This is a genomic window from Rhodococcus sp. P4_F5 (assembly GCF_056401315.1).
In genome coordinates this window covers 110,918-162,848 of record NZ_JBFUJP010000003.1, presented here as the reverse complement: position 1 = coordinate 162,848, position 51,931 = coordinate 110,918, and the positions used below count along the sequence as shown (strand labels likewise).

Annotated in this window: 46 protein-coding genes and 2 pseudogenes (1 of these 48 only partly in view); 20 read left to right on the top strand and 28 right to left on the bottom strand. The window is 70.1% G+C overall.

Going from position 1 to position 51,931, the window contains the following annotated elements; all coding sequences use genetic code 11:
• Positions 1-92: 92 nt before the first annotated feature.
• Positions 93-599, top strand: coding sequence for a nuclear transport factor 2 family protein (locus tag AC1DU4_RS03595; RefSeq protein ID WP_477837709.1), 507 nt, complete (start codon positions 93-95; stop codon positions 597-599).
• Positions 600-713: 114 nt separating this feature from the next.
• On the top strand, positions 714-1,442 hold the full coding sequence (locus AC1DU4_RS03590; protein WP_477837708.1) for an acetoacetate decarboxylase family protein: 729 nt from the start codon (positions 714-716) through the stop codon (positions 1,440-1,442).
• 22 nt (positions 1,443-1,464) lie between these two features.
• Here the strand turns inward: AC1DU4_RS03590 and AC1DU4_RS03585 are convergent, their stop codons facing one another.
• Positions 1,465-1,908: an SRPBCC family protein gene (locus AC1DU4_RS03585; protein WP_477837707.1), complete on the bottom strand. Its 444-nt coding sequence runs from the start codon at positions 1,906-1,908 to the stop codon at positions 1,465-1,467.
• Positions 1,909-2,238: 330 nt separating this feature from the next.
• On the opposite strand from AC1DU4_RS03585, the gene AC1DU4_RS03580 reads away from it, so the two are divergent.
• The gene (locus AC1DU4_RS03580) at positions 2,239-4,296 is read left to right on the top strand and encodes a neutral/alkaline ceramidase (RefSeq protein WP_477837706.1); all 2,058 of its coding nucleotides are present in this window, start codon (positions 2,239-2,241) and stop codon (positions 4,294-4,296) included.
• Between the two features lie 119 nt (positions 4,297-4,415).
• Here the strand turns inward: AC1DU4_RS03580 and AC1DU4_RS03575 are convergent, their stop codons facing one another.
• From AC1DU4_RS03575 to hsaA, 5 genes are all read right to left on the bottom strand, one after another.
• Entirely contained in the window at positions 4,416-5,222 is an 807-nt protein-coding gene (locus tag AC1DU4_RS03575; RefSeq protein WP_477837705.1) for a hypothetical protein, read from the bottom strand.
• Positions 5,223-5,302: 80 nt separating this feature from the next.
• Complete coding sequence (gene hsaB / locus AC1DU4_RS03570) at positions 5,303-5,887, bottom strand: 3-hydroxy-9,10-secoandrosta-1,3,5(10)-triene-9,17-dione monooxygenase reductase subunit (protein ID WP_477837704.1); 585 nt, start codon at positions 5,885-5,887, stop codon at positions 5,303-5,305.
• The gene (gene hsaC / locus AC1DU4_RS03565) at positions 5,888-6,787 is read right to left on the bottom strand and encodes an iron-dependent extradiol dioxygenase HsaC (protein WP_477837703.1); all 900 of its coding nucleotides are present in this window, start codon (positions 6,785-6,787) and stop codon (positions 5,888-5,890) included.
• Positions 6,787-7,668 (bottom strand): 4,5:9,10-diseco-3-hydroxy-5,9,17-trioxoandrosta-1(10),2-diene-4-oate hydrolase, encoded by an 882-nt coding sequence (gene hsaD / locus AC1DU4_RS03560; protein WP_477837702.1) that lies wholly within the window; start codon positions 7,666-7,668, stop codon positions 6,787-6,789. Before hsaD ends, hsaC begins: the two co-directional genes overlap by 1 nt.
• 10 nt (positions 7,669-7,678) lie before the next feature.
• Positions 7,679-8,854: a 3-hydroxy-9,10-secoandrosta-1,3,5(10)-triene-9,17-dione monooxygenase oxygenase subunit gene (gene hsaA / locus AC1DU4_RS03555; RefSeq protein ID WP_072843179.1), complete on the bottom strand. Its 1,176-nt coding sequence runs from the start codon at positions 8,852-8,854 to the stop codon at positions 7,679-7,681.
• 200 nt (positions 8,855-9,054) lie between these two features.
• On the opposite strand from hsaA, the gene AC1DU4_RS03550 reads away from it, so the two are divergent.
• Both AC1DU4_RS03550 and AC1DU4_RS03545 read left to right on the top strand, forming a co-directional pair.
• Positions 9,055-10,227: a 3-ketosteroid-9-alpha-monooxygenase, oxygenase component gene (locus AC1DU4_RS03550; protein WP_477837701.1), complete on the top strand. Its 1,173-nt coding sequence runs from the start codon at positions 9,055-9,057 to the stop codon at positions 10,225-10,227.
• The gene (locus AC1DU4_RS03545; RefSeq protein WP_072843181.1) at positions 10,224-10,562 is read left to right on the top strand and encodes a hypothetical protein; all 339 of its coding nucleotides are present in this window, start codon (positions 10,224-10,226) and stop codon (positions 10,560-10,562) included. The genes AC1DU4_RS03550 and AC1DU4_RS03545 overlap by 4 nt, the downstream gene beginning before the upstream one ends.
• Before the next feature lie 71 nt (positions 10,563-10,633).
• On the opposite strand, the gene dmpG is transcribed toward AC1DU4_RS03545, so the two are convergent.
• From dmpG to AC1DU4_RS03525, 4 genes are read right to left on the bottom strand one after another with little or no spacing between them, the layout of a single operon-like run.
• Entirely contained in the window at positions 10,634-11,716 is a 1,083-nt protein-coding gene (dmpG, locus tag AC1DU4_RS03540; RefSeq protein ID WP_477837700.1) for a 4-hydroxy-2-oxovalerate aldolase, read from the bottom strand.
• A gap of 5 nt (positions 11,717-11,721) precedes the next feature.
• On the bottom strand, positions 11,722-12,624 hold the full coding sequence (locus AC1DU4_RS03535; RefSeq protein ID WP_477837699.1) for an acetaldehyde dehydrogenase (acetylating): 903 nt from the start codon (positions 12,622-12,624) through the stop codon (positions 11,722-11,724).
• Between the two features lie 12 nt (positions 12,625-12,636).
• A complete protein-coding gene (locus AC1DU4_RS03530) occupies positions 12,637-13,422 on the bottom strand; it encodes a 2-keto-4-pentenoate hydratase (RefSeq protein ID WP_477837698.1) in 786 nt (261 codons plus the stop codon).
• 24 nt (positions 13,423-13,446) lie between these two features.
• Positions 13,447-15,066: an FAD-binding protein gene (locus tag AC1DU4_RS03525; protein WP_477837697.1), complete on the bottom strand. Its 1,620-nt coding sequence runs from the start codon at positions 15,064-15,066 to the stop codon at positions 13,447-13,449.
• Between the two features lie 145 nt (positions 15,067-15,211).
• Between AC1DU4_RS03525 and kstD the strand changes: the two genes are divergently transcribed.
• The 3 genes from kstD (at position 15,212) to AC1DU4_RS03510 (ending at position 19,714) form a co-directional block, all read left to right on the top strand.
• Entirely contained in the window at positions 15,212-16,942 is a 1,731-nt protein-coding gene (gene kstD, locus AC1DU4_RS03520) for a 3-oxosteroid 1-dehydrogenase (RefSeq protein WP_477837696.1), read from the top strand.
• Positions 16,943-16,953: 11 nt separating this feature from the next.
• Positions 16,954-17,814: a MaoC/PaaZ C-terminal domain-containing protein gene (locus AC1DU4_RS03515; protein WP_477837695.1), complete on the top strand. Its 861-nt coding sequence runs from the start codon at positions 16,954-16,956 to the stop codon at positions 17,812-17,814.
• 94 nt (positions 17,815-17,908) lie between these two features.
• Positions 17,909-19,714, top strand: coding sequence for a cholesterol oxidase substrate-binding domain-containing protein (locus tag AC1DU4_RS03510; protein WP_477837694.1), 1,806 nt, complete (start codon positions 17,909-17,911; stop codon positions 19,712-19,714).
• A gap of 72 nt (positions 19,715-19,786) precedes the next feature.
• Here AC1DU4_RS03510 and AC1DU4_RS03505 read toward each other — a convergent pair whose 3' ends face one another.
• The 3 genes from AC1DU4_RS03505 to zapE form a co-directional block, all read right to left on the bottom strand.
• The gene (locus AC1DU4_RS03505; protein WP_477837693.1) at positions 19,787-21,253 is read right to left on the bottom strand and encodes an MFS transporter; all 1,467 of its coding nucleotides are present in this window, start codon (positions 21,251-21,253) and stop codon (positions 19,787-19,789) included.
• Positions 21,250-22,086 carry a mycofactocin-coupled SDR family oxidoreductase gene (locus AC1DU4_RS03500; protein WP_477837718.1) on the bottom strand — a complete coding sequence of 279 codons (837 nt, stop codon included), beginning with the start codon at positions 22,084-22,086 and terminating at the stop codon, positions 21,250-21,252. Before AC1DU4_RS03500 ends, AC1DU4_RS03505 begins: the two co-directional genes overlap by 4 nt.
• A gap of 100 nt (positions 22,087-22,186) precedes the next feature.
• Positions 22,187-23,161 (bottom strand): cell division protein ZapE, encoded by a 975-nt coding sequence (zapE, locus tag AC1DU4_RS03495; protein ID WP_477837692.1) that lies wholly within the window; start codon positions 23,159-23,161, stop codon positions 22,187-22,189.
• A gap of 104 nt (positions 23,162-23,265) precedes the next feature.
• Here zapE and AC1DU4_RS03490 point away from each other — a divergent pair, with 104 nt between their 5' ends.
• A complete protein-coding gene (locus AC1DU4_RS03490; protein ID WP_477837691.1) occupies positions 23,266-23,877 on the top strand; it encodes a TetR/AcrR family transcriptional regulator in 612 nt (203 codons plus the stop codon).
• 143 nt (positions 23,878-24,020) lie between these two features.
• Here the strand turns inward: AC1DU4_RS03490 and AC1DU4_RS03485 are convergent, their stop codons facing one another.
• The 7 genes from AC1DU4_RS03485 to AC1DU4_RS03455 form a co-directional block, all read right to left on the bottom strand.
• Positions 24,021-24,395, bottom strand: coding sequence for a RidA family protein (locus AC1DU4_RS03485; protein WP_477837690.1), 375 nt, complete (start codon positions 24,393-24,395; stop codon positions 24,021-24,023).
• 125 nt (positions 24,396-24,520) lie between these two features.
• Complete coding sequence (locus AC1DU4_RS03480) at positions 24,521-25,693, bottom strand: lipid-transfer protein (RefSeq protein ID WP_477837689.1); 1,173 nt, start codon at positions 25,691-25,693, stop codon at positions 24,521-24,523.
• Positions 25,690-26,130 carry a MaoC family dehydratase gene (locus AC1DU4_RS03475; protein WP_477837688.1) on the bottom strand — a complete coding sequence of 147 codons (441 nt, stop codon included), beginning with the start codon at positions 26,128-26,130 and terminating at the stop codon, positions 25,690-25,692. Before AC1DU4_RS03475 ends, AC1DU4_RS03480 begins: the two co-directional genes overlap by 4 nt.
• The gene (locus AC1DU4_RS03470) at positions 26,127-27,152 is read right to left on the bottom strand and encodes a bifunctional MaoC family dehydratase N-terminal/OB-fold nucleic acid binding domain-containing protein (RefSeq protein WP_477837687.1); all 1,026 of its coding nucleotides are present in this window, start codon (positions 27,150-27,152) and stop codon (positions 26,127-26,129) included. The genes AC1DU4_RS03475 and AC1DU4_RS03470 overlap by 4 nt, the downstream gene beginning before the upstream one ends.
• Positions 27,149-28,315: an acyl-CoA dehydrogenase family protein gene (locus AC1DU4_RS03465; protein ID WP_477837686.1), complete on the bottom strand. Its 1,167-nt coding sequence runs from the start codon at positions 28,313-28,315 to the stop codon at positions 27,149-27,151. The genes AC1DU4_RS03470 and AC1DU4_RS03465 overlap by 4 nt, the downstream gene beginning before the upstream one ends.
• Positions 28,300-29,409, bottom strand: coding sequence for an acyl-CoA dehydrogenase family protein (locus tag AC1DU4_RS03460; protein ID WP_477837685.1), 1,110 nt, complete (start codon positions 29,407-29,409; stop codon positions 28,300-28,302). Before AC1DU4_RS03460 ends, AC1DU4_RS03465 begins: the two co-directional genes overlap by 16 nt.
• 36 nt (positions 29,410-29,445) lie before the next feature.
• Complete coding sequence (locus AC1DU4_RS03455) at positions 29,446-31,617, bottom strand: acyl-CoA dehydrogenase family protein (protein WP_477837684.1); 2,172 nt, start codon at positions 31,615-31,617, stop codon at positions 29,446-29,448.
• Between the two features lie 128 nt (positions 31,618-31,745).
• On the opposite strand from AC1DU4_RS03455, the gene kstR reads away from it, so the two are divergent.
• Together kstR and otsB are read left to right on the top strand one after the other, a co-directional pair.
• Positions 31,746-32,411 (top strand): cholesterol catabolism transcriptional regulator KstR, encoded by a 666-nt coding sequence (gene kstR / locus AC1DU4_RS03450; RefSeq protein WP_477837683.1) that lies wholly within the window; start codon positions 31,746-31,748, stop codon positions 32,409-32,411.
• 14 nt (positions 32,412-32,425) lie between these two features.
• Positions 32,426-34,990 carry a trehalose-phosphatase gene (gene otsB / locus AC1DU4_RS03445; RefSeq protein ID WP_477837682.1) on the top strand — a complete coding sequence of 855 codons (2,565 nt, stop codon included), beginning with the start codon at positions 32,426-32,428 and terminating at the stop codon, positions 34,988-34,990.
• A gap of 33 nt (positions 34,991-35,023) precedes the next feature.
• On the opposite strand, the gene AC1DU4_RS03440 is transcribed toward otsB, so the two are convergent.
• Complete coding sequence (locus tag AC1DU4_RS03440) at positions 35,024-36,109, bottom strand: LacI family DNA-binding transcriptional regulator (RefSeq protein WP_072843200.1); 1,086 nt, start codon at positions 36,107-36,109, stop codon at positions 35,024-35,026.
• Between the two features lie 85 nt (positions 36,110-36,194).
• Here AC1DU4_RS03440 and AC1DU4_RS03435 point away from each other — a divergent pair, with 85 nt between their 5' ends.
• The 5 genes and pseudogenes from AC1DU4_RS03435 to AC1DU4_RS03415 all read left to right on the top strand — a co-directional run.
• Positions 36,195-37,262 (top strand): metal ABC transporter solute-binding protein, Zn/Mn family, encoded by a 1,068-nt coding sequence (locus AC1DU4_RS03435; RefSeq protein WP_477837681.1) that lies wholly within the window; start codon positions 36,195-36,197, stop codon positions 37,260-37,262.
• 14 nt (positions 37,263-37,276) lie between these two features.
• A complete protein-coding gene (locus AC1DU4_RS03430) occupies positions 37,277-38,152 on the top strand; it encodes a metal ABC transporter ATP-binding protein (RefSeq protein ID WP_477837680.1) in 876 nt (291 codons plus the stop codon).
• Positions 38,149-39,030 carry a metal ABC transporter permease gene (locus AC1DU4_RS03425; protein ID WP_477837679.1) on the top strand — a complete coding sequence of 294 codons (882 nt, stop codon included), beginning with the start codon at positions 38,149-38,151 and terminating at the stop codon, positions 39,028-39,030. Before AC1DU4_RS03430 ends, AC1DU4_RS03425 begins: the two co-directional genes overlap by 4 nt.
• A gap of 33 nt (positions 39,031-39,063) precedes the next feature.
• The gene (locus AC1DU4_RS03420) at positions 39,064-42,666 is read left to right on the top strand and encodes a hydantoinase B/oxoprolinase family protein (protein WP_477837678.1); all 3,603 of its coding nucleotides are present in this window, start codon (positions 39,064-39,066) and stop codon (positions 42,664-42,666) included.
• Positions 42,667-42,808: 142 nt separating this feature from the next.
• A pseudogene (locus tag AC1DU4_RS03415) lies at positions 42,809-42,991 on the top strand (carboxyltransferase domain-containing protein); the annotation flags it as partial.
• 6 nt (positions 42,992-42,997) lie between these two features.
• On the opposite strand, the gene AC1DU4_RS03410 reads toward AC1DU4_RS03415, so the two are convergent.
• Positions 42,998-44,395: an MFS transporter gene (locus AC1DU4_RS03410; RefSeq protein WP_477837677.1), complete on the bottom strand. Its 1,398-nt coding sequence runs from the start codon at positions 44,393-44,395 to the stop codon at positions 42,998-43,000.
• A gap of 129 nt (positions 44,396-44,524) precedes the next feature.
• On the opposite strand from AC1DU4_RS03410, the gene soxR reads away from it, so the two are divergent.
• A complete protein-coding gene (soxR, locus tag AC1DU4_RS03405) occupies positions 44,525-44,944 on the top strand; it encodes a redox-sensitive transcriptional activator SoxR (RefSeq protein WP_477837717.1) in 420 nt (139 codons plus the stop codon).
• 7 nt (positions 44,945-44,951) lie between these two features.
• Here soxR and AC1DU4_RS03400 read toward each other — a convergent pair whose 3' ends face one another.
• The gene (locus tag AC1DU4_RS03400; protein WP_477837676.1) at positions 44,952-45,641 is read right to left on the bottom strand and encodes a ZIP family metal transporter; all 690 of its coding nucleotides are present in this window, start codon (positions 45,639-45,641) and stop codon (positions 44,952-44,954) included.
• 49 nt (positions 45,642-45,690) lie between these two features.
• On the opposite strand from AC1DU4_RS03400, the pseudogene AC1DU4_RS03395 reads away from it, so the two are divergent.
• A pseudogene (locus AC1DU4_RS03395) lies at positions 45,691-45,831 on the top strand (allophanate hydrolase subunit 2 family protein); the annotation flags it as partial.
• Between the two features lie 168 nt (positions 45,832-45,999).
• Here AC1DU4_RS03395 and rlmB read toward each other — a convergent pair.
• The 5 genes from rlmB to AC1DU4_RS03370 are packed head-to-tail and all read right to left on the bottom strand — an operon-like array spanning position 46,000 to position 50,171.
• On the bottom strand, positions 46,000-46,983 hold the full coding sequence (rlmB, locus tag AC1DU4_RS03390; RefSeq protein WP_092775776.1) for a 23S rRNA (guanosine(2251)-2'-O)-methyltransferase RlmB: 984 nt from the start codon (positions 46,981-46,983) through the stop codon (positions 46,000-46,002).
• On the bottom strand, positions 46,983-48,392 hold the full coding sequence (cysS, locus tag AC1DU4_RS03385) for a cysteine--tRNA ligase (RefSeq protein ID WP_477837675.1): 1,410 nt from the start codon (positions 48,390-48,392) through the stop codon (positions 46,983-46,985). The genes rlmB and cysS overlap by 1 nt, the downstream gene beginning before the upstream one ends.
• A gap of 11 nt (positions 48,393-48,403) precedes the next feature.
• Positions 48,404-48,880, bottom strand: a complete 477-nt coding sequence (gene ispF / locus AC1DU4_RS03380) for a 2-C-methyl-D-erythritol 2,4-cyclodiphosphate synthase (RefSeq protein ID WP_477837674.1) — start codon at positions 48,878-48,880, stop codon at positions 48,404-48,406.
• Between the two features lie 44 nt (positions 48,881-48,924).
• Positions 48,925-49,638, bottom strand: coding sequence for a 2-C-methyl-D-erythritol 4-phosphate cytidylyltransferase (ispD, locus tag AC1DU4_RS03375; protein ID WP_477837716.1), 714 nt, complete (start codon positions 49,636-49,638; stop codon positions 48,925-48,927).
• Positions 49,639-49,682: 44 nt separating this feature from the next.
• The gene (locus AC1DU4_RS03370; protein WP_072845535.1) at positions 49,683-50,171 is read right to left on the bottom strand and encodes a CarD family transcriptional regulator; all 489 of its coding nucleotides are present in this window, start codon (positions 50,169-50,171) and stop codon (positions 49,683-49,685) included.
• 274 nt (positions 50,172-50,445) lie between these two features.
• On the opposite strand from AC1DU4_RS03370, the gene AC1DU4_RS03365 reads away from it, so the two are divergent.
• Entirely contained in the window at positions 50,446-51,057 is a 612-nt protein-coding gene (locus AC1DU4_RS03365) for a copper chaperone PCu(A)C domain-containing protein (protein ID WP_477837673.1), read from the top strand.
• 110 nt (positions 51,058-51,167) lie between these two features.
• Positions 51,168-51,931 carry the 5' portion of a DNA repair protein RadA gene (radA, locus tag AC1DU4_RS03360; protein WP_477837672.1) on the top strand. Its footprint extends 673 nt past the window's final position, so the window shows 764 of its 1,437 coding nt (coding positions 1-764); its start codon is at positions 51,168-51,170; its stop codon lies beyond the right edge, outside the window.

Genomic DNA, 51,931 nt, shown 5'->3' with positions numbered 1-51,931 from the left:
GGCCCGGACACTCCGGGCCGGCCTTCTGCGTGCCGAGACCGGGATCGGCTGAAGTCGCCGCCGCGGGTATTCGCGTGTGAGAAGCTGCGCGAGTGACCCCCCGATCCCTCGAAGAGCTCGGTGCACTCGACGAGCTGCGGCAGCTCAAATACCGGTACTTCCGCACGCTGGATCTGAAACGGTGGGACGAGTTCGCCGACACCCTGTCGGAGAACGTCGTCGCGCACTACGGCACCCACGCGCTCGCCGAACCGCTGGTCTTCGAGGGCCGAGAGGCCCTCACCGGATTCATGCGCGACGCGCTCGGTCCCGCGGTCACGACCGTGCACGTCGCCAACCATCCCGAGATCTCGGTGGACGGCTCCGACGCGACCGGCTCGTGGGCCTTCGAGGACACGGTGATCGTGCCCGGAGCCAACAGCGTGATCCGCGGCGCCGGCTACTACGCCGACCGGTACCACCGCGACGACGACGGGCACTGGCGAATCGCCGAGACGTCGTACCAACGCATCTACGAGTCGCTCGTCTCCCTCGACGACCTCCCGAGCTTCACGCTCCTCTCGCACATGTGGGCCACTCCGCCCACCACGGGCGCCTGACCACACGACCCGGCAGGCGAACGGCCTGTCCAAACCCCACCGCCGGTGGTAGAACAGGTTGCACAACGGAGGGAGTCCGGTCTCGATGAGCACGAACTGCGGGCGGGTCGCGTCATGACCTCCCACGAGATCCTCGGCCGGCAGGTCCAGATCCCGGTCGAGGTCCGCCAGGCGTCCGCCTTCATGGCGATGTACTCCGTGCCGACCCGGGCGGCACAGTCCCTGATCGGGCACACCGGGCTCGAGGTCCTGCAGTACCGGCCCGGCCACGGCATCTGCGCGCTGGTCTTCGTCGACTACGTGGACGGGGACCTCGGCCCGTACAACGAGTTCGGCGTGGCGTTCATGGTCCGCGACCACCGCGTCCGGGGCGGCTCGGTGACGCAGGACCTCAAGGCCCTGGCGACGGGCAGGGCGGGCACCCTCATCCACCAGCTCCCGGTCGACGGGGAGTTCACCATGGCCGCCGGCCGCGGCATCTGGGGGTTCCCCAAGGTTCTCGCCGACTTCGACGCCGACCACACCGGCAAGGTCAAGCGCGCCGCGGTCAGTCAGGACGGCAGGCTGATCGCCGGGCTGACCGTCAAACCGGGTGTGCCGCTGCCGGGTTCCGGGACCAACACCTCGTTGGAGGCGTACACACACCTCGACGGCGTCACCCGGCACACCGCGTGGGACATGAACCCCAGCGGCGTCCGGTCCCGGATCGGCGGCGCGGAACTGCATCTGGGCAGCCACCCGATCGCCGACGAACTGCGAACGCTCGGCCTGCCGCGGCGGGCCATGATGACCTCGTCCATGCCCGACCTGAAGATGACGTTCGGGGACGCCCGGACGGTGTGACGAATCGGGACCCTGCGCCCCGTCAGGACTCGAGGATGGTCTTCGCCTTCTCCAGATTGCCCCGGACATCGTGCATGTAGAGCCTCTGCACGATGGGATCGGCGAACTTGAACAGGCCTGTGCCAGCCTCCGCCTCCTGCAGGAAGGTCACCCGAGTGCCGTCGCCGTCACTGTCGAAGTCCAACTCCCGGGTGTAGCCGATTCTCGACTCCTTGGAACGCCACTGAAGTCGCTTGTTGGGCTCGTACGTGGTGAGCTCCTCCGTCGCCTCGAGGCGGAGGCCTGCAACCTTGGCAGAAAATTCTGTCACAGAACCGACTTCATCGGCGGTACCCGAGATCACTTTGTAGTCGATGACGTTGCTGTTCCACGCCGTCCCGTTCTCGGGGTTCGAGAGGTAGGCGAACACCTCCGCCAGCGGACGTTCGATGACGATCGATTCCTCGGTCTTCAGTGTCTTGGGCATGATCAGCGATCCTTGCCTTGTCGTGCTCTGCTGCTTGCTGCGCTTGCACGGGTCGCGCGCGACGGTCCGCGCAGCCACCCACCCGGAGCCCGGCCAGTTTCATCCCCCGAACAGTCGGCACAGCACGACTGTGTCGCCGCTACCCCACCTCGTCCGGCGATCGCTGGCGAGTTCCTCACCTCGAACTTCGTTCAGCACCGTCAATCCTAGACGGATCGACCGCCCGGCAGAAGGTCGTCAGCCCTTGCCATCCGGCGCCGATTCGTGTGTGCTGTCTCACTGGACGCTTGACCAGTTCGGCGCTCCTCCTGTCTCCGAAAGGAATCCGTGGTGACGATCAGTCGACGCAGCGTGCTCGCCGGGGCGGCGGCCGCACCAGCGCTCGCAGCCCTGAGCGCGGGTCACGCCGCCGCAGCTCAACAAGGCCCGGCCGAGCGGGCGCGCACGGCGCCTGCCGCCGGCGGCTTCCGCGTCGGCGTCGGCCTGTCCGACGTCACCGGCCCCATCGCCGAGAACGGCATGATGGGCTACTCCGAGTTCTCCCAGCGTGCCGAGGGCCTGCACCAGCGCACCCGGGTGCGCGCATACGTGTTCGCCGACGCCCAGGACAACCGGGTGGTCTACGCCTGCACCGACACCTGCATGATCTTCCAGTCCGTGCACGACGCCGTGCTGGCCCGGCTCGCGGAGCGCTACGGCGACCGCTACACCGAGCGCAACGTCATGCTCACCGCCGTGCACTCGCACGCGGCCTGCGGCGGTTCGAGTCACGACTACGCCTACAGCCTGGCCACCCTCGGGTTCCAGCCGCTGGCCTTCCAGGCCGAGGTCGACGGCATCGTCGAGGCCGTCGCCGCCGCACACGAGAACCTCGCCCCGGGCGCACTCGCGTACGGCCGCAGCACGCTCGCCGACGCCTCGGTCAACCGCTCCCGTGCCGCCTTCGACCGGAACCCGCAGGCGGACAAGGACTACTACCCTCTGGGCATCGACACCGCGATGCGGGTGCTCCGAATCAGTCAGGCCGACACCAACGTCGGCGGCATCGCCTGGTTCCCCACCCACTGCGCGTCGCTGACAAACGAGAACCTGCTCATCTCCGGCGACAACAAGGGTGCAGCCGCCTACTTCTGGGAGCACGACGTCGCCGGCGTCGACTACCTCGCCGGCGCCCCGGACTTCGTCGCATGCTTCCCCCAGACCAATGCCGGCGACATGTCCCCGAACCTCGACCTCGAGCCCGGACACGGTCCGACCGACGACGAGTTCGAGAATGCCCGGATAATCGGCGAGCGCCAGCTGGCGGCGGCGCGTACCGCCTTCCGCGACGCGGCACCCCTGTCGAAGCTCACCGTGGACAGCCGGATGATGTACCTGGACATGGCCGCTCAGCGCGTCGACGGCCGGTTCACCCCGGACGGCACCCCGCAGAGCACCTCCCCCGCCTGCATCGGCGCAGCCATGGCCGCCGGCAGCACCGAGGACGGCCCGGCCATCCCGATCTTCCCCGAGGGCACCCGCAACCCGATCATCGACGCGTTCGGCGGCACCGACATGCCGACCCCGCAGTGGCTCGCGGACGCGCAGGCGCCGAAGCTGGTGGTGGTCCCGGTCGGGCTGCTGCCCCCGGACGGCTGGGTCCCGCACGTGCTCAAGATCCAGATCATCCGGATCGGCGACGTCTACGTGGTCGGCGGACCGGCCGAGTACACCATCGTCTCGGGGCTGCGGATCCGCCGGACGGTCGCCGAGGAACTCGGGGTCCCGCTGGAGAACGTGATCTTCCAGGGCTACGCCAACTCCTACTCGAGCTACTGCACCACCCCGGAGGAGTACGACTCCCAGCAGTACGAGGGCGGCTCCACGCTGTTCGGCAGGTACACGCTGCCGGCCTACCAGCAGGGCTACGCCGCGCTCGCGGCCGCGCTGCGCACCGGCGCCCAGGTACCGCGCGGACCCGCTCCCCGAGACCTCTCGGCGGTCCAGCCCGGTGCCGTGCAGTACGTCGACCTCGACGAGCCGGTGGCCGGTCACGCCTACGGTGACGTGCTGGTGCCGCCCGCCGCGCATGCGGCGCCCGGCACCGAGGTGGCCGTCGAGTTCGTCACCGGGCACCCGAAGAACAACCAGCGCCGCAACGGCACCTTCCTCGAGATCCAGCGGCGCGAGGGTGCGGACTGGGTGCGGGTGGCCGACGACGGTTCCTGGTCCACCAAGTACCGCTGGCGCCGCGAGGGCCAGCACGGCTCGGTCGCCCGGATCACCTGGGACGTCCCGGCCGACACGGAGGCGGGCACCTACCGGGTTCAGCTCTTCGGCGACCAGAAGGACCGATCCGGGACGGTGTCGTCGTTCAGCGGCGTCTCCGGCGAGTTCACCGTCGGGTAGGCCGCGACCTCGGGGCACCGTCGGCGTCCGAACCCTGACGCCCGCGGGTGCCCCGCGAATCCCGAAGGGCCCCTGCATCGCAGGGGCCCTTCGGGGTTGGTGGGCAATCGATCCGCGCGCTACCCCGCAGGGAAGACGAACGTGTCGTTGACGAACCTCTCCGCCTGACCGGAGAAGGCGACACCGGTTGCGGTGTCACTGCCGAGGATCCGGTGCAGCACCGTGCCCTCCGCCACCGTGACGGTCCCGACCCCCGCGGCCGGACGGTTGATCGTCATGTTGGCGTTCGTGGTGACCACGTTGCGGCCCTGGCTGTCTCGGGTCCACAGCTTGTAGACGATGCCGGGATTCGGGACGCGCACCGCATCCGGCAGCAGCGACGGCGTCAACTGTGCGGTCGCCGTGGTCGGCGCGATGGTGCCGCCCGCCGAGGCGGACGCCTGGCGCCCGATCGCGTCGGGTGCGCCGAGGTCAAGCGCGATGTCGGTGACCTCCGACCGATATCCGAGGCCCGACTTGTACTCGGACAGAACCGTGTTCGTATCCAACTGGGAGAGCATGTAGATGTTCTCGGCCATCACCTCGCCCAGTCGCGGTGAGCTGACGGCCCGCGGGGGCTCGACGGAAAGTGCGGCCTCGGAGAGGTGGAACGACCCGATCTCGGTGTCGTTCACGCTCGCCCCCTCGCAGGTCGAGGTCTCGACGAGCATCGTGGGCAGCGCTGCGAGGGCGAAACCCTCCGGGAGCACCGCCCTGGCGCGGCCGGCCTGCTCCGGGCTCAGGGGGATGGTGACGCCCAGGTTGGCGCACGAACGGGCCTGCACAACCCCCGAATGCACCGCGCCCGCTGCCGGTTGGGCGGCAGCGGGCGCGGTCAGCGCGACGGGAATTGCAAGCACCCCGATCACCGCCTGCGCCAAGATCACTCGATGTCTCATGGCGCGCGGATCATGCACTGAAGTGTCCGTCCTTCTGGTGCGAGAGGACACCTTCCTCGGTGGAACTCCTAGAGCCAGGTGTCCTCTGTTGTCGTGGTCAGGAATGCCTCGAGATCGTCACGCCACGGTGCAGGCACCGTCTTGTCCGGCTCGATTCCGGTGTACTGCCCACGATAGAACAGCAGCGGCCGCTCGGTCTTGATCTCACTCATCGAATGCACCCGACCGAACACCACGAAGTGGTCGCCGCCGTCGTGCACGGTCTCCACGGTGCAGTCGATGTGAGCCAACGACTTGTCGATGATCGGCGACCCCAGAGGTGAAGCCGTCCAGTCGATCCCTGCGAACTTGTCCGGTTCACGCGAGCCGAAGCGTGCGCACACCGACTGCTGCTCCTCGGCGAGGACGTTGACGCAGAACGTGCCACTGCGTTCGATCGCCGCCCAGGAACGCGAACCCTTGGTCGGGCAGAACAGCACCAGCGGCGGATCCAACGACAACGCCGCGAAGGACTGGCAGGCGAACCCTACGGGTTCGCCCTCGTCCACCGTGGTGATGATCGTGACGCCGGTGCAGAACTGGCCGAGCACCGTGCGGAACTGCCGCGGATCGATCTCCGCGGCAGTCCCGGGCGCCACCTCGGGGGAACCCATCTACTTCATTCCCACCGTGAAGTCGTGACCCCACAGGCTCACTGCCGTGCTCTCCCGCGCAATCCAGGAGTCGTCTTCGACTTCGCGTCCTTCGCAACCGAATTCGATGTCGAACCCGCCCGGGGTCTTCATGTAGAAGGACAGCATCAGGTCGTTGACGTGCCGGCCGAGGCTGGCGGACATCTTGACCTTCTTGCGCATCGCCCGGTCCAGGCAGAGTCCGACGTCGTCGGAGTTCTCCACCTCCACCATGAGGTGCACGATGCCGGTCGGGTTCGGCATCGGCAGGAACGCGAGGCTGTGGTGCCGGGGGTTGCAGCCGAGGAAGCGCAGCCAGGCGGGCTCCCCGTCCGCGGRCCGGCCCACCATCTGCGGAGGCAGTCGCATCGAGTCGCGCAGCTTGAAGCCGAGCACGTCACGGTAGAACCGCAGCGACGCGTCGTCGTCGTTGGTGGTGAGCACGACGTGCCCGAGACCCTGCTCGCCGGTGACGAACTTGTGGCCGTACGGACTGACGATCCGACGGTGCTCGAGCGCCGCGCCGTGGAACACCTCGAGCGTGTTGCCGGAGGTGTCCTCGAACGCGATCATCTCGACGACACGACGGTCCTGCAACTGGTCGGCGGTGCCCTCCTTGAACGGCACCCCCGCCCCGGACAGCCGGTCCCGGATGTCCTGCAGCTCAGCGGCGTTGGCGGTCTCCCAGCCGGAGACCTGCAGGCGGTCCTTCTCGCCCGGCACGATCACCAGTCGAGCCGGGAAGTCGTCCATCCGCAGGTACAGGGCGTCCGGGTTGGTGCCCTTGCCCTCGACCATGCCGAGGATCTTCAGTCCGTACTCGCGCCAGGCCGCCATGTCGGTGGCCTCGATGCGCATGTACGCGAGCGAACGAATACCCATCACTTGCCTCCCTCGAGTAGGAAGTCGCCGGCCAGTCGGTTGAACTCGTCGAACTTCTCGAGCTGCGCCCAGTGGCCACAGCCGCCGAACACGTGCAGCTGCGCGCGCGGGATCATCTTGAGCGCCACCAGCGCACCGTCGAGCGGGTTGACCCGGTCCTCGCGGCCCCAGATCAGCAGCACCCGCTGGCGCAGCTTGTAGGCCTCGCGCCAGAGCATGCCGAGCTCGAAGTCCGCGCTGGAGAAGGACTTCCCCATCGCCTTGGCCGCGGCCAGCGACTCCGGGGTGCTGGCGGCAGCGAAGCGCTCCTCGACCAGCTCGGGGGTGATGAGCGACTGGTCGAACACCATGATCCGCAGGAACGCCTCGAGGTTCTCGCGGGTCGGCTGGTAGCTGAACTTGCCGAGGTTCTTGACGCCCTCGGTGGGGTCCGGCGCGAACAGGTTGACGCTCAGCCCACCGGGGCCCATCAGCACCAGCTTGCCGGCGCGCTCCGGGTAGTCGAGTGCGAACCGCACGGCCGCACCGCCACCGAGCGAGTTGCCCAGCAGGTGCACCCGGCCCTCGATCTGCAGCGTGTCGAGCAGGTCGTTGAGCGCGGAGGAGCTGTGCACGAAGTACTGCGGGTGATCGACCGGCTTGTCCGACTGGCCGTAGCCGGGCTGATCCACCGCCAGCACGTGGAACTGCTGCGCCAGCACCGGGATGTTCTTGGCGAAGTTCGACCAGGACGAGGCGCCGGGTCCGCCGCCGTGCAGCAGCACGATCGTCGGGCCGTTGCCGACGCCGGCCTCGTGGTAGTGCAGCTTCAGGTCCGGACGGACCTGGGCGAAGCGCGAGGTCGACTCGTAGGTGTACTCGGGGGTTTCGGTCACTGTCATCAGCGGTCCCCTAGACCATCGTGTCCGTGAGCGGCAGACCGAAYTCGGCGCCACCGAACATCACGTACGCGCGCTCGGCGTCGTTGGCGGCGTGCACGCGGCCGGCGTGCGCGTCGCGCCAGAAGCGCTGGATCGGGGTGCCGTTCTGCAGCGCCGTCGCACCGGAGTTCTCGAAGAGCAGGTCGATCGAGGCGATCGCACGACCGGTGGCGCGGACCTGGTCGCGTCGGGCACGCAGGCGCAGTTCGATCGGCACCTCCTTGCCCGCGAGCAGCAACTCGTACTCGTCGGCGACGTTGCCCAGCAGCTGACGCCACGCGGCGTCGATGTCGCTGGACGCCTCCGCGATCCGGACCTTGGCGAACGGGTCGTCCTTGGCCTTCTCGCCGGCGTACGCGGCCCGCACTCGCTTGCCCTGGTGCTCGACGTGCGCGTCGTAGGCGCCGTAGGCCATGCCGACGATCGGCGTCGAGATGGTGGTGGGGTGGATCGTGCCCCACGGCATCTTGTAGACCGGGGCGGTGTTGTTCTCGAGGCCGGGCGCGGTCAGGTCGCTCATCGCCTTGAAGCTCAGGAAGCGGTGCCGCGGCACGAACACGTCCTTGACGACGACCGTGTTGCTGCCGGTGCCGCGCAGGCCGACGACGTTCCAGACGTCGTCGATCTCGTAGTCCGAGCGCGGGATCAGGAAGCTGCCGAAGTCGACCGGGCGGCCGTCCTTGATGACCGGTCCACCCACGACGACCCAGTCGGCGTGGTCACAACCGGAGGACCAGGCCCACGCACCGGAGACCTGGTACCCGCCGTCGACCGCGGTGCCCGCGCCCATCGGTGCGTACGAGGACGAGATCCGGACGTCACGGTCCACTCCCCACACGTCCTCCTGCGCCTGCTGCGAGAACAGCGCGAGGTGCCAGTTGTGCACGCCGATGATGCCGGCCACCCAGCCGGTCGAGCCGCATGCGCTCGCGATGTTGCGGACCGCGGTGTAGAACTCCACCGGGCTCGCCTCGTAGCCGCCCCACTGGGCGGGCTGCAGAAGACGGAAGAAGCCGGCCTCCTGAAGGGCCTTGATCGAATCGTCGGGAATTCGACGAAGATCCTCGGTCTCCTGTGCGCGCTCGCGCAGGGTCGGCAGAAGCTCGTTCAGCTTCTCGATCACCACGCGGCTGTCGTGCTCACCCACTGGTCACTCCCTCATGTGTAGTGCGGCTCGGAGGTTCACTTTCACCTGAGACTAGAACACGTTCCCATTCATGTCGAGCAGATACGGGCCTACCGGAGGGAAAGTCCCTGACTGCGCCAACTGTCCTCAATGTCTGGCAAAACCGACACAAGTTCTATAACGTGTTCTAGTAACAAGACCGAAGGGATGTGAGGGCACAGATGACCGACAGAAGCGGCGCATCCGGCAAGGGCGTTCGTGAGATCGATGTGGGCAGCACCCCGACGCGGTTCGCCCGCGGCTGGCACTGCATCGGCCTCGAAAGCGAGTTTCTGGACGGCAAGCCGCACTCGGTGGAAGCGTTCGGCACGAAGCTCGTCGTCTTCGCCGACAGCGAGGGCAAGCTGAACGTCCTCGACGGGTACTGCCGGCACATGGGCGGCGACCTCAGTCAGGGCACCATCAAGGACGACTCGGTCGCCTGCCCGTTCCACGACTGGCGCTGGGGCGGCAACGGCAAGTGCACCGGAATCCCTTACGCCCGGCGTGTTCCGCCGCTCGCGCGTACCCGCTCGTGGACCACGCTGCAGCGCAACAAGCAGCTGTTCGTCTGGCACGACCCCGAAGGCAACCCGCCGCCGGAGGACGTCACGATCCCCGAGCTGCCGGAGGTTCTCACCGACGAGTGGACCGACTGGCGGTGGAACCGGATCGTGGTGAACGGCTCCAACTGCCGCGAGATCGTCGACAACGTCGTGGACATGGCGCACTTCTTCTACGTCCACTACGGATTCCCGAAGTACTTCAAGAACGTCTTCGAGGGCCACGTCGCGTCCCAGTACCTGCAGAACCACGGCCGTCCGGACGTGGGCGACATGGGCACCCAGTACGGCGAGTCCGTGCTGGACTCGGAGGCGTCGTACTTCGGCCCGTCGTACATGGTCAACTGGCTGCACAACAACTACAGCGGTTACAAGGTCGAGAGCGTCCTGATCAACTGCCACTACCCGATCACGCAGGACTCCTTCATGCTCATGTACGGCGTGAGCGTGGAGAAGCCGAAGGGCCTCGACGACGCCACCAGCAACAAGCTGGCGCGCAAGTTCACCGAGGGCGTCGCAATGGGCTTCGAGCAGGACGTCGAGATCTGGAAGAACAAGACCAAGATCGAGAACCCGCTGCTCTGCGAAGAGGACGGCCCGGTCTACCAGCTGCGTCGTTGGTACGAGCAGTTCTACGTCGACGTCGCCGACATCGACGAGAAGATGACGCAGCGGTTCGAGTTCGAGATCGACACCACCAGGGCTGTCGAGGCGTGGCAGCGTGAGGTCGACGCGAACCTCGCCCGCAAGGCCGAGGAGAAGGCCGCGGCCGAGAACAAGACGGGCGTATGACGATGACCTCGACCTGGGCCAAGGCCCCGAACTACGCTTCCAGCCCGGCCCTGGTCGAGGCCGTCCGTGCGCAGACTGTCGTCGACCACCACACCTACCTCGAGCAGGGGCTGCAAGAGGTGGAGTGCCGCGCCTGCGGTACCTGCGTACTCGTCCGTAAGAACAGCGTCAGGCACACCAGCATCCAGTGGCAGGCCAATCCCACGGAGGCGTGCCCTGAGTTCGCCGGCGCCGGCGGGCGCACCGGGTCGATGCAGACCTGCCCGCGCCTGATCAGCAGCATCGACCATGCCGTGATGGAGGGCATCGTCGAGATCCGCGACGCAACCGAGTAGCAGTACAACGAGAAGGGGCGCACATCCGTTGGATGTGCGCCCCTTCCTCGTTGCGCTTACCGGGCCCAGGCCTAGCGGGCAGCAGCAGCCTCACGTTGCAACTCGAGCGCGATGTCGATCAGCTGGTCCTCCTGGCCGCCGACCAGCTTGCGCTTGCCGGCCCGCACCAACAGCTCGGCCGCGGAGACCCCGTACCGCTGCGCCTGCCGTTCGGCGTGCTTGAGGAAGCTCGAGTACACCCCGGCATAGCCCATCATCAGAGCCTGCCGGTCGAGCAGACACTCCTGCGGCATCGCCGGGCGGACCACGTCCTCGGCGGCGTCGGCGATCGCGAAGAAGTCGATGCCGGTCTTGACGCCGATCTTGTCGAAGACCCCGACCAGCGCCTCGACCGGGGCGTTGCCCGCACCCGCGCCGAACCGCCGGGTACTGCCGTCGATCTGACGCGCGCCCGCCCGCACCGCCGCGACCGAGTTCGCGACGCCCAGGCCCAGGTTCTCGTGGCCGTGGAAGCCCACCTGCGCGTCGCTGCCGAGCTCCTGGACCAGCGCCTCGATGCGGTCCGAGACCTGCTCGAGCACCAGCGCGCCCGCGGAGTCCACCACGTACACGCACTGGCAGCCGGCGTCCGCCATGATCCGGGACTGCTCGGCGAGCTTCTCCGGCGTCGTCGAGTGCGCCATCATCAGGAACCCGACGGTCTCGAGGCCTCGCTCACGCGCCAGCCCGAAGTGCTGGATCGAGACGTCCGCCTCGGTGCAGTGCGTGGCGATCCGGCAGATCGACGCGCCGTTGTCCTGCGCCTCGATGATGTCCTCCCTGATGCCCAGTCCGGGCAGCATGAGGAAGGCGATCTTGGCCTGCTTCGCGGTGTCCACCGCGATCTTGATGAGTTCCTGCTCGGGAACCCTGGAGAAGCCGTAGTTGAACGACGATCCCCCGAGGCCGTCGCCGTGCGTCACCTCGATGACGGGGACGCCGGCGTTGTCGAGCGCCCCGACGATCGCGCGCACCTCGTCGCCGGTGAACTGGTGTCGCTTGTGGTGCGAGCCGTCCCGCAGGGAGGTGTCGGTGACCCGGATGTCCCACGAGCTGTCGAAGTGGATTCCGTTGAAATGAACGGTGCCTTGCCGTGCCGCTTCGCTCTTGGTCATGTCCCTCACGCCTCGACGCCGAGAAGCCTCTGGGCGATCTCCTCGCCCACCCTGGTTGCCGCCGCGGTCATGATGTCGAGGTTGCCCGCGTACGGCGGCAGGAAGTCGCCCGCGCCCTCGACCTCCACGAACGTGGTGACCGTCGCGTGCCCGCCGGAGACGAGGCTCGGCTCGTCGAACTGTGGCTCGTTGAGCAGGCGGTACCCGGGCACGTACTGCTGGACGTCCGCGACCATCCGGTGGATGGACTCGGCGATCACCGCGTGGTCCGCCTCTTCCGGGATCGCGCAGAAGATGGTGTCGCGCATGATCATCGGCGGATCCGCCGGGTTCAGGATGATGATCGCCTTGCCCTTGCGGGCGCCCCCGATCACCTCGACACCGAGGCTGGTCGTCTTGGTGAACTCGTCGATGTTCGCGCGGGTGCCCGGGCCGGCCGAGAGCGACGCCACCGAGGCGACGATCTCCGCGTACACCACGTCGACCACCCGCGAGACCGCGTGGACGATCGGGATGGTGGCCTGACCGCCGCAGGTGATCATGTTGACGTTCGGCGCATCCAGGTGCTCGCGCAGGTTCGCGGGCGGCACGACGGGCGGCCCGACCGCGGCGGGGGTGAGATCGATCGCCCGGATGCCGGCGGCCGCGTAGCGGGGCGCCGCGTCCCGATGCACGTGCGCGGACGTCGCCTCGAAGACCAGGTCCGGCTTCTCGGACTGGCTCAACAACCAGTCGATGCCGCCAGCGGAGGTCTCCAGCCCCAGCTGGCGGGCCCGGGCCAGGCCTTCGCTCCCCGGGTCGACACCGATCATCCAGCGAGGCTCGAGACATTGCGAACGCTGCAGCTTGTAGAGCAGGTCGGTGCCGATGTTGCCCGACCCCACAATCGCGACACTCGCTGTGGCCATCGAAACCAACTCCTATGTGAACTGGAGAGATACCGAACCGAGCCCACCGAATTCGGCCTTGACCTGGTCTCCCGGACGAACGTCGACGGCACGGGTGCACGAACCCGGCAGCACGACGTCTCCCGCCGTCAGTCGCACCCCGAAGCTGTCGACAGTGCGCGCCAGCCAGGCCACCGCCCTGGCCGGATGCCCGAGTACCGCATCACTGCAACCCTCGGCGACACGGTCGCCGTTGATGCTGAGCGTCGCGTCGATGGCGGTGAGATCGATGTCGCCGGGGCGGACTCGCCCGGCACCGATCGCGTGGCCCGCGTACGAGGCGTTGTCGGACACGGTGTCGACCAGATCGATCTTCCAGTCCTTGATCCGAGTGTCGATCAGCTCGATGGACGGGACCACAAATTCCGTTGCGGCCAGCACGTCCTCAACGGTACATCCGAAACCGGGCAGGTCGGCACCGAGAATGAAGCTGACCTCCATCTCCACGCGGGGCAGCAGGAAGCGCGAGCAGGCGACGGGCTCGTCCTCGCGCAGCTCGCAGGTGTCGAAGAGGTGCCCGTAGTCGGGCTCGTCGACCCCGAGCATCTCCTGCATCGCCTTGGCCGTCAGCCCCACCTTGTGCCCGATCACCCGCTCCCCTGCCAGGACCCGGCGGCGGACGTTGAGCAGCTGGATCTCGTACGCGTCGACCATGTCGATGTCGGGGTAGCGCGCCGACAACGGGTCGATCGGGGCGAACCCCTTCTCCGCGGCATGCAGCCGGTCCGCAATCTCGAAACGCGATTCGGTCGAAAGCATGGGCCGGTTTCCCTTCGGTGCGGACTATGTCGTCGAGACGACTCCGGACCGAATGGACCCGCGACGCGCGGCGTGCGCGGCGGCGCGACGGCCGGAGAACACACAGTCTGCAAGCGAGAGCCCGCTCACGTAGGAATTCGAGCAAATCCCCACCGCGGTGCGACCGGCCGCGTACAAGCCGTCGATCGCAGCACCGTCGGCGGTGATCACCGCCCCGGACTCCTCGTCGACGACGAGCCCACCGAGGGTGATCATCGGCAGCGGGTTGGTCAGGCTCTTCTTCAGCGAGACGTCGAACATCGAGAAGGGTCCGGTGCGAACCGGCCGGCGGAAGTCGTCGGGCTTGCCCATCGGATCGCCCGCGCCGGTCTCGATCGCCTCGTTGTGCGCGGCGACGGTCGCGGCCAGACCGGCCGGGTCGACCCCGACCTTGGCTGCGACCTCGGCGAGGGTGCGACCGGTGGTGTGGTCCAGCCGGAGCAGTGTCTCCGCCTGGATCCGCTGGAACCAGTTGGTCTGACTGCGCAACTGGGTGCGAGCCTCCGCGACGAGGTCGGCGTCCGCGACCAGCCAGCCCTGCCCCTCACGCTCGGCAATCATCGCGTGACCCAGTGCGGCGCCGTACCGCGACTCGTCGACCATCCGCTCCCCCCGCCGGTCCACCAGCAGGGACCCGAGGAACGCGCTCGTCGGGACGATGAACCGCCACGCCGAGATGTTGGACATCTTGGCGGTGGCACCGCCGACGTCGGTGCCGAGGAAGATGCCGCTGCCGTCGTCTGCGGCCGTGCCGAGAGCCAGTCCGCCGCGGTACCGCGGGGCATGCTCGGCGAGCATCGAACGGTTGGCGATGAAGCCGCCGGCACTGACGATCACACCCGAGCGGGCCTGCACCCGGATGGGCCGGGCATAGCGGGCCTCGATCCGCTCCACGCGTTTCTGCAGGATCTTGCGCATCGGCGGGTAGTAGATGCCGGGCTTGGCCGACAGCGCCGACAGCCGGGCGTGCGAGGCCCGCACCGCGGCGGGCGCGTCGCGCAGGCTCATGCATTCGACGCCGATGACTGCGCCTGCGTCGTCTGTCAGCAAGCGGACCGCGCGGGTCTGCTGCACGAGCCGTAGCCCCTTGGCCAGCGCGGAGTCGACCAGAGGCTGGTAGAGCATCTTGCCGGACGTGCCCTTGCCCTTGGCCCGGTGTCCACGCGGCGCGGGCGCGGCCGCGTCGCGGAATCCGCCTGCGGCCTCACTGCCCGAGTAGTAGAGGTAGTACTTGTCCGTGGGGTACGACGTCTTGTACGGGCACAGCGACGCCTCGAACGGCACCCCGTTGGCGGCCAGCCAGTCGATCATCGCGGGGCTCTCGTCGCAGAACCGGCGCAGCGTCTCGGGCCGGACCGCGTCGCCGACCTCCCTGCTCAGGTAGGCGAACATCGCGTCGGCGGTGTCATCGATCCCGGCCGCGCGCTGCACCGACGTACCGCCACCTGCGTAGACGATGCCGCCGGAGATGGTGCTGGCGCCGCCTCCGCTGCACCTGTCGAGGGCGAGCACCTCCGCACCCGCGTCGAGCGCCTCCAGCGCCGCGGAAATCCCCGCCACACCGGTTCCGACCACCACGACGTCCGCGGAAAAGTCCCAGGCCACTGCGCACCGCCCTCTCGTCACTGCAACGAATTTTCGTCACTGCAACGTGTTTTCGTTTGAGTTCTGATCGGATCGTCCGAGTTCAGGAATACTTCCTGGCAGAAAGGATGGACGATACCGGCCATCATTCTATAACGTGTTCTACATGAGCAAGCAGGAATACGACGTCGTCGTTGTCGGAAGTGGCGCCGCGGGCATGACCGCGGCACTGACCGCGGCCCATCAGGGCCTGAGCGTGGTCATCGTCGAGAAGGCCGCCCACTACGGCGGATCCACCGCTCGATCCGGTGGCGGGGTGTGGATCCCCAACAACGAGGCGCTGCAGGCGGACGGGGTCACCGACACCCCGGCGGCCGCCCGCGAGTACCTGCACAGCATCATCGGCGACGTCGTCGCCCCCGAGCGCATCGACACCTACCTGGACCGCGGTCCGGAGATGCTCTCCTTCGTGCTGAAGAACAGCGCGCTGGAGCTGCAGTGGGTGCCCGGCTACTCCGACTACTACCCCGAGGCCCCCGGCGGACGGGTCGGCGGACGCTCCGTCGAGCCCACGCCGTTCGACGGCAACAAGCTCGGCGACGACCGCAAGAACCTCGAGCCCGACTACGTCAAGGCTCCCAAGAACTTCGTCATCACCCAGGCCGACTACAAGTGGCTGAACCTGTTGATGCGCAACCGCCGCGGCCCCGTGCGCGCGATGAAGGTCGGCATGCGGTTCCTGGCCGCAAAGGCCACCGGCAAGGACCTGCTGGTCCGCGGACAGGCCCTGGTCGCCGGCATGCGGATCGGCCTGCGCGACGCGGGCGTGCCGATCCTGCTGAACACCCCGCTGACCGAGCTGTACACGGAGGACGGCGCCGTCCGCGGCGTGAAGGTGCTCGTCGACGGCGAGGAGCAGGTCATCCGCGCCCGTCACGGCGTCGTGCTCGGCTCCGGCGGCTTCGAGCACAACGACGAGATGCGCAAGAAGTACCAGCGCGGGCCGATCGGCACCGAGTGGACCGTCGGCGCCAAGGCCAACACCGGTGACGGCATCGTCGCCGGCCAGAAGCTCGGCGCGGCAGTCGACTTCATGGACGACGCCTGGTGGGGCCCGTCCATCCCGCTGACCGGCGGCCCGTGGTTCGCCCTCTCCGAGCGGACCCTGCCCGGCTCCCTGATGGTCAACACCGCGGGCAAGCGCTTCGGCAACGAGGCCGCACCCTACGTCGAGGCCACGCACATGATGTACGGCGGCGAGTACGGGCAGGGCGAGGGCCCGGGTGAGAACATCCCGACCTGGATGATCCTGGACCAGCGTTACCGCAACCGCTACACCTTCGCGGGCATCACCCCCCGCACCCCCTTCCCCGGCCGCTGGCTCAAGGCCGGCGTCGTGGTCAAGGCGGGCACCATCGCCGAGCTCGCCGAGAAGACCGGTCTCCCGGTCGAGGCGCTCACCTCGACGGTGGAGCGCTTCAACGGATTTGCGCGCAACGGCAAGGACGAGGACTTCGGCCGTGGCGACAGCGGGTACGACCAGTACTACGGCGACCCGCGACTGAAGAACCCGAGTCTCGGCGAGGTGAGCAAGGCTCCCTTCTACGCGATCAAGATGGTCCCGGGCGACCTGGGCACCAAGGGCGGCATCTGCACCGACGTCGACGGCCGCGCCCTGCGCGAGGACGGCACCTGGATCGAGGGTCTCTACGCCGCCGGCAACGCCAGCGCACCGGTGATGGGCCACACCTACGCCGGCCCCGGCGCGACCATCGGACCCGCGATGACCTTCGGCTACCTGGCCGTCCTCGACATCGCCCGGCGCGCCAAGTCCGGAGCCGTCGCCGCCGCGGGCACCGAGGCCGAGTCGCCCTCCGCCGCAACCAACTCGAACTGAGAGGCCCGCAGTTGCCCATCGACCCGAACATTGCGATCGGCGCCGAGCTTCCGGTCCAGGAGTTCACCTGGACCAGTTCGGACGTGCAGCTCTACCACCTCGGCATCGGCGCGGGCGCCCGCCCGCTCGACGCCCGAGAACTGCGCTACCTCACCGACGGCAAGCCGCAGGTGCTCCCGACCTTCGCCACCGTGGTGGCCAACATCCATGCCACCGAGGCACCGAAGGTGTCCTTCCCCGGCGTGGAGATCGACCTCGCGAAGGTGGTGCACGGGAGCCAGGAGGTGACCGTGCACCGGCCGATCCCGGCTGAGGGAAGCGCACGCACCACGACCCGGATCTCCGAGGTGTGGGACAAGGGCAAGGCCGCGGTCATCGTTCAGGAGTCCACCACCACCGATCTGGACGGGAATCCGCTGTGGACCGCCCGCTCGTCGATCTTCGCGCGCGGCGAGGGCGGCTTCGGCGGCGAGCGCGGCCCGTCCGAGTCCGTCGCGCTTCCGGACCGGGCGCCGGACTTCGAGACCTCCGTACCGATCCTGCCGCAGCAGGCGTTGCTGTACCGGATGTGCGGTGACCGGAACCCGTTGCACTCGGATCCCGAATTCGCGTCCGCCGCAGGCTTCCCGGCACCTATCCTTCATGGACTGTGCACCTACGGGATGGTGTGCAAGGCGGCTGTCGACGTGGCCCTCGAGTCCGACGCAACACGGGTCAAGGGCTACCGGGCCAGGTTCGCCGGTGTGGTCTATCCGGGCGAGAGCCTCCGGGTTCGCATCTGGGAGGATGCGGGACGTCTGCTGATCTCGGCCACCGTGCCGGATCGCGACGACTCGCCTGCCCTCGCGGATGTCGTCCTGACCCTCGCCTGACTTTTGAACACCCGCGGCCCTCACCGGCCGCTCACAAGTTTCAAGACAACAGCACAACCCCCTCGAATACCTACCACCACAACGGAGTAGACGCATGTCTGCATCTCACGATGACCGGGCCGGCCTGTCCAGGCGAGGCTTCCTCACTGCAGGTGCGGGGGCCCTCGCAGTCTCGACCCTCGGCGCGTGGACTCCCGTCCACGCCGTCCCCGTCCGTACCCAGGGTTCCGCGGGTTCGACGGCCTCGGGTTCCTCTGTCCTCTCGGGATCCGCTTCCGGTTCGGCCGCCGACCTCCCCGCGCCCCCGGACTTCCCCGAAGGCATCGACCTGGCCCAGCAGGCGTACCAGAACTGGTCCAAGGAGATCATTCTGGACAAGACGCTGATCGCATTCCCGAAGAACGCCGACGACGTCGTGCGGCTGACCAACTGGGCCCACGCCAAGGACTACAAGCTGCGCCCCCGCGGCGCCATGCACGGCTGGACCCCGCTCACCGTCGTGAACGGCGAGTCGGTGGACAAGGTCATCCTCGTCGACACCATCAAGCACCTCGGCGGCGTTGCCGTGCACAAGGGTTCGCCGGACACCGTCACCGCCGGCCCCGGCGCGACGCTGTACCAGATCACCTCGGCACTGCAGGAGCAGGGTCTCGGTATCGCCAACCTGCCGGCGCCTGGTGTGCTCACCGTCGCCGGTTGCCTCGCCGTGGACGCCCATGGCGCGGCACTGCCCGCCGACGGCCAGGCCACCACCCCCGGCCACACCTACGGTTCGCTGTCGAACCTGGTCACCTCGCTGACCGTGGTGGCGTGGAACGGCACCGAGTACGCGCTGCGCACCTACGATCGCAGCGACCCGGCGATCAACCCGCTGCTGACCAACCTGGGCCGTACCTTCATCACCTCGGTGACCCTGCAGGCCGGCCCGAACTTCCGGATGCGCTGCGAGTCGTTCACCGACATCGGCTGGGAGGAGATGTTCGGCCCCAAGGGCGCCGAGGGCCGCACCTTCGAGTCCTACGTCGCCAAGTCCGGTGGCGTGGAGGCCATCTGGTACCCGTTCACCGACAAGCCGTGGCTGAAGGTGTGGTCGGTGGCCCCGACGAAGCCGGCCAGCTCGAGGGAGATCACGGAGCCGTACTGCTACACGTTCTCGGACAACCTGCCGGAGCCGCTGACCGACCTGCTCGGCGGGCTCAACGCGGGACTGCCGGGCATCGCCCCGATGTTCGGCCAGGGCATGTACTCGGCCACCGTCGCGGGCCTGTCGTCGACCAACACCAAGGACATCTGGGGCTGGTCGAAGGACGTCCAGTTCTACATCAAGGCCACCACGCTGCGGCTGACGGAGGGCGGCGGCGCCGTCGTCACCAACCGGGCGAACATCGGCCAGGTCATCCACGACTTCACCCAGTGGTACAACGGGCGCATCAAGTTCTACGAGTCGCAGGGCAAGTTCCCGCTCAACGGCCCCGTCGAGATCCGTTGCTGCGGCATGGATCAGGTCGAGGACCTGCTGGTACCGGCCGCCGGCGCCCCGACCATCTCGGCGATGCGGGTGCGTGACGACCATCCCGAGTGGGACACCGCGATCTGGCTGAACGTGCTCGGTGTGCCCGGCACCCCCGGCATGTTCGCGTTCTACCGCGAGATGGAGCAGTGGATGCGCGGGCACTACGCCGGCGCGGACGCGGTCTTCCGTCCCGAGTGGTCGAAGGGCTGGGCATTCGGACCGGAGAAGCCGTACACCGACGGGGCGATCATCTCGAACGACCTGCCGAGGAGCTACCGGGACGGCCTGCCGGGATCGGACAACTGGGACACCGCCCGCGCGGCGTTCAACGCCATCGATCCGCACCGCGTCTACAGCAACACCTTCATGGACCAGCTGCTGCCGTAGCCGGACCGAACGAGCGCCCCTCCCACCGCGTCACGCGGCGCGGGGGGCGCTCGTCTCTTGTCCGGTGCGCCATCAGGTCCGAACGCGCGCACGCGCCGGCACACAGAGCGTGACCGCCACGGCGGCAAGCGAAACCACTGCCCCCAGCCAGTAGAGCAGGTTGAAGGCGCCGATGGTGGGCACCGTGACACCGGCCGCCGTGACCGTGGACGTCGCGAGCACCGCCGCACCCACCGCGCTGGCGGTGGAGGTGCCGACGGAGCGCAGCAGGCTGTTCACCCCGTTGGCCGAGGCGGTCTGGTCCGCCGGTGCGGCCTCCGTGATCAGCACCGGCATCGCCGCCAGGGCCAGGGCCACCCCGCCCGAGATGATCGCCGCGCTGACGGTGACGTTGAGGACCGCGGACCCGAGCACCGCGCGCACCGCGTAGCCCACCGCGATCGCGACGGCGCCCACCATCAGGGTTGCCTGGGCTCCGTGCCGTCGGGACATCCGGGCCGAGAGGGGCGCCAGCAGGACCATCAGCAGCCCGCCCGGCAGCATGGCCAGGCCGGCCTGGGTCTCGGAAAGTCCGGGCCCGTAACCGGATTCGATCGGCGCCTGCAACTCCTGGGTGGCAGTGTAGGCGCTGAGGAACATCGCGAACCCGAGCAGGACCGCACAGATGTTGGAAACCAGCACCGGACGCAGCACGGTGGTCCGCAGGTCCACCAGAGGCTCCCGGATCCGCAACTCGAGCGGTATCCACGCGGCCAACGCGGCGAGGCCGACCGCCGCACACGTGAGCGTGCTGGTGCCGGTCCAGCCCCACTCGCCACCCTTGGAGACCGCGAGCAGCAGTCCGGTCAGGGCCGCGGTCAGCAGGAACGCGCCCGCGAAGTCGAACCGGCCCTGTGAGCGGACCGCGGACTCCGGGACGACGGCGAGCAGCAACGCCGCCAGCAGCAGACCGCCCGCGCCGCTGACCCAGAACAGCGCCTCCCAGCCGAGGTGTTCGTAGATGACACCGGCCAGGGGCATCCCGATCATCCCGCCGATCCCCAGGGTGGCGCTCATCAGTGCCACCGCCCCGCCGAGTCGCTCGCGCGGCAGCACGTCGCGCATGAGGCTGATGCCCACCGGTAGCAGCGCCATCGCGAATCCCTGCATGACGCGCCCCGCGACCACCACCGGGAACACCTGGCCGAGCGCTGCGACCGCCGAGCCGAGCACCATCACGGCCAGGCACACCAGCATCATCGACCGCTTGCCGAACATGTCGGCGAGGCGTCCGATGAGCGGCGTCGCCACCGCGCTCGTCAGCAGGGTCGCGGTGACCATCCACGACGCGGTGGCGGACGAGACATTCAGCGCAACGGCGAAATCGGGGAGAATGGGCACCACCAGCGTCTGCTGGAGCGAAACCAGGACGCCACTGAGACTCAGGACCGCCACGACGCGTCGCGCACGTGCCGGATCCTGAATCACCGACTCCGCGACCGGCGCCTGGACCGTCCCGGCAGCGCCGGCCTCGGGTGCGGTGGTCTCCCCCGCGCTCACCCGGTGACGCGGGCGGCGTTGCCCGCGTCGATCGGCAGCACGGTCCCGCTGATGTGGGCGCTCGCCTCGGCGGCGAAGAACAGCACCGCGCGGGTGATCTCGAACGGGTCGAGCCACGGCACCGGCTGGGCGTGCAGGCTCTCGAACACCGGCGCGACGTCGTCCATGGTCGGCGCGTCCAGGTCCGGCCGCATCAGCGAGTAGAGCGCGTCGTTGTGGATCATCGGCGTCGAGATGTTGCCCGGGGCAATCGCATTGACGGTGATGCCGAACTTTGCCAGGTCCAGGGCCGCGCTCTTGGTCATCCCGATCACGCCCCACTTGGACGCGGCGTAGGCCACCATGTTGGTGTTGCCCGCTCGGCCGAGCATCGACGAGATGGTGACGATCCGGCCGTAGCCGCGCTCGATCATGCCGGGTGAGACCGCCCCGAGCGTGTTGAACACTCCGGTCAGGTTCGAGTTGATGACCTCGTTCCACTGGGCCGAGGTCATCGACTGCACCGGAGCCGCGACGGACACCCCCGCATTGGCGACCGCGACGTCGACGCGACCGAACTCGGACTCGGCACGGGCCACGAGGGCGTCCATCGCCGCCCGATCGCCGGTGTCGGCCTTGACCGCAATGCAGCGCCGGCCGGTGGCCTCGACGAGCCGGACCGTCTCCGCGAGATCGTCCTCGGTGGCGAGCGGGTAGAACACCGAGTCGTTGTCCTCGCACCGGTCGCAGATCACCACATCGGCCCCGCGCTCCGCGAAGGCCACCGCGTGCGAGCGGCCCTGTCCGCGGGCACCCCCGGTGACCAGTGCGACCTTGCCCTCGAAATCGTCCATCGTGCTGCACTCCCTCGCGTCGAATTCGTCTGCACTCATCACTACTCCGCCCGCGGCGACCTGCGCCGGTCGATCCCGTCCAGCGGTACGCGGGCCGCGGTCACCGCAGCAGTGCCAGTCTGCTGCGGGCTCGTGCGAGGTCCGGGACCGCCGGCGGGTCCTGCAGATCCGGCGTTCGCCAGTCGGCGCCGAGCACGGTCAGCTCCACGTCGCGGTCGTACAGGACGTCGACGAGGGTGCAGAACCGCTGCACCCCGTCGGGGTCGGCCTCCCCGATCGGCGGGACGCCGCTGACCACCCACCGGCTGTGGGCGGCGGCCAGGCCGAGGTAGTCATGCGGCGAGACCGGACGCTCGCAGAGATCGCCGAAGTCGAACCAGAGCAGGTCCCCGCGCACCGCGCGGGCCACGACTGGGCGCCCGGACGGCGGGCTCACCGTGGTGCGTTCGTGCTCGTGCGGCGGCGCCGGATGGGTCCCGCCCGGCAGGTAGCGCCCCGACGAGAAGCGCCCGTCCTGCGGCGGGGCCCCGAGGCGGTAGTCGCGCTCGCCCACCAGCTCGACCACCTCGAGCCGCCGCTTCAACGTCTCGATCGTCGGCCGGAACTTGTCGTGGAACAGCGGATTGGGCAGCAGCCCGTCCGGCGGGTAGTTCGACGTGACCACCAGTGCGACGCCGCAGTCCTCCAAGGCCGACAGCAGGCGGGTGAGCAGGGCGGCGTCCCCGATGTCGTGGACGTGGAACTCGTCGAAGAACAGCACGTCGCAGCCGGCGAGCAGGCCCGTCGACGCCCGCTCGATGCCGACCTCGTGCACCGAGCGGTGCAGTTGCCGGAAGAACTCGTGGAAGTGCACCCGCCGGGTGCGCCGCACCGTGAGCCCGGCGCGGTACGCGTCCATCAGCCAGGTCTTGCCGCGGCCTACCGGGCCCCACAGGTAGGCGCCGCGGCCGGGCCGCAGGTCCACCCGTGCGAGCCGCTCGGCGACCACCCGCTGGCCCGCGTCGAGCTCGAAGCCCCCGTCCGCGGCGGCACGCTCGAAAGTTTCGATGGTCATGGTCGGTCGGGCGCTTCGCATGGCCCGACTCTACGAATGTAGAGTCGGGGTCTCAATGCGAGATGGGTCTCACCCCGGGACCGGACTCGGTACGGAACGGGCGGTAGCCGGAGAGTGGTGACGGGATGGCAGGCGGCACGGACCGACGCGAACGGATCGCGGACGCGGTACTCGACATAGTCGCGGCCGACGGCATCCGGGCCCTCACCCACCGCGCGGTGGACCGACATCTCGAATTGCCCGCCGGATCCACCTCGTACTACTTCCGAACCAAGCGGGAACTGCTCGTCGCGGCGGTCGAGCGCCTGACCGAGAGCTCACGGCGCGACTTCGAGCGGTCTCGGCTGACCCGGYCTCGTCCGGGCGGGCTACCCGCCGTCGAGGAACTCGCGGCCGACATCGGCTCGGCCCTCGACGCCATGCTCTCCGACCGGGCCCGGGACATCCGCGTCCGTTACGCGCTCGCCCTGGAGATGGTGCACGACAAGGAGATCCAGCGAGCGTTGGCGACCTGCATCTTCTCGCAGGAGTTGGCGGCCGGCCTGGTCCGGGAGCTCGGATCGGCCGACCCCGAGGTCGACGGCGCCAACTTTGTTGCCCTGTGCGAGGGACTGGTCTGGGAGAACTCGGTCGGGGCGCAAGCCCTGGCCGGGCCGGAACCCGGAACTGCCGCGAGCGCGCGCCGGCTCACCGCCGCGATCGCGACCTATCTCAGGGGCCTGAGCGCCCGGCCCTGAACTCAGACACGCTGAAACTGGGCACTTCCACGACCTCGAGGTCAGCGCAGGAGCTCGACCGGATCGCCCTCGCCACACACTGATCCGTCACGGTCGGTGGGATCCGATACCCGGCATCCACCGACCGTGTCGGTGCGGGGCGATCAGTCGCGGGCGCGGGCGACGGCCTTGATCTCCACCAGCGTCCCCGGCATGGCGAGTGCGGCGACCCCCACCGCGGTCCAGGCCGGCCGCGCGTCACCCTGGAACTGTGACTTGGCCTTCATGAACTCCGGCAGGTGCTGGGGGTAGTCGACGTGGAAGGTGGTCAGCTCCACCACGTCCGCGGCCGTGCAGCCCTGCTTGCGCAGCACCCCGAGCAGCGCATCGAAGGCGAACCGGTACTGCCGCTCGATGTCGTCCGGCACGGTGCCGTCGGCCTCGAGACCGACCTGCCCCGAGAGGAACCACAGGTCGCCCGCCCGCACGGCGTCCGAGTACTCGAACTCCTCTTCCCAGTTCTCGTTTCCCTGTCCCATGTTTCGTTCCCTGCCCTTTCGCGAAGTGCGTATTTCGAGAAGTACACCGGCCGCGCCGGTGAAGCGACCTCGGCCGCGAGCGCAAATGCGTTCGCGGCCGAGGCTTTCCATTCGAGGATGCGCTGTCAGGCGGTGAGCACCAGACCCGAGGTCGGCACGCCGGTGCCCGCGGTGACCAGCACCTGCTGGGCACCCGGCACCTGGTTCACGGAGGTCCCGCGGATCTGGCGGACGCCCTCGGCGATGCCGTTCATGCCGTGGATGTACGCCTCGCCCAGCTGACCGCCGTGCGTGTTCAGCGGGAGCTTCCCGCCGATCTCGAGCGCACCCGGCTCCCGGACGAAGTCCTTCGCCTCGCCGCGCTTGCAGAATCCGAGGTCCTCGAGCTGCATGAGGACGTACGGGGTGAAGTGGTCGTAGAGCACCGCCATGTCCATGTCGTCCGGGCGCAGGCCCGACTGGTCCCACAGCTGGTTGCCGACGAGCTCCATCTCGGGGATGCAGGCGAGGTCGTCGCGGTAGTAGCTCATCATCGTGTACTGGTCCTTGCCGCTGCCCTGCGCGGCGGCGGCGATGGAGACCGGCTTCTGCTTGAGGTCCTTGGCCCGCTCGGCCGAGACGACGACGATCGCGATGCCGCCGTCCGACTCCTGGCAGCAGTCCAGCAGGTGCAGCGGCTCGGCGATGAACCGCGAGTTCTGGTGGTCCTCGAGGGTGATCGGCTTGCCGTAGAAGAACGCATTCGGGTTGGTCGCCGCGTGCTTGCGGTCGGCGACGGCGATCCGCCCGAAGTCCTCACTGGTGGCGCCGTACTGGTGCATGTACCGGCGGGCCATCATCGCCACGCTGCCCGCCGGCGTGCTCAGCCCGTGCGGGTAGGAGAACGCGTAGTCCGCGCCCGACGAGTTCACCTGGTTGACCAGACCGGAGTCGACCTGACCGAACCGGTGGCCGGAGCGCTCGTTGAACGCCCGGTAGGCCACCACCACGTCCGCGACGCCCGAGGAGACGGCCAGCGCCGCCTGCTGGATCGTCGCGCAGGCCGCGCCGCCGCCGTAGTGGATACGGCTGAAGAACTTCAGTTCCGGGATGCCGACCGCACGGGCGACGGCAGTCTCGGTGTTGGTGTCCATCGTGAACGAGACGAGGCCGTCGACCTCCGCGGGCGTCAGACCCGCGTCTTCGAGGGCGAGGTTCACCGCCTCTGCGGCCAGCCGGAGCTCGCTGCGTCCCGAGTCCTTCGAGAAGTCGGTGGCACCAATGCCGACGATCGAGGCCTTGCCTGACAGGCCGCTCATGCGGGACTCCCAACTGCGCCGGTGGTGACCGAGCCGTCCATGACCAGCCGGACGGTGGAGGTGATGTGCTTGCCCAGCGAGTCGGTACCGACGACGGAGAGGGTGACCAGTCCGTCCTCGATCGAGACGACGCTGCCGGTGAGGGTCAGGGTGTCGTAGGCGTACCAGGGCACACCGAGACGCAGCTCGATGGACTTGAGGACGGCCTTCTGCCCCGCCCAGTCCGTGACGTAGCGCTGCACCAGGCCGGTGTCCGTCAGGATGTTGACGAAGATGTCCTTGGAGCCGCGCTGCTGCGCGAGGTCCCGGTCGTGGTGCACGTCCTGGAAGTCGCGGGTGGCCAGTGCCGTCGAGACGACGAACGTCGGCGTGCCCTCGATGGACAGGGTGGGCAACGTGTCACCGACGGCAACCGTCGGCGGGTTCAGCGGGGTCATCGGTTCTCCTCCACACCGGGGCGAGCGGTGGGCCGCCAGGCGTACAGCGTCCACGGGCCCTTGGCGTCGTTGTCCGGGTCGGCCGGGAAGTCGAGGAAGTCCACCTCGACGGGCTGGCCGACGGCGACGGTCTCGGGGTCGGCCCCGCGCAGCTCGCCGAGCATGCGCACGCCCTCCTCCAGTTCGACCAGCGCGATCACGAAGGGCAGCGGACGGCCCGGCACCTTCGGCGCGTGGTGCACGACGTAGCTGAACACCGTGCCGCGGCCGGAGGCCACGACGTAGTCGGTGCTCTCGCCCTTGGGCTTCCACAGCGCCGGCACCGGCGGGTGCTGCAACGAGCCGTCCGGCCGCTGCTGCAGACGCAGCTCGTGCGCGGCCACGCCGTCCCAGAAGAACTTCGTGTCGAGCGAGGCCGCCGGACGCATCATCCGGGTGCCGTCGAGGTCGTCGACCGGGTCACCGCTCGCCGAAGACGCCACGGCCGCCACGGTTTCGGGGGCAGCGGTCTTCGCGGGCGGCGCGAACTTGAGGATGCGGAAGAGCATCTCGGCAACCACTTCGTCGCCGACCTTCCACAGGTTGCGGGTGGTGAAGAACCAGCCCTCCCCCAGGCCCGTCTTCTTCGGTCCCACAACGTCTTCGAGCACCGACTCGATGGTGACCTCCTCGCCGGGGGCGAGGTAGCGGTGGTAGGTCTGGTCGCAGTTGGTGGCGACCACCGAGGTGTACCCGGCCTCGTCGAGGATCTCGGTCATCCGGCCGAGCGGGTCGTCCTCCTCGCGCACCGCACCGAGTCCGCGCATGGTCCACACCTGCGCCATCGCCGGCGGCGCGACGATGCCGTCGTGACCGGCGGCGCGGGCGGCGACCTCGTCGACGTAGATGGGGTTCTCGTCGCCGATCGCCTCGACCCAGTTCCGGATCATCGGCAGGTTCACCGGGTCGCGACCGCTGCGGGCCTTGCTTGCGCCGCCATCCCGAACCCGTTGTGCCGCAGCGAGAATGTCCTGTTCGCTCATCGGCGCGCCACCTTGGGAAGTCCCAGTCCCGCGGTGGAGATGAGGTCACGCATGACCTCGTTGACGCCGCCGCCGAAGGTGATGACGAGGTTGCGCTTGGTCTGCGCGTCCAGCCATCGGAGCAGATGCCCGGTCTCCGGATCGGCCGGGTCGCCCCAGCGCCCGACGACCTCCTCCGCGAGCCGGCCCATCCGCTGGATCTGCTCGGTGGCGAAGACCTTGGTGGCGGAGGCGTCGGCCATGTCGACGGCGCCCTCCGCGGCAGCGACCTGCCAGTTGAGCAGCTCGTTGAGCCGGTAGATCGCGCGGATCTCGCCGAGGGCGCGCTGCACCTCCGGCTGGGTGGCCAGCGGCGCACCGTCCGGGCCCGGGCGGGTGGCCCACGCGCTGACGCGGTCGTAGAGGCCACCGACTCGGCCGGCCGGGCCGAGCATGACGCGCTCGTGGTTGAGCTGGGTGGTGATCAGCTTCCAGCCCCGGTTCTCCTCGCCGACGAGCATCTCGACGGGCACCCGGACGTCTTCGTAGTAGGTCGCGTTGACGTGATGGGCACCGTCCGCGGTGATCACCGGCGTCGAGGAGAAGCCGGGATCGGTGGTGTCCACGATCAGGATCGAGATGCCGCGGTGACGGTCCTCGGTGGTGCCGGTACGCACCGCGAGCCAGATGTAGTCCGCGGCGTGACCGCCGGTGGTGAAGTACTTCTGGCCGTTGACGACGTAGTGGTCGCCGTCGCGGACGGCGGTGGTGCGCAGCGCGGCGAGGTCGGTGCCGGCCTCCGGCTCGGTGTAGCCGATCGCGAAGTGCACCTCACCGGTCAGGATGCCGGGCAGGAACTTGCGCTTCTGCTCCTCGGTGCCGTACGTCTGCAGGGTCGGGCCCACCGTCTGCAGCGTCACCGACGGCAGCGGCACGTCCGCGCGGACCGCCTCGTTGGTGAAGATCTGCTGTTCGATCTCGCCGAAACCCTTGCCGCCGAATTCCTTCGGCCAGCCGACGCCGAGCCAGCCGTCGCGGCCCATCCGGCGGATGACCTCGTGGTAGACGGGACCGTGCCGGTCGGTGAGCATGATCTCCGCCTCCTCGGGCGAGATCAGGTCGGCGAAGTACTTGCGCAGTTCCGCCTGGAACTTCTTCTGCTCCGGGGTCAGATCGATGAGCATGCTGCCTCCACACCGAGGTCGCGGGCGCCGAGGGCGCCGAGAATGGCCAGACGGGACGACGGACCGCCGACGAGGCGGACGAGGTCCTTGGTCTGCTCGTAGTACAGGTGCGCCGGGTAGGTGACGTCCGCGCCGAGACCACCGTGCATGTGGCTGCACTGCTGCATCGCCACCGGCAACTTCTCGGCCAGCCAGTAGGCGGCCACCGAGGTGTCCTCCGTGGCGTCGAGGCCCTCCGCCAGTCGCCAGCAGGCCGACAACGCGGCCAGTTCCAGGGTGCGGGCGGTGACGTAGGAGTCGGCGACCTGCTGCGAGACGGCCTGGAACGCGGCGATCGGCTTGCCGAACTGCTCGCGGGTGCTCACATGCGTGGCGGTCAGCTTGGTCATCCCGGTACCGAGACCCGCGGCCTGCGCGGCGACGGTGGCGAGCGCGATCCGGTACAGACTCTCGACCGGGGCGCCGGTGAGCAACGCACCGGAGTCGATGCGCACACCGTCGAGCGCCATCGTGTACTCGGGGGCGAGCGAGGCGGTGAAGGTGCGGGTGAGGGTGACGCCGTCGGCGTCGGGCGCGACGACGGCCACACCGGCCGACGTCGGCACCAGCACGAAGGCCGCCTGCTCGGCGTAGCGCACCCCGACCTTGCGACCGGTGACGACGTACCCGTCGCCCTCGGCCGTCGCCGTGGTGGCCGGGATCGCCGGCAGCGGCGCACCCGGCTCRCTCAGCGCCGCGGTGAGGATCGCCCCACCCGGGACACCGGCGAGGAACCGCTGCGGATCGCCACCGAGCGCGAGCAGCGGCAGCACCCCGAAGCCGAGGGTCTCGAGGACCGGGGCCTGGGCCGCGTGCCGGCCGACCTGACCGAGCAGCACACCGATCTCGGCGATGCCCAGATCGTCGCCGCCGAGCGCCTCGGGCAGCGGCAGCGAGAGCACCCCCTCGTCCGCCAGCCGCTGCCACAGCGTCGCGTCCCACACCGGGGCGCCGCGGTCCATGGCGGCGAGCGTCTCGGCGCTCGCCGCCGTCTGCAGCACGGCAGCGGCCACTTCGGCCACCGCCTGCTGCTCACTACCGAAAGTGAAATCCACCTGAGAAATCCGTCCTGTCGAAGTGCGTGTAATCGGTCAGCCGCGCGGCAGCCCGAGCAGGTGCTCGGCGGCGACGGTGAGCAGGATCTGCTCGGTACCACCGGCAATGGTCAGGCAGCGGGTGTTGAGGAATTCGCGCGAGAGCGGACCCTCCACCGCGCCGTCGATGCCCGCGCACTCGAGCGCGAACTCCGCGACAGCCTGACGATGCCGTACCCCGACGAGTTTGCGCACACTCGACGCCGGACCGGGGTCCTGGCCGTCGAGCTGACGCAGTGTGGTCCGGTGCTCGAGCAGCGAGCCGACCAGGGCGTCGCCGACGAGGAAGCCGATGCGGTCCTCGGTGACCGGGTCGGTGCCGCCGCGGCTGGACAGCTCGAGCAGCTCCTCCATCGCCTTGCCCAGCGACGAGCCACCGCTCATCGCGATCCGCTCGTTGGCGAGGGTGGTCCGGGCCAGCTTCCAGCCGCCGTTCACCTGGCCGACCACGCACTCGTCCGGCACGAACACCCCGTCCAGGAACACCTCGTTGAACAGCGCGTCGCCGGTGATCTCGCGCAGCGGCGAGATCCGAATTCCGGCGCTGCGCATGTCCACCACGAAGTAGGTGATGCCCTTGTGCTTCGGTGCGTCCTTGTCGGTACGGGCCAGGCAGATCGCCCAGTCCGCTTCGCGGGCGAGCGAGGTCCACACCTTCTGGCCGTTGAGCACCCAGCCGCCGTCCACCTTGTCGGCGGTGGTGCGCAGGGACGCGAGGTCGGAGCCGGCGCCCGGCTCGGAGAACAGCTGGCACCAGGTCAGGTCCCCGCGCAGGGTCGGCATCGCGAACCGCTCGATCTGCTCGGCGGTGCCGTGCTCGAGGATCGTGGGCACCGCCCACCAGCCGATCACCAGGTTGGGTGTCTCGAGGTCGGCGCGCACGAGTTCCTCGCCGATCAGGATCTGCTCGGCGGCCTTCGCGGACTTGCCGTACGGGGCCGGCCAGTGCGGCGCCAGGTAACCGGACTCGGCGAACGCAACACGCCGCTCGGCCTCCGGGAGCGCGACGATCGCCTCGATCTCGGCGCGGACGGTCTCCCGCTGCCCCGCGAGGTCGCCGAGGTCCACGGTCAGGTGCCGACGGGACCCGGCGCGGGTCAGTTCCGCGACCCGGGCCCGCCAGGCGGCGCCGCCACCGAGCAGTTGGCGCAGCGAGAGCACCCGCCGCAGGTAGAAGTGCGCGTCGTGCTCCCAGGTGAAGCCGATGCCGCCGAGCACCTGGATGCAGTCCTTGGCGGTGTCGACCGCCGCGTCCAACGCGACGGACGCGGCGACCGCGGCCGCGATCGGCAACTCGTCGCCGGACTCGGCGGCGACGGCCGCGTCCCAGGCCACGGCGCGGGCCTGCTCGACCCGGCAGAGCATCTCGGCGCACAGGTGCTTGATCGCCTGGAACGAACCGATCGGCTTGCCGAACTGCTCGCGGATCTTCGCGTACTCGACGGCGGTCCGCAGGCACCAGCCGGCAACACCGGCGGCCTCCGCCGCGGCGAGGGTGGCGGCCAGGTCACGCACCAGGCCCGGGCGGACGCCGGTCAGGATCCGGTCCGGCGAGACCGTGACGCCGTCGAGGCGCACGGTGGCCAGCGGGACGCTCACGTCCACGTTCTCCACCGCCTCGACCGTCAGGCCGGCGGTGTCGGCGTCGAGCAGGCACCACACCTCGTCACCCGAGGCTTCGCCCGAGGAGGCGCCGCGGGTGGCGGGCAGCAGCACCGCCACACCGGGTGCGCCGCCGAGCGCGAGGCCGGCGTCGCCGCTCAGCACCAGGCCGCCGTCGGCGTCGGCCTCGGCCGCGACCGCCCCGTCGAGCACGACGCCGACCGGGCGCCCACCCTCGGCCAGCTCCGGCCCCCACTGCTTGGCGGCGGGTTCACCGCTGCGCCCGACCACCAGCGCGGCCAGCGCGGTGGACAGGACCGGACCGGCGGCCAGCGCCGCGGCGGCCTGCTCGAGCATCACCGCGAGATCGACGATCTCGCCGTCCGCGCCACCGACCTCCTCGGCCTGCGCGACCATGAACACACCCAGGTCGGCGAGCGCCGGCCAGTGCGCGCGCCACGGATCCGCCGGGTCCTGACGGAGCGTCTCGATAGGATTCGCGGAGCGCGACCAGGCCAGAATCGATTCCTGGACGGCACGCTGCTCGTCTGTCGTGGCGATAGTCACAAGGAAGGCCAACCTCTCAGTACTGACAAAATCATGTAGAACGTGTTCTAATCTGTAAGTTGGTCCAGAGTCAAGACCGGACTTGAACCGCCCTCGAAAATGTTTCGCCTAATCCAAGGATTTCGTCGATGACCTCCTCATCTCGTACACGCTCCGCGGGCAAAGCCACCGCAACAAGCGCGGCCGTGTCGACTTTGACCGACGAGGACCTCAGTTCCAACGCGCAACGAGAGCGGCGCAAGCGGATCCTCGACGCCACCCTGGTGCTGGCATCGAAGGGCGGCTACGAGGCCGTGCAGATGCGCGCGGTGGCAGAACGCGCGGACGTCGCGGTCGGCACCCTGTACCGCTACTTCCCGTCGAAGGTGCACCTGCTGGTGTCCGCGCTGGCCCGCGAATTCGAGAAGATCGACTCCCGCAAGAAGGGCATGCCGCCGGGCGACACCCCGATCGAGCGGATGCACCTGATCCTCGGTCAGATCACCCGCGCGATGCAGCGCGAGCCGCTGCTCACCGAGGCGATGACCCGGGCATTCATGTTCGCCGACGCCTCCGCTGCCGCCGAGGTCGACGCGGTGGGCAAGTTGATGGACGCGCTGTTCGCCCGGGCCATGAACGACGGCACGCCCACCGAGGAGCAGCTCGCCATCGCGCGCGTCATCTCCGATGTCTGGCTGTCCAACCTGGTGGCCTGGCTGACCCGGCGCTCGTCGGCAACCGACGTCGCCAAGCGGCTCGAGCTGACCGTCGAACTTCTTCTCGGCGGCGGCTACCAGGATCCGGCCGAATCCTAAGTAGACTTCGCGCAGTGAGTGCGCAAGATCTACCCCTCGAGCTCCGCCGGCGTCTGGTGTCAGTCGCCCGGACGCCGCGACTGCTGGTGGCGTCCGACTACGACGGCACCATGGCACCCATCGTGTCCGATCCGGCGAAGGCATTTCCGGATGCCGAATCGGTGCGCGCCCTGCGGGCGCTCGCGAGCCTGCCCTCGACCGCGTCCGCGGTGATCTCCGGGCGCGCCCTGCGCGACCTGGCGATGCTCTCGCGACTGCCGGTCGAGGTGCAGTTGGTGGGCAGCCACGGCTCCGAGTTCGACGTCGGCTTCGTGCACGAGATCGACGACGACGCCAAGCGACTGCTGCGCGAGATCACCCACGAACTGCTGACGATCGCCGCCGCGGGCGACGGCATCGCCGTCGAGACCAAGCCGGCCAGCGTCGCGCTGCACGTGCGCAACGCGAGCCCCGAGGTGGCCGACGCCGCGCTGGCCCGGGTCCGCGGCGACGCCGCCACCTGGGACGGCGTACAGGTCACCGAGGGCAAGGCCGTCATCGAGCTGGCCGTCATCGTCACCGACAAGGGCGAGGCCCTCGACATCCTCCGGCACCGCGAGGGCGCGTCGGCGACCGTCTTCTTCGGCGACGACGTCACCGACGAGAAGGCGTTCCGCAGGCTGGCCGGACCCGACCTCGGCATCAAGGTCGGCGACGGCGAGTCCCTCGCCGAGTTCCGCGTGGAGAGCCCCGAGGACGTCGGCACCGCGCTGGCGTTCCTGTTCGAGGAACGCCGCACCTGGCTGCACGGCGACAGCGCCACCCCGATCGAGCGGCTGACCATGCTCGCCAGCCCCCGTTCGGTGGCCCTGCTGACCCCCGACGCCTCACTGACCTGGCTGTGCCATCCCGAGCCGGACTCCGCCGCGATGTTCGCGCACCTGCTCGGCGGCGTCGAGGCCGGCCACTTCACCGTCGCGCCGCAACGGGCCGCGCTGCCGCTGAGCCAGCGCTACGTCGACGGCACCATGACCGTGCAGACCCGATGGGCCAGCCTGCAGGTCACCGACTACCTGCCGCACGACGTGGACGCCGGCCGCACCGACCTGACGCGAGTGATCACCGGCCAGGCCAAGGCGGTTGTCACCTTCGCGCCCCGCCCCGAGTTCGGGCAGGCGCAGGTGAAGCTCGAGCGGGAGGAGAACGGCCTGCGTGTCTACGGCACCAACGACCCGGTGGTGCTGCGCTCCGCCGGCGTCGAGTGGGAGATCGTCAACGACGGCCAGCAGCAGACCGCACACGCCGTGGTCGACCCGTCCGCCGGACCCGTGGTACTCGAACTTCGCTGCGGCAGTTCGGATCTCGAACCGTCCGCGACACCGGAACCCGACCGTCGGGCGCTGTCCGAGGCGTACTGGGCCGAGTGGGCCGAGGGCCTCGACCTGCCTCCGCTCAAGCCCGGCCTGATGAAGCGCTCCGCCCTCACCCTGCGCGGGCTGGTGCACGCCGACTCGGGTTCCATCCTCGCCGCCGCGACCACCTCGCTGCCGGAGGAGATCGGCGGCGTCCGCAACTGGGACTACCGCTACTGCTGGCTGCGCGACGCCTCGCTGACCGCCTCCGCGCTGGTCTCGCTCGGCTCCCTGACCGAGGCGGAGAACTTCCTCGACTGGGTGCACCGGGTGCTCGAGACGCTGCCCGGACCGGAACGGCTGCACCCGCTGTACACGATCTACGGCGGCGGCCTGCCCCCCGAGGCAGTCCTCGACTCGCTGCCCGGGTACGCCGGGTCCCGGCCGGTGCGCGTCGGCAACGCCGCGAACTCGCAGGTTCAGCTCGACGTCTTCGGCCCGATCGTGGACCTGATCTCGCACCTGGCCCACGCGCGGGAGAAGCAGGGCACCGCGCAGGCCCTGACCGACGCCGACTGGGACCTGGTGTGCGCCATGGTCTCCGCGGTCCAGCGCCGGTGGTCCGAACCCGACAACGGCATCTGGGAGATCCGCGGCAACCCGCGGCACCACGTGTACTCGAAGGTGATGTGCTGGGTCACCGTGGACCGGGCACTGACCCTGGCCACGCGCTTCGACCGGGAGGCCGGACAAGACTGGAAGGCGCTGCGCACCGAGATCTCCGACGAGGTCAAGGACCGCGGCTGGAGTGACCGGGCCCGCTCGTACACCGCCGCCTACGACGGCACCGACCTCGACGCGGCCACCCTGCACATCGGGCTGTCCGGACTGATCGACCCGTCCGACCCCCGGTTCGCGGCCACCGTCATCGCCACGGAGGCGGAGCTGCGCAGCGGCTCGACGGTGTACCGCTACCACCACGACGACGGCCTGCCCGGCGGCGAGGGAGGGTTCCACCTGTGCGCGGCCTGGCTGGTCGAGGCCTACCTGCTGACCGGTCAGCTCGCCGACGCGGAGGCCCTGTTCGCCCAGCTGGTGGCGGCGGCGGGTCCGACCGGACTGCTCGCCGAGGAGTACGACCCGGTCGCCGAGCGGTCGCTGGGCAACCATCCGCAGGCGTACAGCCACCTGGGCCTGCTGCGGTGCGCGCAGCTGCTCAGCGAGGCCCGCGGCCTGACCGCGCGGTAGGTCGGCCGGCCCGGCCGCAGGACGGTCGGGCCGCTAGGCCGGCGGCGCCGCGGTGTGCCCGCGCAGCAGTTCGGTCTCGAGCATCTCCACGGTCGCGACGCCGGAGTGCGACGGGGTGAGCAGCAGCCGCCCGGCCCGCCGCCCCTTCTCCTCGGCAGGCTGGCGGACGGTGGTCAGCCCCTCGCGCAGCGCGTCGTCGACGCCGTCGAAGCCGGTGATCGACAGCTGCCCGGGCACGTCCAGCCCGCGCCAGCGGGCGTAGTCCAGCGCGCCCAGCGCGAGCACGTCGGTGGTGCACAGCAGCGCGGTGATCCGCGGGTTCACCGCGAGGGCCTGCTCCGCGGCGGAGTGACCGGCCGGACCGGAGTGCTCGGCGCGCTCGATCACCGTCAGCGAGGCCGGGTCCAGCCCGGCGGCGGTCAACGCGTCCCGCACCCCGGCGATTCGCTCGCGCTGGACGTGGAAGTTCGGCGAGTTCAGCCGGTCCCCTTCGACGAGACCGTCCCGCAGGTCGCGGCCGAGCCGCATGCAGAGGACACCGAACTCCTTGTGCCCCAAGGTGATCAGGTACTCGGCAACCTTGCGCATGGCGCCGCGGTCGTCGATGCCGACCAGCGAGGCCCCCGCGATCTCCCGCGGCTGGTCACACACCACCATCGGCATCCGCCGCTCGAGCACGGCGGCGAGGTAGGGGTCGTCGTCCGCGACGGAGTACACGACAAAGCCGTCCACCCCGGCCTGCTGCACCACCGCGGCCGCGTCGACGTCGTCGCGGCCCGGCCCGGCGGGCACCAGCAGCAGCCCCTGGCCGGCGTCCTCGCAGGACTCGGCCAGGCCCGCCAGGAAGCTCATCGCCGCCGGGTCCCGGAAGGAGTAGCTCAATGCCTCGGTGAGCAGCAGCCCCACCGCGCCCGCCTTGCGGGTGCGCAACGAGCGGGCCACCGGGTCCGGGCCCGGGTAGCCGCGCCGCTTGGCGGCGTCGAGCACCCGTTCGCGCAGTTCCGCGGAGAGTTGGTCCGGCCGGTTGTAGGCGTTGGAGACGGTGGTGCGGGAGACCTTCAGCTCCGCCGCGAGCGACGCCAGGGTGGCCTGACGGTGCGGATGACGGGACCGGGACATAGTCGGACCGTACTGAATGCGGCCGTGACCGACAGCACGGCCCCGCTAATGTACAACGGAAACGGTTTCCATTAATATCTTGGGCATGCCTCAGCTCGACCCGACCGCCCGTTCCCRCCGCCACCGCAAGGTCGCCGCAGCCGTCGGGCTGGCCGTCACCGCCGCCCTGACCCTCGGCGCCTGCTCCACCGCCTCGAGCGCGGACGCGGACGGCCCCGTCGCGGCCGGTCAGCGCGTCAGCATCGTCGCCTCCACCAATGTGTGGGGCTCGGTGGCCGGCGCCGTCGCCGGAGACCGTGCGGACGTCGTCTCGATCGTCTCGGACCCCTCCGCCGACCCGCACTCCTACGAGGCCAGCCCCCGCGACGCCGCCAGGATCACCGACGCCAACCTGGTCGTGCTCAACGGCGGCGGATACGACGGGTTCCTCGACGACATCCTCGAGAGCATGCCCGGCAAGCGGACGGTCGACGCGTTCGAGCTGTACGGCTCCCCCACCGACCTGCACGGCGACCACGACGCCGCGGCGTCCCCCGCTGCCCCGGAGGCAGAGGCCCACGAGGCGGCGTCCCACGAGGCGGGGGCCGACTCGCACGCCGGCCACGACCACGGACACGGCGCGGTGAACGAGCACGTCTGGTACGACGTCCCCACCGTCGACGCGGTGGCGCAGAAGATCGCGGCCGAACTCGGCGTCATCGACCCGGCGAACGCCGACGCTTACACCGCCAACGCCGCCGACTTCCACGGCAAGCTGCACCGGATCACCGCGGTGACCGACGGCATCGCGGCGACCCACGGACAGGCCCCGGTCGCCCAGACCGAGCCGATCGCGCACTACCTGCTGGCCGCCGCCGACCTCCGCGACGAGACGCCCGAGGACTTCACCAAGGCCATCGAGGACGGCAACGACCCCCCGCCCGCGGCGATCGCCGCCACCCGGGACCTGCTGGCGGGCAAGAAGGTCCACGCGCTGATCTACAACAGCCAGACCCAGGACCGCGTCACCCAGGACGTCCGGGCGAACGCCGAGGCGGCGGGCATCACGGTCGTCGAGGTGAGCGAGACGCTGCCCGAGGGGCTCGACTACATTCAGTGGCAGAGCGCCACCGCCGCGGCGCTCGCCGCCGCGCTCGACGGCTCCGCCCGCTGAGGCCGGCGCATCCGATGCAGCGCGAAACCGAGAACCCGAATCCCGACACCCGAAAAGGCCCCGTGACCGAACCCGCCGTCGAACTCAACGGAGCCCGGCTGGCGTACGGACCCCGAACCCTGTGGTCCGGCCTCGACCTGCAGGTCCGTCCCGGCGAGTTCATCGCCGTGCTCGGCCCCAACGGGTCCGGCAAGACCTCCCTGCTCAAGGTGCTCCTCGGCCAGGTCCCGCTCTCCGGCGGCAGCGTCCGGATCGCCGGCACGCCCGCGCGCACCGGAAACTCCCACGTCGGGTACATCCCGCAGCAGAAGACCATGGACGAGGGCCTGCCGCTGCGCGGGCGCGACCTGGTCGGCCTGGGCGTCGACGGCCACCGCTGGGGCACCGGGCTGCGGAACCGTCGCGCCCGCCGCGCCATCGTCGACGCCGCCATCACCCAGGTGGGCGCGCAGGCCTACGCCGACGCCCCGGTCGGCTCGATGTCCGGCGGCGAGCAGCAGCGACTGCGGGTGGCGCAGGCCCTCGTCGGCGACCCCCGGGTGCTGCTGTGCGACGAGCCGCTGCTGAGCCTGGACCTGGCCAACCAGCACCGGGTGTCCGACCTGATCAACCAGCGCCGGCTCGAGCACGACACCGCGGTGCTGTTCGTGACCCACGAGATCAACCCGATCCTGCCGCTCGTCGACCGGGTGCTGTACCTGGTGGACGGCCGGTTCCGGATCGGCACCGCCGCCGAGGTGATGACCTCGGAGGTGCTCTCGGAGCTGTACCAGACCGACGTCGAGGTGCTGCACGTGCGCGGGCGACTGGTCGTCGTCGGCACGGGCGACGCCATCGACGCGCTCGGCAGTGCGGGCGGCGAGGGCATCCACCACGAGGACCACGAATGAACGAGAAGCTCTCCGAGGCCCTGTCGATGATGTTCGACTGGCAGGCCACCCTCGACCTGCTGCACTACGACTTCGTGCAGCAGGCGTTGCTCGCCGCCGCGATCCTGGGGTTGCTCGCCGGCGCGATCGGCCCGCTGATCATCAGCCGGCAGATGTCGTTCGCGGTGCACGGCACCAGCGAGCTGTCGCTGACCGGTGCCTCCGCGGCGCTGCTGGCCGGCCTCAGCGTGGGTCTCGGCGCCATCGTCGGCTCGGTGGTCGCGGCCGTACTGTTCGGCCTGCTCGGCGCCAAGGCCCGCGAACGCGACTCGGTGATCGGCGTCATCATGTCGTTCGGCCTCGGCCTGTCCGTRCTGTTCATGTGGCTCTACCCCGGCCGCACCGGCACCAGCTTCTCGCTGCTCGTCGGGCAGATCGTCGGCGTCGGCAACAGCGGCCTGCAACTGCTGCTGGTGTGCGCGGTCCTGGTGCTCGCCGTGCTGCTGGTGGTGTACCGGCCGCTGCTGTTCGCCAGCACCGACCCGGACGTCGCGCGGGCCCGCGGCGTGCCGATCCGGGCACTGTCGATCGTGTTCGCGGTGCTGGTCGGCGTGGCCGCCGCGCTCGGCGTGCAGATCGTCGGCGCGCTGCTGGTGCTCTCGCTGCTCATCACCCCGGCTGCGGCGGCCGCGCGGATCACCTCGAACCCGCTGCGGACCACGCTGCTGTCCATCCTGTTCGCCGAGCTCGCGGCCGTCGGTGGCATCCTGCTCTCGCTCGCGCCCGGCGTCCCGGTGTCCACCTTCGTCACCACCATCTCGTTCGTGATCTACCTGATCTGCCGCGTGGTGGGCGCGCGGCGGGGCCGGGCCGTGAGGCGGGTCACGGTCGCTGCATAGGATTGGCCTCCGATCGTTCGCGATGGGAGAGCCATGACTGCTGCGCGTTGGGAATTCTGGATCGACCGTGGGGGCACGTTCACCGACATAGTCGGACGCCGACCCGACGGCAGCCTGGTCACGCACAAGCTGCTGTCGGAGAACCCAGCACGGTACTCCGACGCCGCCGTCGCCGGCATCCGCGCGCTGCTCGGGTCGAGTGCGGGCGGGGCCGTCACGGCGGATCGGGTGGAGCAGGTCCGGATGGGCACCACGGTTGCGACCAACGCTCTGCTCGAGCGCACCGGGGCACGCACGGCCCTCGTCATCACGAAGGGCTTCGGTGACGCGCTGCGGATCGGCTACCAGAACCGACCGCGAATCTTCGACCGGCACATCGAGCTGCCGGAGCTGTTGTACGAGCGCGTGATCGAGGTCGACGAACGCGTCATGGCCGATGGAACCGTGCTGCGCACCCCGGATCTCGACCAACTGGCCGGCGAGCTCCGGCGAGCGCACGACGACGGGATCGGCGCGGTGGCGGTGGTGTGCATGCACAGTCACCTGTACCCCGAGCACGAGGCGGCGATCGGCGAGCTCGCGGCGGAGATCGGGTTCGCCCAGATCTCGCTGTCCAGCGTGGCCAGCCCACTGATGAAGCTGGTGCCACGCGGGGACACCGCGGTCGTCGATGCCTACCTCTCGCCGGTGCTGCGCCGCTACGTCGACCTGGTGACCGGGCAACTGCCCGGCGTGCGACTGATGTTCATGCAGTCCAACGGCGGGCTCGCCGAGGCGGGCCACTTCCGGGGCAAGGATGCGATCCTCTCGGGTCCGGCGGGCGGCATCGTCGGCATGGTGCGGATGTCGCAGTTGGCCGGCTTCGACAAGGTGATCGGGTTCGACATGGGTGGCACCTCGACAGACGTGTCGCATTTTGCAGGCGAGTACGAGCGCGTGTTCGACACCCAGGTCGCCGGGGTCCGCCTGCGGGCACCGATGCTGGACATCCACACCGTCGCCGCCGGCGGTGGCTCGATCCTGCACTTCGACGGCAGCCGGTACCGCGTCGGTCCGGACTCGGCGGGCGCCGACCCCGGGCCCTCCTGCTACCGCGGGGGCGGACCGCTGACCGTCACCGACGCCAACGTGATGCTCGGCCGTATCCAACCCGAGCACTTCCCCAGGGTGTTCGGCCCCGGGGGCGACCAGACACTGGACGGCGACATCGTCCGCAGCCGGTTCGCCGAGCTGGCCGCCGACATTCGTGCGCGCACGGGCGACGACCGCTCCCCCGAACAGGTCGCGGAGGGATTCCTGCGCATCGCGGTCGCGAACATGGCCAACGCGGTCAAGCACATCTCGGTGCAGAAGGGGCACGACGTCACCGAGTACGCGCTGACCACCTTCGGCGGTGCCGGTGGCCAGCACGCGTGCGCGGTGGCCGACTCGCTGGGTATCCACACCGTGCTGGTCCCACCCATGGCCGGCGTGCTGTCGGCGCTGGGTATGGGCCTGGCCGACACCACGGTCATGCGGGAGCAGTCGGTGGTCACACCGCTGGGGCCGGACTCCCTGCCGCGGATACTCGACGTCGCCGAGGCCCTGGAATCGGCGGCCGCCGCCGAACTCCTGGACGAGGGGATGTCCCCGGATCGGATCCGGCTGACCCGGCGGGCCCACCTGCGCTACGACGGCACGGACACCACCGTGCCCGTCGAACTGACCGAGCCCGAGACCATGACCGCGGAGTTCGAGGGGGTGCACCTGCGGACGTACTCGTTCCTGATGGACCGCCCGCTCATCGTCGACGCGGTGGCCGTCGAGGCGACCGGGCTGACCGACCAACCGGACCTGTCCGACGTGGCGGCGGCGACCGCTCCCGCCGCGGACGAGGCCGCCGACACCGTTCGCATGTACGCCGACGGAGCCTGGCACGCGGCGCCGCTGCACGAGCGGGCACGGATGCGGCCCGGGGACGCGGTCACCGGACCGGCGATCATCGCCGAGACGAACTCGACCACCGTGGTGGACCCCGGCTGGCGCGGCACGCTCACCGAGGCCGGGCACCTGCTTCTCGAGCGGGTGGTCGCGCCCACCGGGGCAGCGATCGGCACGCAGGCCGATCCGGTGATGCTGGAGATCTTCAACAACCTGTTCATGTCGATCGCCGAACAGATGGGCACCGCCCTGGAGTCGACGGCGCAGTCGGTGAACATCAAGGAACGGCTGGACTTCTCGTGCGCGCTGTTCGATCCGGACGGCAACCTCATCGCCAACGCCCCGCACATCCCGGTCCACCTCGGATCGATGGGCAGTAGCGTCAAGGAGGTCATCGCGCGACGCCGGGACCGGATGCGGCGCGGCGACGTCTACGCCGTCAACGACCCGTACCACGGCGGCACCCACCTCCCCGACATCACCGTCATCACCCCGGTTTTCGACGAGTCGGGCGCAGAGATCCTGTTCTACGTCGCCTCCCGCGGACACCACGCCGAGATCGGCGGGATCTCCCCGGGGTCGATGCCGGCCACCAGCCGCGAGATCGACGAGGAAGGGGTGCTGTTCGACAACTGGCTGCTCGCCCGCGACGGCCGCCTCCGGGAAGCCGAGACGCTGGAGCTGCTGACCGGCGCGCGGTACCCGTCTCGGAATCCCGACACCAACCTCGCCGACCTTCGCGCCCAGATCGCCGCGAATGCAAGGGGAGTCGAGGAGGTCGCGAGAATGATCGACCACTTCGGCCTCGATGTGGTGGAGGCCTACATGCGCCACGTGCAGGACAACGCCGAGGAGGCGGTGCGCCGGGTCGTGGACACCCTCGCCGAGGGCTCCTATCGGTACGAGACGGATGCCGGCGCGGTGATCGCGGTGCGGGTGAGCGTGGATCGGCAGAGCCGCTCGGCGACGATCGATTTCACCGGTAGCTCGCCACAACTCGAGTCGAACTTCAACGCGCCGTCGTCGGTCGCGACGGCCGCCGTGCTCTACGTGTTCCGCACTCTCGTCGCCGACGAGATCCCGCTCAACGACGGCTGTCTGAGGCCCCTGCACATCGTCATCCCCGAGGGGTCCATGCTCGCGCCGAGCCATCCGGCTGCCGTGGTCGCCGGCAACGTGGAGACCTCGCAGGCCGTGACCGGTGCACTGTACGGCGCGCTCGGAGTGCAGGCGGAAGGTTCCGGGACGATGAACAACGTCACCTTCGGCAACGACCGGCACCAGTACTACGAGACCCTCGGCTCCGGGTCCGGCGCGGGCGACGGATTCGACGGGGCGTCGGTGGTGCAGACCCACATGACGAACTCCCGACTGACCGACCCCGAGGTGCTCGAGTGGCGGCTTCCGGTGCTCCTGGAGGACTTCGCGATTCGGCGCGGCAGCGGTGGGGACGGGCGCTGGCGCGGCGGCGACGGCGCGGTCCGCCGACTCCGATTCCTGGAGCCGATGCTGGTGAGCACGCTGTCGGGGCATCGCCGAGTGCCGCCGTACGGCATGAACGGGGGCTCGCCCGGCGGGCTGGGCAGCAACCGGGTCGAACGCGCCGACGGCACCGTGGTCCCGATGGCCGCCTGCGACTCGGTCGACGTCGAGCCGGGCGACGTCCTGGTCGTCGAGACGCCAGGCGGCGGCGGGTACGGGGCGCGCCGGCACTGACCACCGAGCGTGCACATCCGGGTCGGCGGTCACCGTCGGGAGTACGCTCGATGGGGCTCAGCCGCCGAGCGCGAACGCGGTGAGGAAGCCGAAAGCGGTCGACAGGCCCACCCACCGGCCGCCCTCCCGGTACGCCCCCCCCCCCCGCACCGCGGTCCCGGCCGGTGCCGTCGGCCTGGCCGGCGAGTTCTCCGGCGTCTACCCGCGCAGCTCGCCCGGCGGCCGGCAGCTGATCGGCAGCACCGACGAGCCGATGTGGGACGTCGAACGCGACCCGCCCGCGCTGCTCCGGCCGGGCGCGACCGTTCGGTTCGTCGCGCTCTGATCCCGGCTACCGGAGCGACGCCGACCGCCACGCCGTCGGCGCCGCGACCGCGGCAACGGCGGCGAACGTCCCGAACAGCAGCTGCGCCGACCCCGCCGACCCGCCGCCGAGGTTCACCAGCAGCCCGGCCAGTGCGGCCCCGAATGCGTTGGCCACCAACTGGACCGTGTTGATCGCCGCGGCCGCCTTGCCGCCCTCACCCGGGTCGTCGACGCTGCCCATCACGAAGGTCGCCAGGTGCGGCCAGGCGGCGCCGATGCCGGCCCCCGCCAGCACCAGCGCCGCGACCCACGTCGCGATCACCGGCCCGGACGCCTCCTCCCGCTGGGCAAGGGCCGCGACGAAGAAGCCGAGCGCCACCATCGCGGGCCCCGAGACCACCACCGCCCGGACCACCCGGGGCCGCGCCGCACCGGCGCTGGAGATCTCGCCGATCGTCCAGCCCACGGCCAGCGCCGCACCCAGGAAGCCCGCGGCGACCGGCGTCAGCCCGCCGAGCCGCTGACCGAACAGCGGCACGAACGTCTCCGCCGTGGACGCGATCGCCAGCAGCGCGATGGTCAGGTAGGTCCACCGGAGCGGGTTGCCCGCGGCGAAGGTGACGGCGGGCAGCACCCTCGTCGACGACCTCCGCTCGCACACCACGAAGACCGCCAGCAGCGCCAGTCCGGCCAGGACGCCGACGGCCGCGACACCGGCCCGGGTGGACAGGCTCGCCACGCTCACCACGAGCGCCGCGGTCGAGAGCAGCACCATCGACCGGACCGGCACCGCGTCCACCACGGTGTCGGCGGGCCGGTAGCCGGGGATGTACCGGGGCACCACCGCACCGAGCGCGGCCGCGAGCACGGCCAACGTGACGAACGCCAGACGCCACGCGCCGAACTGGGCGAACAGACCACCCACGGCCGGCCCGACGAAGGTCCCGATCCCCCACATCCCCGACACCAGCGCGGACGCGCGGGCCCACAGCCCGGCCGGCAGCACCGATCGGATCAGCGCGTAGGCGAGGCCGCTGAGCAGCCCGCCGCCGAGACCCTGCAGGGCGCGGCCGACCAGCAGCACGAACATGTCCGGCGCCGCCGCGCACACCAGCGTGCCCGCCGTGAACAGACCGATGGCGCTCAGGTACGCCCCGCGCGAGCCCACCCCGGCCAGCAGCCGGCTCACCAGCACCGCGGAGACCACCGATGCGACCAGGAAAATGGTTGTGGCCCAGGCGAAGTACCGCTCGCCGCCGATCTCGTCGACCGCGGACGGCAGCAGGCTGGCGGTGAGATAGATGTTCACCGCGTACAGCGCGACGCCGCCGGCAAGCACCACCATCGGACCGAGATGGGCCGGGCCGAGCAGTTGCCGCCAGCCGCGGTCGGGCGGGGTGGACTGTGTTTCGGTCGGCTGCATGACCGCTACGCTAAAACCTCCAGTGCACTCGAGGTCAATTCGGAGGGTCCCGTGCCGACAGGAGGCCCCGTTCCCGCCGACGCAGGCTCGACGCCGGTTCCGGTTCCGCGACGCCCTGCTGCGACGGAACTGCTCGGCGTGGGCGAGATCGCCCGACGCAGCGGACTGGCCGTGAGCGCGCTGCACTACTACGAGTCGGTGGGTCTGCTCTCCCCCGAACGTACCGCCGGGAACCAGCGCCGCTACCCGCGCAGTGTGCTGCGGCGGATCGCGTTCATCCGGATGGCGAACCGGGTCGGGATCCCGCTGGCCGACGTCGCGGCGGCGCTCGCCACCCTCCCGGACGGGCGGACCCCGACGAAGCGGGACTGGGAGCGGCTGTCGGGGCAGTGGCGGGCCGAGCTCGACGAACGGATCCACCGCCTCCAGCAGTTGCGCGACGACTTCACCGGCTGCATCGGCTGCGGCTGCCTCTCGCTCAACTCCTGCTGGATGCTCAACCCCGGTGACCGGCTCGGCGAGCAGGGCCCGGGGCCGCAACGGCTCTGACGCCCGGTCAGCCGCCGAGGGCGAACGCGACCAGGAACCCGACCGCGGTGGACAAGCCGACCCACCAGCCGCCCTCCCGGTACGCCTCCGGCATCAGCGAGTCCGCCAGCACGGCGATGGTCGCGCCGCCGGCGAAGGCCTGGATCACCGCGATCTGACGGCTGCCGATGTTGTCCGCGGCGGCGTTCGCGGCGATCACCACCAGCACCAGCACCACGGCGGTGACCGCCCACAGCAGCAGCGTCCGGCGCGGGTCGAACCGCGGTTGGGTGCGCATCGACGCGGCGCCGGCGACCGCCTCCGGGACGTTGCCCACCGCGACCGCCACCAGCAGCACCATCCCGCCGCCGCCGCTCAGCGAGACGCCGAGGGCGGTGTTCTCCGGGATGCCGTCTAGCAGGGTGCCGAGCATCAGCGCCCAGCCCAGGGCCGCCGGACCCAACTTGTTCTCGATCAGGTGGTCGGCCACCACGTAGACCAGCGCGCCACCGAGGAGTGCGGTCCCGGCCACCAGCACGCCCTCGGAGTCGAACGCCGGCTGGAACAGTTCGGTGGAAACCGCCGCGACCATCGTCCCGGCACCGAACGCCATGAGTGCGGCGAGCAGCGGCCGCGGCAGGTCGTACCGCAGACCGATCAGGGCACCGAGAAACAGCGGCACGGCCGTGCCGAGTCCGTACGCCGCGGCGGTCAGCATCCGCCGATCGTAGTGGGGCTCGCGGCGCCGGTGAGGGAGACTCTCAGGTGTGGCATGGCTCGAGGTGATCCGGACCGGGGCGCTCGCCACGGTCCAGGACCGTGGCCGGCCCGGCTTCGGCGCGCTCGGCGTCGGAGCATCGGGCGCCGCCGACCTGGGCTCGCACGACGGCGCAAACAGGTTGGTGGGCGCCGCTGCCGCGCCTCGGCGACACGGAACTGCCGAGCGAGGGCATCGGTGCGGCCGGGCAGCTGGTGCCCGGCGACGCGGTGCGCTTCGCCCTCTGACGAGCGGCCGCCCTGGTCGACCGCAGCGAGTCCTTTCGGCCCCAGCGGGACCGAAAGAACTCACGGATGCGTCAGCGCCTCCGCTGGCGGGCGATGTCGGAGAGCACCACGCCCGCCGCGACGGACGCGTTGAGCGACTCCACCGGTCCGGCCATCGGGATGCTCAGGATCGTGTCGCAGGTCTCGCGGACCAGGCGGGAGAGGCCCTTGCCCTCCGAGCCGACCACGATCACGACCGGGCCGGTGCCGTCGTACTCGTCGAGGGTGGTGTCGCCGCCCGCGTCGAGCCCGACCACCTGGACGCCCTTGGCCGCCCAGTCCTTGAGGGTCCGGGTGAGGTTGGTCGCCTGCGCGATCGGCAGCCGCGCCGCGGCACCGGCACTGGTCCGCCACGCGACCGCGGTGACGCTGGCGCTGCGGCGCTGCGGGATCACCACGCCGTGCCCGCCGAACGCCGCCACCGAACGCACCACGGCGCCGAGGTTGCGCGGGTCGGTGATGTTGTCCAGCGCGACCAGCAGCGGGCGCTCCTGGTGCTTGCGGGCCTCGGCGATCAGGTCGTCGGGGTGCGCGTAGCGGTACGGCGGCACCTGCAGGGCGACGCCCTGGTGCAGCCCGTTGGCGCTCATCCGGTCCAGGTCGCCCCGGGGGACCTCGAGGATGGAGATGCCGGCCTCGGCCGCCAACTGCACCGACTCCTTGAGCCGGTCGTCGCTGTCGGTCCCGACCGCGACGTACAGGGCGGTCGCCGGGACGCCCGCCCGCAGGCACTCGACGACGGGGTTGCGGCCCAGCACGTTCTCGGGACCGGCGTCGCCCTTGCGGGGCGAGCCGCCGCGACCGCGGGGTGCGCTGCCGCCGGTGCGGCCCGCGTCGGCGGCCTTGGCCGCGGCCCGGGCCCGCTTGGCGGCGGGATGCTTGGTGCGCTCGACCGCCGGCGGGGTAGCCCCGCGGCCGGCGAGGCCGCGACGGCCGCCTCCACCGGAGCCGACTACCTGGCCCTTCTTGGTGCCGGACTTGCGGACTGCGCCGCGCCTGCTCGAATTGCCAGCCATCACTGCCCTGCTTCGTTGTGGTTCGTCTTCACGGCCCACTCGGGGCCGTTCGGTGTGTCGGTGACCTCTACGCCCGCCATGGCGAGCCGGTCCCGGATCTCGTCAGCCGCTGCCCAGTCCTTGTCGGCCTTGGCCCGCTGACGCGCCTCGAGATTCGCGCGGACCAGAACGTCCAGCGCGTCGTGCAGGGCGGAGCCGTCGGCTGTCCCCGAGACCCAGTGCGGGTCGAGCGGGTCCACCCCGAGTATGCCCATCATGGCGCGTACCTGCCCGGCGATCGCGACCGCCGCGTCCAGGTCGCCCGCTGCCAGCGCACGGTTGCCCTCGCGCTGGCGGCCGTGGATCTCGGCGAGCGCCTTGGGCACCCCGAGGTCGTCGTCGAGCGCGGCCGCGAACTCCGCGGTCCACTTGCCGACCGGGATCTCGCCGGCCCGCTCCTGCGTTTTGAGCACGAACGCCTCGATGCCGCGGTAGGTCTCCGCAGCGACGTCGAGCGCATGGTCCGAGTACTCGAGCATCGAGCGGTAGTGCGCCCCGCCGAGGTAGAACCGCAGCTCCTGCGGCCGGACCCGTTTGAGGACGTTGGGCACGGACAGCACGTTGCCGAGGGACTTCGACATCTTCTCGCCGCCCATGGTCACCCAGCCGTTGTGCAGCCAGTACCGCGCGAAACCGTCGCCCACGGCCCGGCTCTGCGCGAGCTCGTTCTCGTGGTGCGGGAACACCAAGTCCAGGCCGCCGCAGTGGATGTCGAACTCCGCGCCCAGGTAGGCCTCCGCCATCGCCGAGCACTCCAGGTGCCAGCCCGGACGGCCGCGGCCCCACGGGGTGGGCCACGACGGCTCGCCCGGCTTCTCGGCCTTCCACAGCGTGAAGTCGCGCGGGTCGCGCTTGCCCTCGGCGGCGCTCTCGCCCTGGTGCACGTCGTCGAGCTTGTGCCCGGACAGCGCGCCGTAGGCGGGGTAGCTCCGCACGTCGAAGTAGACGTCGCCGGCGGCGGCGTAGGCGTGCCCGGCGTCGATCAGCCGCGCCATCAGCTCGACCATCTGCGTGACGTGGCCGGTCGCGCGGGGCTCCGCCGACGGGGCCAGCACCCCGAGCTGCTCGTACGCCCGGTCGAAGGAGCGCTCGTAGGTGGCGGCCCACTCCCACCAGGGTCGACCCGCCTCGGCGGCCTTGTTCAGGATCTTGTCGTCGATGTCGGTGACGTTCCGGACGAACGCGACGTCGTAGTCGTGCGCGAGCAGCCAGCGCCGCAGCACGTCGAACGCCACACCACTGCGCACGTGACCGATGTGCGGGTCACCCTGGACCGTCGCGCCGCACAGATAGATCGACGCGTGTCCGGGGGCCAGCGGCGTGAACTCACGCAGGGCCCGCGCTTCGGTGTCGAATAGGCGCAGAGTCACGACGTGCGATCTTACCGGTCCGGGGCCGCGTCACGTACCAGCGCGGTCGCGACCGCCGCGATGCCCTCCCCGCGCCCGGTGAGGCCCAGCCCGTCGGTGGTGGTCGCGGAGACCGAGACCGGCGCCCCGAGCACCCCGGAGAGCACCGCCTGCGCCTCCGCGCGGCGGGGACCGATCTTGGGCCGGTTTCCGATCACCTGCACCGCGGCATTGCCGACGACCAGACCCTGTGCCTCGAGCAGTTGCCGCACCTCACCGAGCAGCAGCACACCGCTCGCGCCGTCCCACTCGGGGCGCCCGGTGCCGAACACCGAACCCAGGTCGCCGAGTCCGGAGGCGGACAGCAGCGCATCGCACAGCGCGTGCGCGGCGACGTCGCCGTCAGAGTGCCCGGCGCAGCCGTCCTCGTCCTCGAAGAGCAGTCCCGCCACCCAGCAGGGCCTGCCCTGCTCGATCGGATGGACATCCGTACCGATTCCAACTCGCACGCGCCACGCTCCCTGTCGGTCGAGGTTCAAGTCGGTCCAAGCTTCTAGCAGGACCCCAGCTTCTGGTGGGAGCCACGCTGGCGGATCGCAGGCTCCTCACTCAGCGCCCTGGCCAGGGCCAGGTCCAGGGCGGTGGTGATCTTGAAGGCCAGTGGGTCGCCCGCGACGGTGTGGACGGGGCCGCCGATTCGTTCGACCAGGCCGGCGTCGTCGGTGGCGACGGACTCGGCGGCGGCGTAGGCGCGGCGCAGCAGGTCCGCCGAGAAGCCCTGCGGTGTCTGCACCGCCCGCAACTCGGACCGTTCCGGCGTGCCGGTGACCACGCCGAGCGGGTCCACCGTCTTGACGGTGTCCGCCACCGGGACCACCGGGACGACCGCCGAGCGGCCGGCCCGCAACGCCGCGACGACCCGGGCGATCAGTTCGGGCGGGGTCAATGCGCGCGCCGCGTCGTGCACCAACAGCAGGTCGGCGTCGGGCGCCGCGGCGATGCCCGCGCGCACCGAGTCGGTGCGCTCGGCACCGCCCGYGACCACGTCGACACCGTCGGGCAGTTCATCGCGGACCTCGGGTACCCGGTCCGCGGGCACGATCACCACGACCCGGTCCACGACGCCGGACGCCAGCAGGCCGTCCACGGCCAGCCGGAGCAGCGTCTCGCCACCCAGCGTCACGAACGCCTTGGGCATTCCCGCGCCGAGCCGAACACCCTGTCCGGCCGCCGGAACCAACGCAACAACCCGGTCGACGTTGTTCACGTCAACCGGGTTGGTCACGATACTCACTGTGTGCGGCGTCGCTGTCAGGATGCCGCTGCGAGAACCTCGTCGAGAATGATGTCGGCCTTCTCCTCGTCCGTACCCTCGGCGAGCGCAAGCTCACCGACCAGGATCTGACGGGCCTTGGCGAGCATTCGCTTCTCACCTGCGGAGAGGCCGCGGTCCTGCTCGCGACGCCACAGGTCGCGCACCACCTCGGCGACCTTGTTCACGTCACCGGACGCGAGCTTCTCCAGGTTGGCCTTGTAACGGCGCGACCAGTTGGTCGGCTCCTCGGTGTGCGGCGCCCGGAGCACCTGAAACACCTTGTCCAGACCCTCCTGCCCCACAACATCACGAACGCCGACGTACTCGGCGTTGTCTGCTGGGACCCGAACGGTGAGGTCGCCCTGAGCGACCTTCAGAACGAGATACTCCTTCTGTTCACCCTTGATGGTGCGAGTTTCGATCGCCTCGATCAGCGCCGCTCCGTGGTGGGGGTATACGACGGTTTCTCCGACCTTAAAAATCATCTGTCCCGTGCCCCTTTCGATCTTCCCAGTTTATCACGGGTTGTCTCGGCAACGATTCCAACTGCGCTGGTCAGGGGCACAGTCCGCCTTCCGGAGGGGTTGACAGGGTGGCCCGGACGTGCAGCAAGAAGCCCTAAACCGACCAATTGGCCTCGGCTTTCGCCGCGACGCGACGCGTCGGAAACCACCAAACCGACACCCCGCGACGATGGCTCGCGATCTGACTACTACTCTGCCTAGTGGAGTTACGACCCGACGCCGTGGAGGACAACCCGTGACAGCCCTGAATGCGTCGACTCGCCGAGTCGCCACCGCAGTTGCCCTTGCCGCAGCCGCAGCCATCTCGCTGTCCGCCTGCAGCGCGGGCCAGATCACCCAGACCGCAACGCAGGTCGCCGCCGTGAACGGCAACTACGCGAACCAGGGCGACATCGCCCTGCGCAACGTGCACGTCCTGTTCCCGGACAGCGAGGAGTACAGCCTCGAGCCGGGCGGCACCGCAGCCCTGGCGTTCATCGCGGTGAACGAGAGCGAGTCCGAACCCGAGCGACTCACCCGGATCAGCACCGACTACGCCAAGTCGGTCACCATCGCCGGCGAGGCCGGCGGCCGCGTGATCGACCCGCAGACCTCGCTCGGCGCCGGCGTCCGCGCCGCCACGGTGCTCGACAACCCGGAAGACCCGACGCAGCTGATCCTGGTGAAGCTCAACGACCTCAGCGAGGGCGTGCGTCCCGGCCTGACCATCCCGGTCACCTTCACCTTCGCGAAGGCCGGCGACATCACCGTCCAGGTTCCGGTCGACGCCGGCCCGCGCACCGAGCGGCACGAGTCCGAGAAGTCCGGCAACGAAGGCGCCGCGCACCTGGACAGCGGCGGACACTGATCGCTCCCGCGGTCCGCTGACCTGCACTTCGAGAACGGCCCCCGACGTCTTCACGTCGGGGGCCGTTCTCGTCGCACGGGCTGTCGGACCCGCCACCTAGGCTGCCCCTCGTGGCCAAACCCAAATCGAGTTTCCGGTGCTCGTCCTGTCAGCACACGATGCCCAAGTGGGTCGGTCGCTGCCCGGACTGCGGCGCCTGGGGATCCGTCGAGGAGGCGCCCGCCCTCGCGGCCGCCGTGACCGGCCGGCCCGGCGCCACCTCGGCCCGTGGCGGCGCCGCGCTGGTCCCCAGCTCCCCCGCGATGCCCATCTCCGAGATCAGCGGCACCTCCAGCCTGGCCAAGCCGACCGGCGTGTCGGAGCTCGACCGGGTGCTCGGCGGCGGCCTGGTGCCCGGCTCCGTGGTGCTGCTCGCCGGCGAACCCGGCGTCGGCAAGTCGACGCTGCTGCTCGAGGTGGTGCACCGCTGGGCCCGACGCGACCCGCAGGACCGGGCGCTGTACGTGACCGGCGAGGAGTCGGCCGGCCAGGTGCGGCTGCGGGCCGACCGCACCGGCGCCGTGCACGAGCGGGTCTTCCTGGCCGCGGAATCCGACCTGGCAACGGTGTTCGGGCACGTCGAGCAGGTGCGTCCCACACTGCTGATCGTCGACTCCGTGCAGACCATGCTGGCCGCCGACGTCGAGGGCGTCACCGGCGGCGTCACCCAGGTCCGCGCCATCACCAGCGCCCTGACCTCACTCGCCAAGACCACCGGCATCCCGGTGCTGCTGATCGGCCACGTCACCAAGGACGGCGCGGTCGCCGGGCCCCGATCCCTCGAACACCTGGTGGACGTGGTGCTGCACTTCGAGGGCGACAAGCACTCCACGCT

Excerpts from the sequence above, each read along its gene's own strand:
- AC1DU4_RS03590 (WP_477837708.1), top strand. The coding sequence starts at position 714 with ATGACCTCCCACGAGATCCTCGGCCGGCAGGTCCAGATCCCGGTCGAG.
- AC1DU4_RS03585 (WP_477837707.1), bottom strand. The coding sequence starts at position 1,908 with ATGCCCAAGACACTGAAGACCGAGGAATCGATCGTCATCGAACGTCCG.
- hsaB (WP_477837704.1), bottom strand. The coding sequence starts at position 5,887 with ATGGGTTCCCCCGAGGTGGCGCCCGGGACTGCCGCGGAGATCGATCCG.
- hsaD (WP_477837702.1), bottom strand. The coding sequence starts at position 7,668 with ATGACAGTGACCGAAACCCCCGAGTACACCTACGAGTCGACCTCGCGC.
- AC1DU4_RS03550 (WP_477837701.1), top strand. The coding sequence starts at position 9,055 with ATGACCGACAGAAGCGGCGCATCCGGCAAGGGCGTTCGTGAGATCGAT.
- AC1DU4_RS03545 (WP_072843181.1), top strand. The coding sequence starts at position 10,224 with ATGACGATGACCTCGACCTGGGCCAAGGCCCCGAACTACGCTTCCAGC.
- dmpG (WP_477837700.1), bottom strand. The coding sequence starts at position 11,716 with ATGACCAAGAGCGAAGCGGCACGGCAAGGCACCGTTCATTTCAACGGA.
- AC1DU4_RS03535 (WP_477837699.1), bottom strand. The coding sequence starts at position 12,624 with ATGGCCACAGCGAGTGTCGCGATTGTGGGGTCGGGCAACATCGGCACC.
- AC1DU4_RS03530 (WP_477837698.1), bottom strand. The coding sequence starts at position 13,422 with ATGCTTTCGACCGAATCGCGTTTCGAGATTGCGGACCGGCTGCATGCC.
- kstD (WP_477837696.1), top strand. The coding sequence starts at position 15,212 with ATGAGCAAGCAGGAATACGACGTCGTCGTTGTCGGAAGTGGCGCCGCG.
- AC1DU4_RS03510 (WP_477837694.1), top strand. The coding sequence starts at position 17,909 with ATGTCTGCATCTCACGATGACCGGGCCGGCCTGTCCAGGCGAGGCTTC.
- AC1DU4_RS03500 (WP_477837718.1), bottom strand. The coding sequence starts at position 22,086 with ATGGACGATTTCGAGGGCAAGGTCGCACTGGTCACCGGGGGTGCCCGC.
- zapE (WP_477837692.1), bottom strand. The coding sequence starts at position 23,161 with ATGCGAAGCGCCCGACCGACCATGACCATCGAAACTTTCGAGCGTGCC.
- AC1DU4_RS03485 (WP_477837690.1), bottom strand. The coding sequence starts at position 24,395 with ATGGGACAGGGAAACGAGAACTGGGAAGAGGAGTTCGAGTACTCGGAC.
- AC1DU4_RS03480 (WP_477837689.1), bottom strand. The coding sequence starts at position 25,693 with ATGAGCGGCCTGTCAGGCAAGGCCTCGATCGTCGGCATTGGTGCCACC.
- AC1DU4_RS03475 (WP_477837688.1), bottom strand. The coding sequence starts at position 26,130 with ATGACCCCGCTGAACCCGCCGACGGTTGCCGTCGGTGACACGTTGCCC.
- AC1DU4_RS03470 (WP_477837687.1), bottom strand. The coding sequence starts at position 27,152 with ATGAGCGAACAGGACATTCTCGCTGCGGCACAACGGGTTCGGGATGGC.
- AC1DU4_RS03465 (WP_477837686.1), bottom strand. The coding sequence starts at position 28,315 with ATGCTCATCGATCTGACCCCGGAGCAGAAGAAGTTCCAGGCGGAACTG.
- kstR (WP_477837683.1), top strand. The coding sequence starts at position 31,746 with ATGACCTCCTCATCTCGTACACGCTCCGCGGGCAAAGCCACCGCAACA.
- AC1DU4_RS03440 (WP_072843200.1), bottom strand. The coding sequence starts at position 36,109 with ATGTCCCGGTCCCGTCATCCGCACCGTCAGGCCACCCTGGCGTCGCTC.
- AC1DU4_RS03430 (WP_477837680.1), top strand. The coding sequence starts at position 37,277 with ATGCAGCGCGAAACCGAGAACCCGAATCCCGACACCCGAAAAGGCCCC.
- AC1DU4_RS03420 (WP_477837678.1), top strand. The coding sequence starts at position 39,064 with ATGACTGCTGCGCGTTGGGAATTCTGGATCGACCGTGGGGGCACGTTC.
- AC1DU4_RS03410 (WP_477837677.1), bottom strand. The coding sequence starts at position 44,395 with ATGCAGCCGACCGAAACACAGTCCACCCCGCCCGACCGCGGCTGGCGG.
- AC1DU4_RS03400 (WP_477837676.1), bottom strand. The coding sequence starts at position 45,641 with ATGCTGACCGCCGCGGCGTACGGACTCGGCACGGCCGTGCCGCTGTTT.
- rlmB (WP_092775776.1), bottom strand. The coding sequence starts at position 46,983 with ATGGCTGGCAATTCGAGCAGGCGCGGCGCAGTCCGCAAGTCCGGCACC.
- AC1DU4_RS03370 (WP_072845535.1), bottom strand. The coding sequence starts at position 50,171 with ATGATTTTTAAGGTCGGAGAAACCGTCGTATACCCCCACCACGGAGCG.